General features: G+C 68.9%; 48 protein-coding genes, 1 tRNA gene and 1 riboswitch (1 of these 50 cut by a window edge). Of the genes, 27 read left to right on the forward strand and 22 right to left on the reverse strand.

Features of this window, described 5'->3' with window-relative positions:
* Positions 1 to 479 carry the 3' portion of a VIT1/CCC1 transporter family protein gene (locus ACZ4EF_RS02970; RefSeq protein WP_355337831.1) on the forward strand. It extends 256 nt beyond the left edge of the window, so the window shows 479 of its 735 coding nt (coding positions 257-735); the start codon falls outside the window, past its left edge; its stop codon occupies positions 477 to 479.
* Here the strand turns inward: ACZ4EF_RS02970 and ACZ4EF_RS02975 are convergent.
* Both ACZ4EF_RS02975 and ACZ4EF_RS02980 read right to left on the reverse strand, forming a co-directional pair.
* A complete protein-coding gene (locus ACZ4EF_RS02975) occupies positions 437 to 1,669 on the reverse strand; it encodes a low temperature requirement protein A (protein ID WP_467502430.1) in 1,233 nt (410 codons plus the stop codon). The two genes, ACZ4EF_RS02970 and ACZ4EF_RS02975, sit on opposite strands and share 43 nt — an antisense overlap.
* Positions 1,670 to 1,731: 62 nt before the next feature.
* Complete coding sequence (locus ACZ4EF_RS02980; protein WP_467502432.1) at positions 1,732 to 2,814, reverse strand: PLP-dependent cysteine synthase family protein; 1,083 nt, start codon at positions 2,812 to 2,814, stop codon at positions 1,732 to 1,734.
* A gap of 281 nt (positions 2,815 to 3,095) precedes the next feature.
* Here ACZ4EF_RS02980 and ACZ4EF_RS02985 point away from each other — a divergent pair, with 281 nt between their 5' ends.
* Positions 3,096 to 3,320, forward strand: coding sequence for a hypothetical protein (locus ACZ4EF_RS02985; RefSeq protein ID WP_467502433.1), 225 nt, complete (start codon positions 3,096 to 3,098; stop codon positions 3,318 to 3,320).
* Between the two features lie 13 nt (positions 3,321 to 3,333).
* On the opposite strand, the gene mscL is transcribed toward ACZ4EF_RS02985, so the two are convergent.
* From mscL to ACZ4EF_RS03015, 6 genes are all read right to left on the reverse strand, one after another.
* Complete coding sequence (gene mscL, locus ACZ4EF_RS02990) at positions 3,334 to 3,804, reverse strand: large conductance mechanosensitive channel protein MscL (RefSeq protein ID WP_317452500.1); 471 nt, start codon at positions 3,802 to 3,804, stop codon at positions 3,334 to 3,336.
* Between the two features lie 102 nt (positions 3,805 to 3,906).
* Positions 3,907 to 4,353 (reverse strand): hypothetical protein, encoded by a 447-nt coding sequence (locus ACZ4EF_RS02995; protein WP_467502434.1) that lies wholly within the window; start codon positions 4,351 to 4,353, stop codon positions 3,907 to 3,909.
* A 336-nt stretch (positions 4,354 to 4,689) separates the two neighbouring features.
* Complete coding sequence (locus ACZ4EF_RS03000; RefSeq protein ID WP_401310451.1) at positions 4,690 to 5,547, reverse strand: S-methyl-5'-thioadenosine phosphorylase; 858 nt, start codon at positions 5,545 to 5,547, stop codon at positions 4,690 to 4,692.
* A gap of 93 nt (positions 5,548 to 5,640) precedes the next feature.
* The gene (locus tag ACZ4EF_RS03005; protein ID WP_391043359.1) at positions 5,641 to 5,973 is read right to left on the reverse strand and encodes an FmdB family zinc ribbon protein; all 333 of its coding nucleotides are present in this window, start codon (positions 5,971 to 5,973) and stop codon (positions 5,641 to 5,643) included.
* A 66-nt stretch (positions 5,974 to 6,039) separates the two neighbouring features.
* Positions 6,040 to 7,293, reverse strand: a complete 1,254-nt coding sequence (locus tag ACZ4EF_RS03010; RefSeq protein WP_467502636.1) for an MFS transporter — start codon at positions 7,291 to 7,293, stop codon at positions 6,040 to 6,042.
* 291 nt (positions 7,294 to 7,584) lie between these two features.
* Positions 7,585 to 9,114: a potassium/proton antiporter gene (locus tag ACZ4EF_RS03015; protein ID WP_467502638.1), complete on the reverse strand. Its 1,530-nt coding sequence runs from the start codon at positions 9,112 to 9,114 to the stop codon at positions 7,585 to 7,587.
* A 157-nt stretch (positions 9,115 to 9,271) separates the two neighbouring features.
* Here ACZ4EF_RS03015 and ACZ4EF_RS03020 point away from each other — a divergent pair, with 157 nt between their 5' ends.
* Positions 9,272 to 11,986: a penicillin acylase family protein gene (locus ACZ4EF_RS03020; RefSeq protein WP_467502436.1), complete on the forward strand. Its 2,715-nt coding sequence runs from the start codon at positions 9,272 to 9,274 to the stop codon at positions 11,984 to 11,986.
* A gap of 53 nt (positions 11,987 to 12,039) precedes the next feature.
* Here the strand turns inward: ACZ4EF_RS03020 and ACZ4EF_RS03025 are convergent, their stop codons facing one another.
* The gene (locus ACZ4EF_RS03025) at positions 12,040 to 12,633 is read right to left on the reverse strand and encodes a 5-formyltetrahydrofolate cyclo-ligase (protein WP_467502438.1); all 594 of its coding nucleotides are present in this window, start codon (positions 12,631 to 12,633) and stop codon (positions 12,040 to 12,042) included.
* A gap of 82 nt (positions 12,634 to 12,715) precedes the next feature.
* Here ACZ4EF_RS03025 and galU point away from each other — a divergent pair, with 82 nt between their 5' ends.
* The 7 genes from galU (at position 12,716) to ACZ4EF_RS03060 (ending at position 18,073) form a co-directional block, all read left to right on the forward strand.
* The gene (gene galU, locus ACZ4EF_RS03030; RefSeq protein WP_401310442.1) at positions 12,716 to 13,630 is read left to right on the forward strand and encodes a UTP--glucose-1-phosphate uridylyltransferase GalU; all 915 of its coding nucleotides are present in this window, start codon (positions 12,716 to 12,718) and stop codon (positions 13,628 to 13,630) included.
* Positions 13,627 to 14,979 (forward strand): molybdotransferase-like divisome protein Glp, encoded by a 1,353-nt coding sequence (gene glp, locus ACZ4EF_RS03035; protein ID WP_391162371.1) that lies wholly within the window; start codon positions 13,627 to 13,629, stop codon positions 14,977 to 14,979. Before galU ends, glp begins: the two co-directional genes overlap by 4 nt.
* Before the next feature lie 106 nt (positions 14,980 to 15,085).
* The gene (gene moaC, locus ACZ4EF_RS03040; RefSeq protein ID WP_355337867.1) at positions 15,086 to 15,568 is read left to right on the forward strand and encodes a cyclic pyranopterin monophosphate synthase MoaC; all 483 of its coding nucleotides are present in this window, start codon (positions 15,086 to 15,088) and stop codon (positions 15,566 to 15,568) included.
* Positions 15,565 to 16,113 carry a MogA/MoaB family molybdenum cofactor biosynthesis protein gene (locus ACZ4EF_RS03045; RefSeq protein ID WP_467502441.1) on the forward strand — a complete coding sequence of 183 codons (549 nt, stop codon included), beginning with the start codon at positions 15,565 to 15,567 and terminating at the stop codon, positions 16,111 to 16,113. Before moaC ends, ACZ4EF_RS03045 begins: the two co-directional genes overlap by 4 nt.
* On the forward strand, positions 16,110 to 16,730 hold the full coding sequence (locus ACZ4EF_RS03050) for a GNAT family N-acetyltransferase (protein ID WP_188279753.1): 621 nt from the start codon (positions 16,110 to 16,112) through the stop codon (positions 16,728 to 16,730). The genes ACZ4EF_RS03045 and ACZ4EF_RS03050 overlap by 4 nt, the downstream gene beginning before the upstream one ends.
* A gap of 117 nt (positions 16,731 to 16,847) precedes the next feature.
* Positions 16,848 to 17,912: a divisome protein SepX/GlpR gene (sepX, locus tag ACZ4EF_RS03055; protein WP_467502443.1), complete on the forward strand. Its 1,065-nt coding sequence runs from the start codon at positions 16,848 to 16,850 to the stop codon at positions 17,910 to 17,912.
* 87 nt (positions 17,913 to 17,999) lie between these two features.
* Positions 18,000 to 18,073: transfer RNA gene (locus tag ACZ4EF_RS03060), tRNA-Ala, on the forward strand.
* A 231-nt stretch (positions 18,074 to 18,304) separates the two neighbouring features.
* Here the strand turns inward: ACZ4EF_RS03060 and ACZ4EF_RS03065 are convergent.
* The 3 genes from ACZ4EF_RS03065 to ACZ4EF_RS03075 all read right to left on the reverse strand — a co-directional run bounded on the left by ACZ4EF_RS03065 (position 18,305) and on the right by ACZ4EF_RS03075 (position 20,544).
* The gene (locus ACZ4EF_RS03065) at positions 18,305 to 18,730 is read right to left on the reverse strand and encodes a hypothetical protein (protein ID WP_467502445.1); all 426 of its coding nucleotides are present in this window, start codon (positions 18,728 to 18,730) and stop codon (positions 18,305 to 18,307) included.
* 387 nt (positions 18,731 to 19,117) lie between these two features.
* The gene (locus ACZ4EF_RS03070; protein ID WP_467502447.1) at positions 19,118 to 19,609 is read right to left on the reverse strand and encodes a hypothetical protein; all 492 of its coding nucleotides are present in this window, start codon (positions 19,607 to 19,609) and stop codon (positions 19,118 to 19,120) included.
* Positions 19,606 to 20,544, reverse strand: a complete 939-nt coding sequence (locus ACZ4EF_RS03075) for a hypothetical protein (RefSeq protein WP_467502449.1) — start codon at positions 20,542 to 20,544, stop codon at positions 19,606 to 19,608. The genes ACZ4EF_RS03070 and ACZ4EF_RS03075 overlap by 4 nt, the downstream gene beginning before the upstream one ends.
* A gap of 32 nt (positions 20,545 to 20,576) precedes the next feature.
* On the opposite strand from ACZ4EF_RS03075, the gene ACZ4EF_RS03080 reads away from it, so the two are divergent.
* Positions 20,577 to 20,972, forward strand: a complete 396-nt coding sequence (locus ACZ4EF_RS03080; RefSeq protein ID WP_467502451.1) for a hypothetical protein — start codon at positions 20,577 to 20,579, stop codon at positions 20,970 to 20,972.
* A 154-nt stretch (positions 20,973 to 21,126) separates the two neighbouring features.
* Here ACZ4EF_RS03080 and ACZ4EF_RS03085 read toward each other — a convergent pair whose 3' ends face one another.
* Positions 21,127 to 21,663: a hypothetical protein gene (locus ACZ4EF_RS03085; protein WP_467502453.1), complete on the reverse strand. Its 537-nt coding sequence runs from the start codon at positions 21,661 to 21,663 to the stop codon at positions 21,127 to 21,129.
* Positions 21,664 to 21,853: 190 nt separating this feature from the next.
* Between ACZ4EF_RS03085 and ACZ4EF_RS03090 the strand changes: the two genes are divergently transcribed.
* From ACZ4EF_RS03090 to ACZ4EF_RS03120, 7 genes are all read left to right on the forward strand, one after another.
* Positions 21,854 to 22,234 carry a hypothetical protein gene (locus ACZ4EF_RS03090; protein ID WP_401716268.1) on the forward strand — a complete coding sequence of 127 codons (381 nt, stop codon included), beginning with the start codon at positions 21,854 to 21,856 and terminating at the stop codon, positions 22,232 to 22,234.
* On the forward strand, positions 22,227 to 22,730 hold the full coding sequence (locus tag ACZ4EF_RS03095) for a hypothetical protein (protein ID WP_467502455.1): 504 nt from the start codon (positions 22,227 to 22,229) through the stop codon (positions 22,728 to 22,730). Before ACZ4EF_RS03090 ends, ACZ4EF_RS03095 begins: the two co-directional genes overlap by 8 nt.
* A 192-nt stretch (positions 22,731 to 22,922) precedes the next feature.
* Positions 22,923 to 23,348, forward strand: a complete 426-nt coding sequence (locus ACZ4EF_RS03100; RefSeq protein ID WP_391043396.1) for a DUF4259 domain-containing protein — start codon at positions 22,923 to 22,925, stop codon at positions 23,346 to 23,348.
* A 41-nt stretch (positions 23,349 to 23,389) separates the two neighbouring features.
* Positions 23,390 to 23,794, forward strand: coding sequence for a hypothetical protein (locus ACZ4EF_RS03105; RefSeq protein WP_401857365.1), 405 nt, complete (start codon positions 23,390 to 23,392; stop codon positions 23,792 to 23,794).
* Positions 23,795 to 23,892: 98 nt separating this feature from the next.
* Positions 23,893 to 24,570, forward strand: coding sequence for a DUF4253 domain-containing protein (locus ACZ4EF_RS03110; protein ID WP_401310412.1), 678 nt, complete (start codon positions 23,893 to 23,895; stop codon positions 24,568 to 24,570).
* Positions 24,571 to 24,865: 295 nt separating this feature from the next.
* Positions 24,866 to 24,952: riboswitch (ZMP/ZTP riboswitch) on the forward strand.
* Between the two features lie 49 nt (positions 24,953 to 25,001).
* Positions 25,002 to 25,832 (forward strand): bifunctional 5,10-methylenetetrahydrofolate dehydrogenase/5,10-methenyltetrahydrofolate cyclohydrolase, encoded by an 831-nt coding sequence (locus ACZ4EF_RS03115; protein ID WP_401857512.1) that lies wholly within the window; start codon positions 25,002 to 25,004, stop codon positions 25,830 to 25,832.
* A 108-nt stretch (positions 25,833 to 25,940) separates the two neighbouring features.
* Positions 25,941 to 26,570, forward strand: a complete 630-nt coding sequence (locus ACZ4EF_RS03120) for a dihydrofolate reductase family protein (RefSeq protein WP_467502457.1) — start codon at positions 25,941 to 25,943, stop codon at positions 26,568 to 26,570.
* Here the strand turns inward: ACZ4EF_RS03120 and ACZ4EF_RS03125 are convergent.
* Positions 26,555 to 27,271: an AEC family transporter gene (locus ACZ4EF_RS03125; protein WP_467502640.1), complete on the reverse strand. Its 717-nt coding sequence runs from the start codon at positions 27,269 to 27,271 to the stop codon at positions 26,555 to 26,557. The genes ACZ4EF_RS03120 and ACZ4EF_RS03125 overlap by 16 nt on opposite strands.
* 126 nt (positions 27,272 to 27,397) lie before the next feature.
* On the opposite strand from ACZ4EF_RS03125, the gene ACZ4EF_RS03130 reads away from it, so the two are divergent.
* The 4 genes from ACZ4EF_RS03130 (at position 27,398) to ACZ4EF_RS03145 (ending at position 34,336) form a co-directional block, all read left to right on the forward strand.
* The gene (locus ACZ4EF_RS03130) at positions 27,398 to 28,078 is read left to right on the forward strand and encodes a GTP cyclohydrolase II (RefSeq protein WP_355337878.1); all 681 of its coding nucleotides are present in this window, start codon (positions 27,398 to 27,400) and stop codon (positions 28,076 to 28,078) included.
* Between the two features lie 182 nt (positions 28,079 to 28,260).
* Complete coding sequence (locus tag ACZ4EF_RS03135) at positions 28,261 to 28,857, forward strand: TetR/AcrR family transcriptional regulator (RefSeq protein WP_188282412.1); 597 nt, start codon at positions 28,261 to 28,263, stop codon at positions 28,855 to 28,857.
* Positions 28,858 to 29,053: 196 nt separating this feature from the next.
* On the forward strand, positions 29,054 to 31,288 hold the full coding sequence (locus ACZ4EF_RS03140) for an MMPL family transporter (RefSeq protein WP_467502459.1): 2,235 nt from the start codon (positions 29,054 to 29,056) through the stop codon (positions 31,286 to 31,288).
* A 210-nt stretch (positions 31,289 to 31,498) separates the two neighbouring features.
* Positions 31,499 to 34,336, forward strand: a complete 2,838-nt coding sequence (locus ACZ4EF_RS03145) for a YfhO family protein (RefSeq protein WP_467502461.1) — start codon at positions 31,499 to 31,501, stop codon at positions 34,334 to 34,336.
* 99 nt (positions 34,337 to 34,435) lie between these two features.
* Here ACZ4EF_RS03145 and ACZ4EF_RS03150 read toward each other — a convergent pair whose 3' ends face one another.
* The 5 genes from ACZ4EF_RS03150 to ACZ4EF_RS03170 form a co-directional block, all read right to left on the reverse strand.
* Positions 34,436 to 34,963, reverse strand: coding sequence for a methylated-DNA--[protein]-cysteine S-methyltransferase (locus ACZ4EF_RS03150; protein WP_401716244.1), 528 nt, complete (start codon positions 34,961 to 34,963; stop codon positions 34,436 to 34,438).
* Complete coding sequence (locus ACZ4EF_RS03155; protein WP_391043413.1) at positions 34,960 to 36,591, reverse strand: AlkA N-terminal domain-containing protein; 1,632 nt, start codon at positions 36,589 to 36,591, stop codon at positions 34,960 to 34,962. The genes ACZ4EF_RS03150 and ACZ4EF_RS03155 overlap by 4 nt, the downstream gene beginning before the upstream one ends.
* A 135-nt stretch (positions 36,592 to 36,726) precedes the next feature.
* Entirely contained in the window at positions 36,727 to 37,056 is a 330-nt protein-coding gene (locus tag ACZ4EF_RS03160) for a GNAT family N-acetyltransferase (RefSeq protein WP_401310391.1), read from the reverse strand.
* Positions 37,053 to 37,319: a DUF2630 family protein gene (locus ACZ4EF_RS03165; protein ID WP_355337897.1), complete on the reverse strand. Its 267-nt coding sequence runs from the start codon at positions 37,317 to 37,319 to the stop codon at positions 37,053 to 37,055. Before ACZ4EF_RS03165 ends, ACZ4EF_RS03160 begins: the two co-directional genes overlap by 4 nt.
* 125 nt (positions 37,320 to 37,444) lie before the next feature.
* Positions 37,445 to 38,251, reverse strand: a complete 807-nt coding sequence (locus tag ACZ4EF_RS03170; protein WP_467502642.1) for a MerR family transcriptional regulator — start codon at positions 38,249 to 38,251, stop codon at positions 37,445 to 37,447.
* A gap of 483 nt (positions 38,252 to 38,734) precedes the next feature.
* Here ACZ4EF_RS03170 and ACZ4EF_RS03175 point away from each other — a divergent pair, with 483 nt between their 5' ends.
* From ACZ4EF_RS03175 to ACZ4EF_RS03190, 4 genes are all read left to right on the forward strand, one after another.
* Positions 38,735 to 40,237, forward strand: coding sequence for a flavin-containing monooxygenase (locus ACZ4EF_RS03175; protein WP_401857344.1), 1,503 nt, complete (start codon positions 38,735 to 38,737; stop codon positions 40,235 to 40,237).
* Complete coding sequence (locus tag ACZ4EF_RS03180) at positions 40,234 to 41,358, forward strand: alpha/beta fold hydrolase (RefSeq protein ID WP_467502465.1); 1,125 nt, start codon at positions 40,234 to 40,236, stop codon at positions 41,356 to 41,358. Before ACZ4EF_RS03175 ends, ACZ4EF_RS03180 begins: the two co-directional genes overlap by 4 nt.
* On the forward strand, positions 41,355 to 42,275 hold the full coding sequence (locus ACZ4EF_RS03185) for an SDR family oxidoreductase (RefSeq protein ID WP_391121038.1): 921 nt from the start codon (positions 41,355 to 41,357) through the stop codon (positions 42,273 to 42,275). Before ACZ4EF_RS03180 ends, ACZ4EF_RS03185 begins: the two co-directional genes overlap by 4 nt.
* A gap of 123 nt (positions 42,276 to 42,398) precedes the next feature.
* On the forward strand, positions 42,399 to 42,635 hold the full coding sequence (locus ACZ4EF_RS03190; protein WP_355337909.1) for a hypothetical protein: 237 nt from the start codon (positions 42,399 to 42,401) through the stop codon (positions 42,633 to 42,635).
* 80 nt (positions 42,636 to 42,715) lie between these two features.
* On the opposite strand, the gene ACZ4EF_RS03195 is transcribed toward ACZ4EF_RS03190, so the two are convergent.
* On the reverse strand, positions 42,716 to 47,137 hold the full coding sequence (locus tag ACZ4EF_RS03195) for a ricin-type beta-trefoil lectin domain protein (RefSeq protein WP_467502468.1): 4,422 nt from the start codon (positions 47,135 to 47,137) through the stop codon (positions 42,716 to 42,718).
* Between the two features lie 440 nt (positions 47,138 to 47,577).
* Between ACZ4EF_RS03195 and ACZ4EF_RS03200 the strand changes: the two genes are divergently transcribed.
* Positions 47,578 to 55,632: a polymorphic toxin-type HINT domain-containing protein gene (locus tag ACZ4EF_RS03200; RefSeq protein ID WP_467502470.1), complete on the forward strand. Its 8,055-nt coding sequence runs from the start codon at positions 47,578 to 47,580 to the stop codon at positions 55,630 to 55,632.
* A 156-nt stretch (positions 55,633 to 55,788) separates the two neighbouring features.
* Here ACZ4EF_RS03200 and ACZ4EF_RS03205 read toward each other — a convergent pair whose 3' ends face one another.
* Both ACZ4EF_RS03205 and ACZ4EF_RS03210 read right to left on the reverse strand, forming a co-directional pair.
* On the reverse strand, positions 55,789 to 56,286 hold the full coding sequence (locus ACZ4EF_RS03205; RefSeq protein WP_467502472.1) for a DUF5959 family protein: 498 nt from the start codon (positions 56,284 to 56,286) through the stop codon (positions 55,789 to 55,791).
* Between the two features lie 4 nt (positions 56,287 to 56,290).
* On the reverse strand, positions 56,291 to 56,782 hold the full coding sequence (locus ACZ4EF_RS03210) for a tyrosine-type recombinase/integrase (RefSeq protein ID WP_467502474.1): 492 nt from the start codon (positions 56,780 to 56,782) through the stop codon (positions 56,291 to 56,293).
* Between the last annotated feature and the right edge of the window lie 889 nt (positions 56,783 to 57,671).

Here is a 57,671-nt window from a genome sequence, read left to right on the forward strand (position 1 = left end):
GCGACTCCGAACAGGCCGCCCTCGCCCTGGAACGCGAAGAACTCGCCACCACCCCCCAAGCCGAACTCGACGAACTCACCGGCCTCCTCGAAGACCGCGGCATCAGCCAGGAACTCGCCCGCGAAGTCGCCGAGCAACTCACCGAACGCGACGCCCTCGGCGCCCACGCCCGCGTCGAACTCGGCATCAACCCCGACGAACTCGCCAACCCCTGGCACGCGGCCGGCGCGAGCTTCGTCTCCTTCACCATCGGCGCCCTGCTCCCGCTGCTGGCCATCGTCCTGCCACCCACCTCATGGCGCCTGGCCGTCACCGTCGTCTCCGTCCTGCTGGCCCTCGTCGGCTGCGGCTGGGCGAGCGCGCGCCTCGGCAGCGCACCGACCGGCCCCGCCATCCTCCGCAACGCCGCGGGCGGCGCCATCGCGATGGCCATCACCTACGCCGTCGGCGAGCTCCTCGGCGCGACCGGCGCCGTCTGACCACCACCCCGCGCCTGCAACGTCACCCCCACCCCCACCGTGACCGCACACACCAACCCGGCCCACAACACCGCATGCGACCCCGTGAAGGTGCACGCCAACACCGCCGCCCCCGAGACCGGCAGCGTGAGCTGCTGCGCGAGACCCCGCTTGTAGTGCCGTGAGTGCAACAGCCAGACAGTGATGAGAAACACCGCGGCGGGAACCGTGACCCAGGCCGCCGCCACCCGCGTCGAGATCTCCGCCTCCCCGACCGCCTGCTCGACTGCGATCTCCATCCCCGCCCCGATCGCCGCCGCCGAACCGAACACCGCGAAGTGGCCGTAACCCCAAAGGAACGCCTGCCTGTTCGACACCAGGTGGTCATGGATCGGCACCGCGAAGTAGATCCACCACGCGGCGAAGACAATCAGCAACCCGCCGATGGCGATCGGCAACAACTCACTGAGCGCGTCGTGCTCGTCGGCCGCCGACTGTACGGCGATGGTCGCCGAGGACACCGACTCCCCGAGCACGATGATCGTGAACAACCCGTACCGCTCCGCGATGTGACGCGGATGCCACGTCGTCGGTGCCGCCCGCTCCGACAGCACAGGCACCGACATCTCCGCCACCGCCAACAGCACGAACGCCCACACCGGCGGCGCACCGTGCGGCAACAGCAACGCCATCCAGCCCACTTGGCACAACGTCACCCCGAACGCGTACCGCAAAGCCGTCCCCCGGGCCGCGCCCGTCTCGGCCCCGGCCGCCCGCAGCCACTGCGTCACCAACGCCAGCCGCATCACCGCGTATCCGCACACCGCCAACCGGAAGTCGCCGCTGTCGAAGGCGCGCGGCACACCCGCCGCCAGCATCAGCACACCGACGATCTGCACCAGCGTGGTGATCCGGTACGGCACATCATCCGTGTCGTATGCGGAGGCGAACCATGAAAAGTTGACCCACGCCCACCAGATGGCGAAGAAGACCAACAGGTAACCGGTCACGCCGTGTCCCGGATGCCCCTCCACGGCGGCATGCACCAGCCGGACGCCCGCCTGCGCGACCGCGACCACGAAACACAGGTCGAAGAACAGCTCAAGTGGCGTGGACGCGCGGTCTTTCTCGTCGCGGCTGCGTGCCGTCATCCGGCGCAACGCGCCGCTGGTCCTGGCCACCGGACCTGCCGGAGTCGTCGGTTCAGTCATGGAGGACACCATGGAGTACGACAGGCACTACGCGCAGCGCGCCGCGCGGAATTCCAGGCCGCTCAGCCCCGACTCGTCTGCCCGCTCGGCGAATCCGCCCGCGCCAGCTCCCCCGTGGTCACGAAGCGTTCGACGCGCTCCACGTAAGGGCCGATCCGGATGCCCTGCTCGGCCAGCCAGCCGTCCGAGTAGTACTTCTCCAGATACCGCTCACCCGGATCACACAACAAACCCACCACGCTGCCCTGTTCACCGCGTTCGCGCATCTCGGAGATGATCCGGAAGGCGGCCCACAGCCCGGTGCCGGTTGACGCGCCCGCCCGGCGGCCGAGCAGGCGCTCCAGGACGCGCACGCACGCGATGGAAGCGGCGTCCGGGACCCGCATCATGCGGTCGATCGCGCCGGGCACGAAACTCGGCTCCACCCGCTGGCGGCCGATCCCCTCGATACGGGACCCCGCTCCGGTCGTCACCGCCGGATCGTGATCCCGCCAGCCCGGAAAGAACGCCGAATTCTCCGGATCCGCGACGCAGATCCCCGTCGTCGCCTGGGCGTACCGCACGTACCTGGCCAGCGTCGCCGACGTCCCCCCGGTACCGGCCGTCGCCACGATCCACGTCGGGACCGGGAACCGCTCGACCGCCATCTGCCGGAAGATCGACTCGGCGATGTTGTTGTTGCCCCGCCAGTCCGTCGCCCGCTCCGCGTACGTGAACTGATCCATGTAGTGGCCGCCGGTCTCCCGCGCCAGCCGTGCCGCCGTCCCGTACACCTCGCACGGGTCGTCGACCAGATGACATCGGCCCCCGTGGAACTCGATCAGCTCGATCTTGGACCGCACCGTCCCACGTGCCATCACGGCCACAAAGGGGACACCGATCAGCCGGGCGAAGTATGCCTCCGAGACCGCCGTCGACCCGCTGGACGCCTCGATCACCGGCCGCCCCGGCCGGATCCAGCCGTTGCACAGGGCGTACAGGAACAGCGAGCGCGCCAGGCGGTGCTTCAGCGAGCCCGTGGGATGCGTGGACTCGTCCTTCAGATAGAGGTCGACGCCCCAGTCCGCCGGGAGCGGAACTGACAGCAAATGGGTATCGGCGGACCGGTTGGCGTCGGCATGGACCTTCCCCACAGCCTCGCTCAACCAGCGACGGTACGCGAGGTCGCTTCGGTCGAGATCCTGTTCCCGCGCCTGCGCCTCTACGTGCTCCCGCTCCGGTACGTGTGCCTGTGCGCGTCGCTGTTCCACGCTCTCCGGGTCCGGGCGTACGGCTGCCGGTGCGGGCGAGGGCGTCGGGTCCGGTGTCTGCATGTGGCCAGGTATATCCGGCCGACTGCCTCAAACGGACACTTGGGGTATCTCCCTCCGGCCGCTTGAGCAGGGACGACAGCCCGGCCACCGACGCCCCGCCGTACCCTGGAGGCATGAGTAGCGCCCCCGATCGCACCCCGGCCGAGAACCCCGTCGACGAACCCACCCCGGCCGTCGTACCCCCGGTGGGACCCTCGGGCCTCGTCTTCGACGATCCGCTCGACCGCCCCTCGGCCGACGACACCGACCGGGGCTGGGGCGACCGGCCCTCCGGCTCGGCGGCCGATGACGACGACTTCACGCGCTTCCTCAACGAGAAGCCGCCGCACCACCTCTGAGCGGAGCGGACGATCAGTTCCCGCCCCCGCTGCGCGGCGAGACCAGCGCGTCGCGGATGTCGCGCAGCAGTGTGATCTCCTCGACCTCGGCCGCCTTCTCCACCACCTCGTCGTGCTTGCGCTTGCTCGCCTGCCGCGCCAGGTAGCGGGACATCGGTACGACCATCAGGAAGTACACGACCGCCGCGGTGATCAGGAACGTCAGGACGGCGCTCAGCACCGAGCCCCACAGGATGTGGATCCCGCTGATCGTCTCGCCCTTGTCGTTGACGACGCACGGGCCTTTCAGACAGGACGAGTACCCAACGAGATCCTTCGTACCGAAGGCACCGACCAGGGGATTGATCACGCCGTTCACCACGGAGTTCACGATGTTGGTGAACGCGGCACCGATGACGACCGCGACCGCGAGGTCGATCACGTTCCCGCGCGTGATGAATTCCTTGAAGCCTGCCAGCACGCCCGGCTTGTTCTTGTCGGTCACCGCTATGCCTCTTCCGTGACGCCGATGTGGCGGAATGATGGGTTCCGCCATAGAAGGCAATGCGGGTTCGGCGTGTCCAATCGCCGTCCACGAACGGGTGATTCAGCACAATGTCACCGCCAGCGGTGACGAGACGGCCGCTCCGGAGAGCGCCGCCGCCGTACGGCGTGGCACGGCCACCACGACCAGTGCCCCGCCGCCTCCACCGCCACTGACATCGGGTGGGGCGGACTCTCCTGCGGGCTTCGAGCTGTCCGCGCGGCCCGGCACGGCCACAACGGTCGCGTTCGACGCCACCACCCGCGAACTGGCCAGCACATCGATCCGGTCACCAGGGCGCAGCAGCGCGACGGCCGCAGCGTCGGCGATCCGCACCGGCGCCCTGACCAGCACCTCGGCCACGTCATGGGGCGCCCGTACGGTCGCTGCGTGGGTGGTGTCGCTGGCCGGTGCGGGTCCGCGTGGGGCCGCCGCGTCATGACGCGGGCCGGTCCCGTGCGCCGCGGCCGCCGCCAGCGCGGCCGCCGTCAGCGCCAGACCGAAGGCCAATGAGCGCCGTCGGCGCCCCGGCGACCGCCGCAGGAGCTGCCGTCGGCCGCCCGCTCGGATCGGCGGGAAGTCCGGCACCGCGCAACGCGGCGGCGTGTACGGCTCGGGGCACGCCGGAGCCGAATAGGGAGTGGGGGAGCAGGACATGACGGACCACCGCCTGACGTGAGGTGCTCGATACCGGTATGTCCGGTCGATGCATCCACCATCGCGCACGGCGCCGACAGCGCTCCGATCCCTGTGGACAACTCCCGACTTGTGGATAACTCGGCCACCCGGAGGCGTGAATTACCGCTTCGCGGAAGGCAGGAGCCAAGGGATACGGGAGTCCGCGTGCTAGGGGAAAATGATCCCCGGGTCCTGGCCCCCCAGCGAGTCCACGCACAGGCAGTCCCGCGCGTCGTTGTCCGGCAGCTCGCCGATCAGGTCGAAGAGCACGTCCCGCATCCGGCCGACATTGGCCGCGAAGACCTCCAGCACCTCCTCGTGAGAGACGCCCTCTCCGGTGTCGGCGCCCGCGTCCAGATCGGTGACCAGCGTCAACGACGTGTAGCAAAGCCCCAGTTCGCGGGCGAGCACGGCCTCGGGGTGGCCGGTCATCCCGACCACGGACCAGCCCTGCGCCGCGTGCCAGAGCGATTCCGCGCGCGTCGAGAAGCGGGGACCCTCGACCACCACCAGCGTCCCGCCGTCGACCGCCTCCCAGCCACCCGACCGTGCCGTGCCGACGGCGGCCTTCCGGCCCACCGGGCAGTACGGGTCGGCAAAGGTCACATGGACCACGTTCGGCACCTGGCCGTCGGCTCGCGTCTCGCCGTCGAAGTACGACTGGGCGCGCGACTTCGTACGGTCCACGAGTTGGTCGGGCACCAGCAGCGTTCCGGGGCCGAACTCGGTGCGCAGGCCGCCCACCGCGCAAGGACCGAGCACCTGGCGCGCGCCGACGGACCGCAACGCCCACAGATTGGCGCGGTAATTGATCTTGTGCGGTGGCAGATGGTGCTTGCGACCGTGCCGGGGCAGGAACGCCACCCGGCGCCCCGCTACCTCGCCGACGAACAGCGAGTCGCTCGGCGGGCCGTAGGGAGTCTCGACCGTGATTTCGCTCACATCGTCGAGGAAGGAGTAGAAACCGGATCCGCCGATGACGCCGATCTCGGCCTGCGCGTCCGCCGCACTGCTGCTCTGCACCATGTCGATCACCCTATTGCGACGCCGGGCACACGACGAAACCCCCACCGCGAAAACGGCGGGGGTTCGTAAGGTCCGCGAAAGCCTCGGAAGGGCTCAGGCCGCCGACGTGCTGTTCGAGGACGAGGAGCCCGTGCCGGAACCCGAAGAGGAGCCGGACGATGAACCCGACGACGAGCCGGAGGACGGCTTGCTGTCGGACTTGCTGTCCGAGTTGCTGCTCTTGGCGGCAGGCGCGCTGCTCGTGGACGAGCCGCGGCTGTCGGTCCGGTAGAAACCGGAGCCCTTGAAGACCACGCCCACGGCGGAGAAGACCTTGCGCAGGCGTCCGCCGCAGTTGGGGCACTCGGTCAGCGCGTCATCGCTGAACTTCTGCACCGCCTCGAGGCCCTCGCCGCACTCGGTGCACTGGTACTGGTACGTCGGCACTTGCTCCTCCTGGCACTCTCACTCATTGAGTGCTAACGACGCTCAATAGTGCAGTATTTCCCGGCGTCAGTCCACCGGGACCGCCGCACGGTGACCGATCACACCCGACGCGACCACTCCTCGCGATTGTGGCACCAACCTCTCGCGCAGCCCCACCAGCACCATGAGCGCCAGCGCCGTACCGGCCAACGGCACCGTGAAACCGGCGTGCGAGCCGGCGTGGTCGGCCAGCAGCCCGGCCGTCGTGACGGCGGCCGCCTGCCCGAGCGCTACCGCCCCCGTCAGCCACGTGAACGCCTCGGTGCGGGACTCGCCCGGTACCAGGGCGTCCACCATCGTGTAGCCGGTGATGAGGGTGGGTGCGATGCACAGGCCCACCAGCAGTCCGAGCGGTGCCAGTACCGGCACGGCGTGCACGGCCCACAACGGGGCGCAGGCGAGTGTCAGGGCCGCGTACGCCGCGAGCAGCCTGGTACGGGGGCTCCGACGCCAGGCGACCGCGCCGTAGACGACGCCCGCCAGCATGTTTCCGGCGGCGAAGGTCCCGTACAACAGGCCGCTGATGCCGGGCCGGCCGATTTCCTGGGTGAAGGCGGTCAGCGACACCTGCATGCCGCCGAAGACGGCGCCGATGCCGAGGAAGGCGACGGCGAGCGCGCGCATTCCGGGTACGGACAAGGCTGAGGCGGGTTTTCCGCTGACGCCCCCCATGGTGGGGTGCGGAACGGGTGCGGTACTTCTCTGCGCGGCGAAGAGGATTCCTCCCGCAAGGGTCAGCGCTGCCTCGGTGATCAGCCCGGCCGCCGGGTGCACCGCGGTGCACAGCGCGGTGGCGAGCACAGGGCCGATGACGAAGGTGAATTCGTCGGTCACCGACTCGAAGGCCGCGGCCGTTGTCATCAAGGGGGAGGCGGCGCTGGACGGGGCGGTTGCCGAGCCGTTCAACGCCACCGCCCAGCGGGCGCGCACCATCGGCCCGATCTGCGGCACGGTGGCACCAGCGGGCACGGCCGCCGCGAACAGCGTCCAGGTAGGCGCATGGGTCAGCGCGAGCGTCACCAGCCCGATGACGGAGACGGTGTGTAGGGCGACGCCTGGTACGAGGACGGCACGTTGCCCGAAGCGGTCGGCCAGTCGGCCGCTCCTCGGGGCGCACAGGGCCATCGAGACCCCGGTGACGGCCGCGGCGGCTCCCGCGGTGCCGTAGGAGCCGGTGGTGTGCTCGACGAGCAGCACCATGCCGATGGTGAGCATCGCGAACGGCTGCCGGGCGGCGAAACCGGGGAGCAGGAAGGCCCAGGCGCCGGGGGTGCTCAGCAGTTGACGGTAGCCGGTCTTTGCATCGACTCCGACGGGCGTGGGCGTTGTCCCGGGTGGGGACGTGGACGGGGAGGTGGGCACCTTGGATGCCACAGCCTGGTCTTTCTGCCGCCTGGTAGCGCGGACGCGGATCCAGGTCCGCGAATGACCGCGCCGAGAGCCGTCCGCTCAGCGCGGGAATCCGCGCCGGCTCTGCGTCAGACAGAGGTTGAACTCGACAAATACCTCACCATGATACGCGGAGACCGGAGCCGTTTTCGCGCACCTGGCGCGGTCCGGACGTTGATCGGATTATCGGTCACCTGGTCGGCTGCGTTGCCGACCAGGCGGCTTCTCTCCGAGCCACCCGGCGAGCTTGCCGCCGCGCCCGACGGCCCGCAGCCGGGCCTCGGCCGCGTCCCGTACCGGATCGGTGGTCACCACGAGCAGTTCGTCGCCGCGCCGCAGCACGGTCGACGGCAGCGGTACGAAACTGGCGCCCTCGCGTACCACCAGGGTGACGGCGGCGCCGGTGGGCAGCCGCAGTTCGTCCACCTCGACGCCGTGCATGCGTGAGCCGTTGGGGATGGCGACGGACAGCAGGTGGCCCTGGAGCCGTTCCAGCGGCGCGGATTCGATGCCGAGGTCGGCGGCGTCGCCGTTGCTGTCGCCGGACAGCCGCAGTCGGCGGGCGACCCATGGCAGGGTCGGGCCCTGCACCACGGTGTAGACGATCACCAGGACGAAGACGATGTTGAAGATCCGCTTGCTGTCGGTGATTCCCGCCACCATGGGGATGGTGGCGAGCACGATCGGCACCGCGCCGCGCAGCCCCGCCCAGGACATCAGCGCCTGTTCGCGCCAGGGGATGCGGAAGGGCAGCAGGCTTGCGATCACGGAGGCGGGCCGGGCGACCGCGGTCAGGAACAGTCCGATGATCAGAGCGGGGACGACATCGTCACCCAGTTCGTGCGGTGTGATGAGCAGACCGAGCAGGACGAACAGGCCGATCTGAGCGATCCAGCCGAGCCCTTCGGCGAAACCGCGAGTCGCGGGCCGGTGTGGAAGTTTGGCGTTGCCGAGGATGAGCGAGGCGATGTAGACGGCGAGGAAGCCGGAGCCGTGCGCCATGGCACCTGCCGCGTAGGCGGTGACGGCGATCGCCATGACGGCGATCGGGTAGAGGCCGGAAGCGGGCAGGGCGACGTGTCTGAGGCCGTAGGCGCCGCACCAGCCGACCGCGAGCCCGATCGCGGCACCGATGACCAACTCCAGCGCGATCTCGCCCACCAAGTGGTACCAGTGGTCGACGGGACCCGCCGCCGAGAAGGCGACCACCAGGATCACGACAGGGGCGTCGTTGAAGCCGGACTCGGCCTCCAGGACGCCGGTCACGCGCTTGGGAAGCGCCACATTGCGCAGCACGGAGAAGACGGCGGCCGCGTCCGTCGACGACACCACCGCGCCGATGATCAGCGCCTGCCGCCAGTCGAGGCCCACCAGATAGTGCGCGGCGCCGGCGGTGACGAAGACGCTCAGCATCAAGCCGAATGTCGACAACACTGCAGCGGCGGGCAGTACCGGTTTGATTTCCTGCCATTTCGTACCAAGTCCGCCTTCGGCGAGGATCACCACCAGTGCGGCATAACCCAGGACTTGGGTGAGCTGGACGTCGTTGAAGGTGAAGCCGAAGACGCCGTCCTGGCCCATGATGACGCCAATGCCCAGGTAGATGAGCAGGGTGGGAAGGCCACTGCGTGAGGCGAGGCGCACGGCCACGACCGCGACCAGCAGTACTGAGGCGCCGACCAGCAGGATCTCGTTGAGATGGTGGACAGTCAGGGTGCCGGTCCTTTCAACTTCGTTGCCTTACCTAACATTTTACGCTCTCTTGACATTCCACGGCCCACCGGCCGCCGACCGCCGGGCTGCCCCTATGGTTGCCCTTGCACAACGAGCACCTTGATCACCGGTCCGCCCTGCCCCTCGAAGGACAGCGATGCCCGCACGGAAGAAATCCCGCCGCGTACGCTTCATCGTGATCGCGTTCGTGCTGCTGCTCGTAGCGGGCATCGGATTCGGGTCCTACTGGAGCGTGAGCACCGTCCGCGCCTCCTTCCCGCAGACATCGGGCTCGCTGAAGCTCAAGGGCCTGTCAGGGCCCGTCGACGTCATGCGCGACGCGAACGGCATCCCCCAGGTCTACGCCGACAGCCCCGAGGACCTTTTCCGCGCCCAGGGCTTCGTCCAGGCGCAGGATCGGTTCTACGAGATGGACGTACGCCGCCATCTCACCTCGGGACGGCTGTCCGAGATGTTCGGCAAGGGCCAGGTCGAGACCGACGCCTTCCTGCGCACCTTGAACTGGCGCGGCGTCGCGCAGAAGGAATACGACACCAAGCTCGACGCCACCACCAAGAAGTACCTCCAGGCGTACTCCGACGGTGTCAACGCCTACCTCAAGGACCACAGCGGCGCCGGACTGTCGGTCGAGTACGCGGCGCTGTCGTTCAGCAACGACTACAAACCCGCACCCTGGACGCCGGTCGACTCCGTCGCCTGGCTCAAGGCGATGGCCTGGGACCTGCGCGGCAACATGCAGGACGAGATCGACCGCGCCCTGATGACCAGCCGCCTCAGCCAGGCGCAGATCAAGCAGCTCTACCCGGCGTATCCGTACGACCGCAACCGGCCGATCGTGGACGGCGGTTCCGTCAACAAGATCACCGGCGCGTACGAGCCCGCGTCGTCCGGCGGCCCGCAGGGACTCAGCAGCTCGGTCAACACACAGCTTTCGGGTATCTCGCAGATCATCGACCAGATGCCCGCGCTGCTCGGTCCGTCGGGTGACGGCATCGGCTCCAACTCATGGGTGGTGTCCGGCACCTACACCACCACCGGCAAGCCGCTGCTGGCCAATGACCCTCACCTGGCGCCGCAGCTTCCCTCCCTCTGGTACCAGATGGGCCTGCACTGCCGGGTGGTGAACGCCGCCTGCCCGTACGACGTCGCCGGTTACACCTTCTCAGGAATGCCAGGGGTCGTCATCGGCCACAACCAGAGCATCGCCTGGGGAATGACCAACCTGGGTGCGGACGTCACCGACCTCTACCTGGAGAAGGTCACGGCGGGCACCTACCTTTACGACGGCAAGCAACTGCCCTTCAAGACGCGCCAGGAGACCATCAAGGTCGCGGGTGGTAAAAGCCGCACTATTACGGTGCGCGAAACCAACAACGGCCCCGTGATCTCCGACCGCAGCGACGAGATCCGCACCGTCGGACAGACCGCACCCGTCACCGATCCACCGGGCGGCGTCAACAGTGGTTATGCCGTCGCTCTGCGATGGACGGCGCTCCAGCCCTCGAAGACCATGGACGCCGTCTTCGAACTCGACAAGGCGACGGACTTCGACCAGTTCCGGGCCGCCGCCGCCGACTTCGCGGTCCCGTCGCAGAATCTGATCTACGCCGACACCAAGGGCAATATCGGCTACCAGGCGCCGGGCCAGGTGCCGACGCGCGCCGACGGTGTGGACGGTACGTACCCGGTGCCCGGCTGGGACTCGCACTACGACTGGACGGGCACGATCCCGTTCAAGTCGATGCCGTACGAGTACAACCCCTCCCGCGGATACATCGTGACCGCCAACCAGGCCGTCATCGATCAGAGCAAGTACCCGTACCTGCTGACCGAGGACTGGGGATACGGCACCAGGAGCCAGCGCATCAACGACCTCATCGCGTCCAAGATCAAGGACGGCGGCAAGGTCTCCATGGACGACATGCAGTCGATGCAGGGCGACAGCAGCAGTGAGATCGCCAAGCTTCTCGTTCCGTATCTTTTGAAGATCAACATCACGAACGACAAGGGCGACTACGTACGCAAGGCGCAGCAACTGCTGGAGGGCTGGGACTTCAACCAGGACGCCGATTCCGCCGCCGCCGCGTACTTCAACGCGGTGTGGCGCAATGTCCTGAAGCTGGCCTTCGGCAACAAGCTGCCCAAGGAATTGCGTCCCGAGGGGCAGTGCCTGCGGGTGCCCCCGGCCGGGCAGACCGGGCCGGTCGACAATCTCGACGGCAGCAGCGGCACGGTCCACGAGTGCGGCGAGCGGGATGCCGACGAGGCGCAGCCGGACGGCGGCGACCGGTGGTTCGAGGTCGTTCGCAAGATGCTGCCGCAGCAGAACAGCCCCTGGTGGACGATGTCGACAACGGCGTTCTTCAGCGGAGACCCCGACAAGAAGCACCACAGCGATCGTGACCAGCTCCTTGGGCAGGCCATGAAGGACGCACGCTACGAACTGACCGCCAAGCTCGGCAAGGACATCGACACCTGGAGCTGGGGCCGCCTCCACAAGCTGGAGCTGAAGAACCAGACGCTGGGAACCGAAGGCCCCGCCGTGCTCAAGTGGCTGCTCAACCGCGGCCCCTGGCAGCTCGGCGGCGGTGAGGCGGCCGTGAACGCGACCGGCTGGAACGCGGCGGGCGGTTACGACGTCGTCTGGGTCCCGTCCATGCGGATGATCGTCAATCTCCAGGACCTCGACAAGTCCCGGTGGATCAATCTGACCGGCGCGTCAGGCCACGTCTACAACGCGCATTACACCGACCAGACCAATATGTGGGCGAACGGCGAACTTCTCCCCTGGGTGTTCTCCGCCGAGCAGGTGGACAAGGCCACCAAGGCGAAGATGGCACTCACTCCGTAAATCACACCGGTAATCGCGCACCTGGTGACGGAAAACGTCACGCGCGAATGACATCACCTGGTGAAGCGGTGCACTCCTCCCGGCGTCACCGCCAGGTCTACGAGGTGGTCGTGCGGTTCCTGCGGAACCCGTTCGACCACCTCGTGCGCGTAGAGCAGCACCATGAGAAGCGGATCGACCGCGGCCTCCCTCAGCCGGCCGAGGACCCGGTCGTACGAGCCGCCGCCGCGGCCAAGACGTACACCGCGCGCGTCCACGGCGAGGCCAGGCAGCAGAACGGCCCGCGCCGTGGTGACGGCTTGGGGGCCGAGGTGTTCGCCGGTCGGCTCGAACAGGCCGCGTCCGGTGCGGTGCAGGGCGTCGGGGCCGTCGTATGCGGCCCAGTCCAAGTCGTTGTCGGGGAGCAGGACGGGCAGTAGGACGCGCGTACCGGCGTTCCGCAGGGTGTCGATCAACTCCCGGGTGCCGGGCTCCGCGCCGATCGACACATAGGCGGCCACCGGTCCGGGGGCGGCCAGTTCGGGCAGGCCGCGTACGGTCTGCGAGAGCGCTGTCGCTGCGGCGGCGCGGTCGGCGGCGGTAAGGTCGCGTCGGGTGCGCAGGAGCCGGGTCCGCAGTGCTGCTTTTCGCTCGCGGGCGTCGCTCATACCACACACATCCGTCACCGATCCGTCACAACCAGTCGTACCTTCGTCTTCGGGCAAATACTTGCCCGCTATGGTGCACGGCATGACGCAATCACATCCTCGTACCCGGATCAGCAAGGCTGTGATCCCTGCCGCCGGTCTTGGTACCCGCTTCCTGCCGGCGACCAAGGCGACGCCCAAGGAAATGCTTCCCGTGGTCGACAAGCCGGCCATTCAATACGTGGTCGAGGAAGCCGTGTCCGCACAGCTCTCCGATGTGCTCATGATCACAGGACGCAACAAGCGCGCCCTGGAGGACCATTTCGACCGCAACTACGAGCTGGAGGAAGCACTCACCCGCAAGGGTGACGAGTCCCGGCTCGCGCGGGTACGCGAATCCAGCGGTCTGGCGACCATGCACTATGTGCGCCAGGGTGACCCGAAGGGCCTCGGTCACGCGGTGCTGTGCGCTGAACCGCACGTCGGTGACCAGCCGTTCGCCGTGCTGCTCGGTGATGACCTCATCGACCCCCGCGACCCGCTGCTGGCGCGCATGGTGGAGGTGCAGGAACGGCACGGCGGCAGTGTCGTCGCCTTGATGCGGGTCGATCGCTCGCAGATCCACCTCTATGGTGCAGCCGCCGTGGTGCCGACGAGCGACGACGATGTCGTGCGCGTCACCGACATGGTGGAGAAGCCGAACCCCGACCAGGCACCGTCGTCGTATGCGGTCATCGGCCGCTATGTGCTCGACGCCGCCGTCTTCGACGTGCTGAAGAAGACCGAGCCGGGGCGTGGCGGCGAGATCCAGCTCACCGACGCGTTGCGTGAGTTGTCGCACCGGGACCACACCGGCGGGCCGGTGCACGGTGTGGTGTTCACCGGGCGGCGTTACGACACCGGTGACCGCGGTGACTATCTGCGTGCGATTGTCCGACTGGCATGCGAACGTGATGACCTGGGGCCAGATTTCCGGACCTGGCTGCGTTCGTACGTCACCGAGGAGATGCAAGAGTGAGTCATGACGCCGACCGGGTGTGGTCCGTCTCCGAACATCTCGACAGCATCCTGGGGCAACTGACCCCGCTGGAACCGATCGAGTTGCAGATCCTCGACGCGCAGGGGTGTGTGCTGGTCGAGGACGTCACGGTGCCGGTGGCGCTGCCGCCGTTCGAGAACAGTTCCATGGACGGCTACGCGGTGCGGGTCGCCGACACCAAGGCGGCGACCGAGGAGCACCCGGCGGTGCTCGACGTGGTCGGCGATGTGGCGGCGGGGAGCGGTGAACTGCCCACGGTGGGACCGGGCCAGGCCGCCAGGATCATGACAGGCGCCCCGCTGCCGCCCGGTGCTGAGGGTGTCGTGCCGGTGGAGTGGACCGACGGCGGCACCGGTGGCGGCCCGGCGGCGAGCATGAGCGCGCACAGCACCGATCCGGCCGGCGCGGCGGGTGAGGTGCGGGTGCACCGGCCGGTGGAGCACGGGCAGTTCGTGCGGGCTCGCGGCAGTGATGTCGCCGCGGGGGAGTTGGCGTTGGCCGCCGGTACGATTCTCGGCCCGGCGCAGATCGGGCTGCTCGCGGCGATCGGGCGCGGCGCCGTCAAGGTGCGGCCCCGGCCGCGGGTGGTCGTGGTGTCCACCGGCAGCGAGTTGGTGCAGCCGGGTGAGGACCTCGGACCCGGTCAGATTTACGACTCCAACAGTTTCGCGCTCACCGCCGCCGCGCGGGCGGCGGGCGCCATCGCGTATCGCGTCGGCGCCGTCGCCGACGAGGTGGAGACGCTTCGCGCCACCATCGAGGACCAGCTCATCCGCGCCGACATCATCGTCACAAGCGGCGGGGTGAGCGTCGGCGCGTACGACGTCGTCAAAGAAGCGCTGTCGTCGATCGCGGACGGCAGTGAGATGAACGTCAACGGCGACGACGGTGAGGGTGACATCTCCGCACCAAGTGGACATGTCGACTTCCGCAAGCTCGCGATGCAACCGGGCAAGCCGCAGGGCTTCGGGCGGATCGGCCCCGACCGCACACCGCTGCTCGCGCTGCCCGGCAATCCGGTGAGCGCGTACGTGTCCTTCGAGCTGTTCGTCCGCCCCGCGATCCGCACGCTGATGGGTGCCGGGTCGGTGCACCGGGAGGTCGTGCGCGCGGTGTGCGTCACCGCGATCGAGAGGTCGCCGGAAGGCAGGCGGCAGTTCCTGCGCGGTCACTACGACCGGGCGTCCGGTACGGTCACGGCGGTCGGCGGTTCCGGGTCGCACCTGGTCAGGGCGCTCGCGCACGCCGACGCGCTGATCGTCGTACCGGAAGCCGACACCTCGGTCGAGGCCGGAGCGGATGTCGAAGTGGTGGTGCTGGAGCCGTAGGCGATCGGCCGCCGGGCGGTCCGCGCGCACACCGGCGCGGACCCGCGGGCCGAGCGGAGGTCCCTGCCGGTACGGTGTCTGCCCAAGAGACCGCACCGGGAGAACGATGAGCAGCGCGCAGCAGCACCTCACCCACCTCGACGAGGCAGGCGCGGCCCGAATGGTCGACGTCTCCGCCAAGGACGTCACCGCGCGCACGGCCAGGGCGACAGGACGGGTCCTGGTCGATCCCGGCGTCATCAAACTTCTGCGCGGCGCAGGTGTTCCGAAGGGCGACGCCATCGCCACCGCGCGGATCGCCGGGATCATGGGCGCCAAGCGCACCCCTGACCTGATCCCGCTCTGTCACCCGTTGGCGGTGTCCGGTGTGACAGTCGACCTGGTGGTGGCCGACGACGCCGTGGAGATCACCGCCACCGTGAAGACCACCGACCGCACCGGGGTGGAGATGGAGGCGCTGACCGCGGTCACCGTCGCCGCGCTCACGGTCATCGACATGGTGAAGGCCGTCGACAAGGCGGCGGTCATCACCGATGTGCGGGTCGAGGAGAAGACCGGCGGCAAGTCCGGCGACTGGCACCGCGCATGACCGGGCCCGCCGTACCGCAGGCCGCGCCGGGCCGCACCCTGCGCGCGCTCGCCGTCACCGCGTCCAACCGCGCCTCCGCGGGGGTGTACGAGGACCGCGGCGGCCCGCTGATCGTCGCCGCGCTCCGGGAGTGGGGTTTCACCGTGGACGGCCCGCGGGTCGTACCCGACGGCGCGCCCGTCGGCGAGGCGCTGCGGGAGGCGGCCGAGGCCGCGTACGACGTGGTGGTGACCACCGGAGGCACCGGTATCTCGCCGACGGACCGTACTCCCGAGGTCACCCGGGAACTGCTCGACTACGAGATCCCCGGTATCGCCGAGGCGATCCGCGCGGCGGGCCGGGAGAAGGTGCCGACCGCCGTGCTCTCCCGTGGCGTGGCGGGGGTGTGCGGGCGCACGCTGGTGGTGAACCTTCCCGGTTCGAGCGGCGGGGTCAAGGACGGCCTCGCCGTACTCGCCCCGCTCCTGGTGCACGCCGTCGACCAGATCCATGGCGGCGATCACTTGAATGACCAAACGACTTCAGTCCCTGGGAGACCGAGCTGAACGGGTCCTGGCCGGTTGAGTTGGTGGACGGTGACATCACCCTCCGCCCGATCCGGATGCGTGACCAGCGCGCCTGGCGCGAGGTCAACCGGCGCAACCGTGACTGGCTGCGTCCGTGGGAGGCCACCGTGCCGCCCGCCCCGCCCGGCCATGTCGCGCAGCGCCCCACGTACCGTCAGATGGTGCGGCACCTGCGCTCGGAGGCGAGCGCGGGCAGGATGCTGCCGTTCGTGATCGAGTACCAGGGGCGGCTCGCGGGGCAGCTCACCGTCGCGGGCATCACCTGGGGGTCGATGTGCTCGGCGCACGTCGGTTACTGGGTGGACGAGGCGGTCGCCGGGCGCGGTGTGATGCCGACGTCGGTGGCGCTCGCCGTCGACCACTGCTTCCGGCGCGTCGGACTGCACCGCATCGAGGTGTGCATTCGCCCGGAGAACGGTCCCAGCCGCAGGGTGGCCGAAAAGCTCGGTTTCCGGGAGGAGGGGCTGCGTCCGCGCTATCTGCATATCGACGGTGGATGGCGGGACCATCTGGTCTACGCGCTGACGGCTGAGGAAGTCCCGGAGGGGTTGCTGAACCGCTGGCGGCAGGCCAGGCCCGGGACGCACCAGAAATAAAACAATTGTTCGAAAATGAAGCCAATCGCAAAAAAATCTCGGCATATCAGCCAGATCGTGCGACACACCGGGCCAAATTGCGTATGGCGTGTCTCGATCACCCCTACCGTGTAACGCGTGAGCAGTAGTGGCCTCATCTACGCAGTCATCGTCGGGGCCTGGGCTGCCTACTTGGTGCCCATGTGGCTCCGTAGGCAGGATGAGCTCAACGAAGCGCGTCCGACGGAACGCTTCAGCACCGCCATCCGGCTTCTGTCCGGGCGCGCGGCGATGGAGCGGCGTGTCGCGAAGGCGCGAGGTGAGAGCGTCGAACCCGCGCAGGACGCAGCCGACGACGTATCCGAGGACGACCTCGCCGGAGCGGTGGACGTCCGCGGACTCGCCGTGCCCGCGACCGAGGTGCGGCCGGGCATCCCGCAGGGCGCCCACGGCGTCCACGGAGCACGCGGTACTCAGGGCGCGGCCGGCGCGCATGGTGCGCACACCGCGCATGGTGCCCGCCCCGGCGTGCCCAATCCGCGCGCCAAGGTGCTCGCGCGCCGTCGCCGCACCACGACACTGCTCTTCCTCGGCTTCACCGTCGGCGCCGTCGCGGCGGCCGTCGGCGGCGTCGCGCTGCTCTGGGCGCCCGCCATCCCGGCCGTTCTGCTGACGGTCTACATCGGCCAGATGCGTCGCCAAGAGCGGCGTCGCTTCGAGGTGCGCATCGACCAGCGGTACGCCGCCGAGGCCGCCCGACGCCTGCGCGCCCGCCCCGAACCGGCCGCTGAGGAGCACCAGCACCAGCACCAGGCGGCGCCCGCCGAACGCCCCGCGCCTTCGCCGCGTACGGCCGACCGGCGCGCCCTCGTCGAGCAGACCGACCACGCCGAGTGGGTCGACCAGCAGCGCGCGCAGCAGAACAACGACGACGGCTGGGAGCCCGTACCGGTCCCGCTGCCCACCTATGTGACGGCTCCGGTCGCTCCCCGTACACCGGGCGGCGTCGACCCCGGCGCGCCCGACACGTGGAGCGCCGCCAGGTCCGGCACCGCCGCCGCGGAATCCGCCCCGGCGGCTGCCGCGCAGGAGTCGGCCCCGGCCGCCCCCCAGCCGCGCCGCCCGCGCCCGCGCACCCCCCGCACCCCGCTCTTCGACCAGTACGCCGACCCCTCCGACCGCCCCCGCGCCGCCAACGAGTAGTGCCGCCAGGCTTCCCGGCCATCCGGACCAGCGTGAATCGCGTTCACGACCACCCGTCTCGGGATGCTAGAGTTTTCCTCGTTGCAAGGGCCTGTGGCGCAGTCCGGTAGCGCACCTCGTTCGCATCGAGGGGGTCAGGGGTTCGAATCCCCTCAGGTCCACAACCGACTGTTCACGAGTTGTCTGGTGAACGGTTGACGAGATCCCGTCCGATCTGATTGATCGGGCGGGATCTCGTCGTTTCTGGAGTCTGTTCGATGTGCTGTCCGAACGCGGCAGGCGTCGTGACATCTGTCCGGTGGTCGACAGCCTGTGGGGCCGGGGTGGGTCGGGTGCGGAAGGCGTTCCGGGGCCTTAGCCGGGCGTGCGTGATCGCGTGTGGTGCTGAGCTCTCAGGTGACGGTGCGGATCTGCGGTCGTGCGGGCGGAGGAACCCTGGTCGCGGCGGGAGGCGAGAGTGCTGGACTGCTGGGTGCGCCGGCTTCGCAGAGGGTGGTGAGGGCTCGCTCGGTGCCGGTGGTCTGCTGCCAGGTGAACAGGATGTGCAGGTTGATGCTGCAGATCATCAGCGCGAGCAGGATGGTCTGCGCGACTCGCCCGTGGGCGAGCCGTTCGGCGGGGTCGGAGATGTCGATGCCGTGGCTCTTGGCTCTGCCTTTGAGACCTTCGATGTTCGCCCGCTCGGGCCGGTAGACGTCCTGCCAGGTGGGGTGGAGGTAATGGCGGTCCTGGCGGAATTTGTCGAGTTTGCCGAGGCCACCTGGCCGGACGGTGATCGTTGGCTTCTGGCAGATCCGCGGCAGCTCGTTCATGGGCAAGGGCCGCAGCCGTTCGCCTTGCGGGATCGGGCCGATGCGCTTGCCCGTGGTGTCCAGGACGAGGCCGAGGGCGAGTTGCGGATGCCGGCTGACACGTTCACCGGCCTGCGGGTGACCTGCGGGGTGCCGTCGGCTGGCGGCGACCAGGAGGCTGGCGGAGTGCCCGAAGATTCCTTCCTCGGAGCCTCCGCAGTAGTGCCAGCCCGCGGTGAGCTCGACGGAGGCCAGGCCCCGTCGTTCGCGGGGAGGCTGGTGCCAGGCGGGAATCGGTGTGGTGTCGGCGCCGATGTCGCCCCGCCAGCCCTTGAGCAGGCCCCGGCGGTGAGCGAGGCGGACGGTGATCAGGATCAGACGATCGCTGATCTCCTGCAGCAGCTCCAGGCGCCGTTAGTGCTCGGCGTCCGTGTCCTCCCAGGCGTCGGCCACGATCCCGGCCTCTTCGGCGGGAAGCCGGCGGCGCCGGTCGCAGCGCTGCGGGTCCAGGGCGGTGGTCAGGCGGTCGAAGGACCGGTAGACGCGGCGGGAGAACGCGATCCTGGCGTGGCCGTCAGCCCTGCTGTTGTCCGGGATGCCGAGCCAGGAGCGGGTAGGGGCCCGCAGCTCATCGAGCAGAACCCGGCAGACGTCCGCGAGGCTCGCGCTGCGGTGGTGATGCAGCGCCAGCAGCAATCCCACCAGCACGGTCCGCACTGGCAGCCCCTTCGGTCCCGGGCGGCCCGCCAACTCGGCGTCAATCAGCTCCAGCACCCCGGACTGGTGCAGGACGGCATCGAGCTGGCCGACCTTGGAATCGGGGATCTCGAAGGGGGCGTCGGTCACCGGCCGGGGTCGGCAGCGCTTGATCTTCTCCGGGTTCCGCCAGGCCCGGGGCTTGGTCACCGCTGCTCCGGGCCCCGCAACAGCCGGGCTGCGGTCGCCTCGTCCACGGGCGGCACCAGATGCTGCCAGCGGGCCAGGGAGGCGGCGGAAGCCAGTCCGGCCGCTTGGGCGATCAGGTGGTGATCAATATGCGCGCGCATCAACTCGACGATCCACGTCGCTCGCAGCCGGTCCACGGACACCGCGGGCGTATTCCCCGGCGGCCGGTGCATCAGGGACCAGGAGCCGATCAGGTTCTTGGAGTATTCGACGGTCCGCGCGGGCCGGAACACGTACCCGCTGCCCGCCCGTTCCGCCAGTTCGCCCAGCAGGGCATCCCAGCCGGCTCGGGCGACGAGCGGGACCACACGCTTGACGCCCTTGTGCAGCAGCGGCCCGCCTTGGCGAGGACGTCGCAGATCGACGCCGCGACTGGCCGCCACCTCCCTGGGCGTGAGCCCCAGCCCCGCGCCCAGGCCCAGAAGTGCCAGGGCATCGGTCCGCTGCTGGCCCGGCAGGTGATCGGCCCACTGCCGCAGACCCGCCAACTCGGCTGCCGTGTAGGGCTGGTGCGGAGACGCTTCCGCGTGCATCCGCGACGGGGCTGCCTCTCCGCGCTCGCTGAAGGCCAGAGCATCCCGCACCCGCAGGAGCCACGTCCGGTAGGTCCGCACCGACGACGTTTCGATGTCTCCTGCCCGCGACAGGACGAACGCGTCGATCACCTCATTGCGCAACCACGTATCCGGATCGCGTTCCAGCCCCGCCGGCTCGGCCCACAACGCCAGGCGCCCGAGGACGTGCAGCAGCCTCTCCACCTCGTAGGGAACCGAGCTCACCGTGGCAGCGGCCACCGAGCTGAGGAGTGGCGCGACCTCGTCCCAGAGCGGTGGAGCCTGCCGGGGGCGGTAGCGGGCGATCTTCGCAGACGTATCGGGATCAACGACCACGGCCATACATACCGGCTGGACAAGCAGCCATTCCAAGCGTGATCGACTTCGACGGACAGGATGGTGCGCGCATGGTCGGCGGACGCGCCCGCGCACGCTCCCCCCGGCAGATGACTCGCGATCCGGAAGCCTGGCCCGAACCGGCCGGCACTGACCCCGCGGCCGAGGCGGTCCGACAGATCGCCCTCGCCCTCACCCGGGCGCTGGCCGATCAGGGACTAAGCCTGCGGGCGGCGGCGGCCGGTTCCGGAGTCAACCGGCAGGCCATCGCGGATCTGCTCGCCGGGCCGGTCCTGGCCCGACGTGGCCACTGTCGCCCGACTGGGCGCGTTCACCGGAGGGCGGCTGTGGCCGCGAAATTCCACGACCGATCGAACTGGGACGCATTGAGCCTCGATTCGCGCCCGGAACCGCACAACGGCGACCGGGCATGACGACTTCGCGGCTCCACGCTTTGAGGGGGAAAGGTATCTACTACGCTCGAAAACGCGGGAGCCACCGTTCACTTGGGCGCTCACGCACATTCGGCACCGCCGAGCTGAACCCTCGGCGGTGCCACCCTCCCCGGCCGCACCGGCGGCCGTCGCGTCACCTCATGCCCACTCCTTCCTGGCGGTGTCCGCCATCCGTGGGCGCGATCGAGAAATACGCCGTCGGGCCTTCAACCACCCGGCCCTCTTTCGCCATCCGCTTCAGCCGGGAACGGGTCGTCTCCACCCGCCGCGTGCTCGTGACGTCCTCGCCGATCGCCACGCAGATGTCCTGCACCTTCATCGCCCGCCCAGCCCCAGCCAGAAGCACCAGCATCTGCTCGCGTGCCACCTCCCAGTCCAACTGGGTCCCGGACGCGGCAGAAGCACCCGAGCTATCGCCATCAGCCGAAGCTGAGACCTCGGCCGAACCGCGGGGCGAACTGCTGGCGGGCGGCGCCTGCCCGGCCTCTTCCGACGCTGCCTGAGGACCCTCGGTGGAAGCACCGCCGCCCAGAAGCGATTCCGCCGTCTCCCGGGTGATGGTCAACCGCGCCAGCCGTTCCTCGGCGACGGTGATCTTCTCCCGCAACGCGGACAACTCGCCGCGCACGATGGCTTCTTCCTCATCCAGACGCTGAAACAGCGATGTCATCTCGTCCCGCCAATCGCCCGCAGCCGACAGCCGGCTTCCACGGCCCCCGAAGCTCCAGGCAACCGTAGAAGGGAGCGCACCAAGATCGCAGAAGGTGACCGCTCATGCCTCCAAACGACCACACACGCCTGCCTTCCGCCCGCACCGCGTCGCCCCACGACAACTCCCGTCCGCGCCGTAAGCTCATCTCGTGCCGGCAGAGGACAGCCCCCAGAACAGCGTCAAGCACTGGCAGGAGTGCACCAGCGTCTACGACTTCCTGGAGCAGGTCCGTCTGCGACCTGGCATGCGGCTTCCCGGCGGCTCACTCCAGCACCTGCACTCCATCCTCATCGGCTACCGAGTCGCACTGGGCGTGCACGACATCAACGAACCCTTCGATTTCTGGCCCGACGGGGACTTCACCTACTGGCTTCGTGAGCAGCAGGGCATCTCCGGTTCCCTCAGCTGGGCAGCAGGCATCGAGCGTGCGACACCAGCGGACTCCACACCGGTCGAGGAGTTCTTCCGGCTGTTGGCCCAATTTCGCCAAGTCGGACGCCGAAGGTGGGAGGACGAGGCCGGTGCCTGATCTCCAGTTCAGCTGGGAACTCAGCGGGTCCGGCTGGGCAACCTGCCGCATCGCAGACGGGTCGTCGGAGCGCAAGGACATCGTCAGCTACCTCACCGATGCCCTTGCCGACCTGCTTCACCGCGTTGCCGGCCTCTACAGCCTGAACTCCGTCCACCGGTTCTCCTTCGACCTCGAACCGGCCGAAGTCAGGTGGGTCCTCCGACGTCTGGGGCCGGACGTGGACATAACGATCTACCGCTTCCCAGACATGTCCGCGAGCTTCGACGCGAACGACGATGCCGGCACGCTCGTATGGACCTCGACGCAAAGCCGTAGCGCCCTGAGTCACGCTGTCATCGAGGCCGCGCAGTCAGTGTTGCGGCTTCACGGCGAAGAGGGCTACCGAGCAAAGTGGGTGCAACACCCCTTCCCAGCCGCAGCACTGCAAGACCTGCGTCGGCTGCACATCCGAGAGGACGCATGCGGCAACCTGCACGACATTTCCGCCCCATAGGCGGCCCACGCTTCTCCCGGGAAGCGATCACCACTCGGGAAGCGATCTCCAAAGGCGTTGGACGTGCTGGTCAGACCCACGTCTGGCAGCCGTTCCCGACCCCGGCGTACTTCACGCTGGTCCGGTCCGTGCGGCCGCTGTCAGTGGCCTCTGTCAGGATTCCTCGATCAGCACCGTGATGGGAAGAGACTTATGGGCACTTGGGACGTCGGCCCCTTCGGCAACGACACCGCAGCGGACTTCTGTGGCGACCTTGACGAGGCTGCCGCAGGCGAACGCGAGGGCCTCGTCCGCGGCGCTCTCACCCGTGTGATCGACACCGTGGACTACCACGAAGCGCCAGAATCAGAGGTAGTCGTGGCCGCGGCCGCCCTCGTCGCGGCGCAGTGTCCCGGGGGTGAGCCTGCTGATCCCGTTTATGGGCCGGAAGAGCTCCTTCCTGATCTCCCCGGCCTGCGCGATCTGGCACGTCAGGCCCTCGGCCGTGTCATGACCGAGCCGTCCGATCTGATGGAGCTGTGGGCCGAGCCGAGTGGCGCCTCCTGGCGCGCGAACGTCCGCCAGTTGCAGAACGTGCTCCTGCCACAGCCTCCTGGAGAGCAGTTCAGCCTGATCTGACCGACCGCGACCGCTACTTGAGTCCTGCCTGAAAGGCCACCATGAGCTGGGATGTGCTCCTCCTCCGCTTGCCCGACGAGGTCACCTCGATGCACGAGCTTCCCGACGACTACTCGTCGGAACCGCTCGGCCGGCAATGCGACGTGCTCGCGGCTGTCACCCGGGCCGCTCCCGAAGCTGATCTCTCGGACCCCACGTGGGGCGACCTGTCCGGCCCCACTTGGTCCATCGAACTCAGCATCGGCTCAGAAGACCCGGTGGACTCGATCATGCTTCACATTCGGGGCTCCGGCGACGACGTGTTGGCACCCGTCTTCCGCCTTGCAGAGGCTTTGCGGTGCAAGGTGCTCGATCTCGCCGAAGGGGACCTGATCAATCCGGGACAGACGTCGGGCTGGCACACCTTCCAACAGTTCCGTGACGGTGTGCTCGGATCCGCTCAGTGATGCCGCCCGGCCGGATGATCACGTCCAGTGAAGGCGATGGGGATTCCCAACCCCTATGGCTCAGCGACGAGCCGGCCGCAGCCGGGCTGTGGGCTCGGATGCACGCCGAACACAGAGGCTCCGGCCAGTGGCCCCTGCTGCTGGACGCGCTCGACCCCGAGGATGCCGAATTCCGCCCCTGGGGATCGGGCGAGGTTTTTCCACAGCAGATGTCCGCTGCCACGAGCCACGACCCAACCGCCCTTCTCGCGAAGTGGTGGGCGACGTATACCGCCGTCGATGAAGACGACGACATGCTGTCGGCCGATCGGCGCCTCGCCGTCACCGCCCCCTTCGAGCAAAGCTGGCCTGGACGCGCACCCAGCCGAGAAGCCGTGTTGAGCGCTGACCAACTGGCCGCCGAGTACGCCGAGGTGTTCCTTTCCGACCACCCCAAGTCGCGTCTCGGGCTGGTCACCGCCGCATCCGGCGCAGAAGCCCTCACAACGGCAGGATGGTCCGGTCCCGCCAACTACGACAACGACACGGCGAAGTTCTCCGCGATCGTCGGCGACTGGGAGAACCGGTTCGGCGCCCGTGTCGTCGCTGTCGGCTTCTCCACCCTGCATCTCAGCGTCGCAGCCCCACCCACAACTGAGGAGGACGCCCTCCTGGTCGCTGCGGAGCACTTCGCCTTCTGCCCTGACAACATCTGGCAGGGCAGACGCCCGTACACACTGGGCGCGTACGCTGAGCGGCTCACCGGTGTCCACAACTGGGACTTCTGGTGGGACTGAGGCCCCTCGCTGACACCTCGCGCGGGAAACGATCAACCTTTCCGCGGGAAGCGATCTTCACGGGCGCCACGTGTGCCTGATCAGAGGTATTCGTCAACACCCCACAACAAGGCCGTTCCTGGGCGATTTCGGGAACGTTTGACGGAATCCCGCCGGTCTTCATGATCGGACGGGATTTCTGTCGTTTACGGGGTCCGTTCGAGACGGTTCAGGGCGGCGGAGTTTTTCAGGGCGGCTTGCGGTCCCGGCCCGGCACCGGCGACACGGGACGGGGGCGGCGGGGGCGGATAGAGTGCGGGTGGGCCGTGACTGGCGCTGAGGTGGAGTACCACCGGGGAGCGGCCTGACGCATACGTCGGTGCCGTGCGCCTGGGCGAGTGGACTGAACACGCCTGGAGGCAACGGTGGCATCGACACATACCGCGCGGCTCATGGACGGGGCCGGTCTTGCCCGGCGCATCATGGGGGAGACCGCCGCCAAGGCGTCGATCCTTGCGCGGCGCACAGGATTCGCGCCGTGCCTGGCGACGGTGCTGGTGGGTGAGGATCCCGCGTCGGTGACGTATGTGCGGATGAAGCAGTCGCGCAGCGCGAAGGCCGGAATCCTGTCGCGCCATGTGGCGCTTCCCGCGCGGACCAGTACGGCGGAACTCGTGGAGACGCTCGGCGCGCTGTCGGCCGACCCCGAGGTGCACGGCATCTTGTTGCAGCATCCGGTGGGCCCGCACATCGACGAGCGGGCGGCGTTCGAGGCCATCGCGCCGGAGAAGGACGTCGACGGCGTCACGGTCAGCTCGTTCGGCGCGATGAGCTTCGGTCTGCCGGGGTTCGTGTCGTGCACGCCGGGCGGCATCATGCGGCTGCTGGAGGAGTACGAGGTCGGGCTCGCGGGGAAGCGCGCGGTCGTGGTGGGCCGCAGCGCGATCCTGGGCAAGCCGGTCGGGATGCTGCTGCTCGCGAAGGACGCGACGGTGACGTACTGCCACTCGCGTACCGAGGACCTGGCCGCGGTGGTCGCGGAAGCGGACGTCGTGGTGGCGGCGGTGGGGCGGCCCCGGCTGATCCGGGGTCAGGACATCAAGCCGGGCGCGGTGGTGATCGACGCCGGGTACAACGCGGGCAATGTCGGCGACGTGGACTTCGAGACGGCCCGCGGTCGTGCGCGGCTGATCACGCCGGTGCCGGGCGGGGTCGGGCCGATGACGATCGCCGTGCTGCTGGCGCAGACGGTGGACGCCGCCGCACGCCAGCTCGGGGTGTGAGGGCCCGGGACCGGGACGGGCCGCCGCTGCCGCGGCGTTGAGCGCGGCCGACCTGCGCCGATGTCCGCTTGAGGGGCAATTGTCAGTGGTGGGTGGCAGGCTGTGACCGTGACCAGGACTCAGTACTACACAGCGACCACGCTCGACGGATTCCTCGCCGACGAGGCGAATTCGCTCGACTGGCTCTTCGAGGTGGACACCGAACCCGGAGAGCCGTTCGAGCGCTTCATAGCGGGCGTCGGGGTGCTGGCGATGGGTGCGACGACGTACCGCTGGGTGCTGGAGCACGAGAAGGTGGTGGACCGGCCGGAGGAGTGGCGGCGCTGGTACGGGGGCCGGCCGTGCTGGGTCTTCACGCACCGGGACGATCTGCCCGCCGTGCCGGGGGCGGACATCCGCTTCGTCCAGGGCGACGTACGGCCGGTGCACGCGGAGATGGTGGCCGCGGCGCGGGAGGGGAGCGGTGGCAGCCGCGGCTACGGGGAGAACGTGTGGCTGCTCGGCGGCGGCGAGTTGGTCGGGAACTTCGCCGACGCCGGGCTGCTGGACGACATCATCCTCGGCGTCGCGCCGGTGACGCTGGGAGCGGGGGCGCCGCTGCTGCCCCGACGGCTGGACGGGGGGCGGCTGCGGTTGACGGACGTGGAGCGGGTCGGTCAATTCGCCTACCTCACGTACGAGGTGGGGCAGCCGGTGACGCCGTCCGCCGGTGGGGGCGGGGGTCAGCCGAGCGCGTAGGCGATCAGGGTGAGGGTGACCATCGAGAGCAGGGTGGTGAGCAGGACGGTGTCGCGGGGGAGGTCGGTGGGGAGCCGGTATTCGGAGGCGAAGATGAAGGCGTTCTGCGCGGTGGGAAGTCCGGCGCACAGGACGACGGCGAAGAGGGCGTTGCCGGAGAGGGCGAAGGCGTAGCGGGCCAGCAGATAGGCCAGGAGGGGGCGGACGACGGTCTTGAGGCCGGCCAGCAGACGGCGTTCGGTGCGCGCGGCCGGGGTGGGGCGGGAACGGGCGTGCAGCGACATGCCGAGGGCGAAGAGCGCGGAGGGAACGCCCGCGCCGCCGAGCAGTTGGACGGGGGAGACCACTTCGGCGGGCAGGGTCAGTCCGGTGGCGGCCACCGCCAGGCCCGTGGTGGAGGCGGCGATCACCGGGTTGCGGAAGGGGAGTCGGAGCATGCGCCGCCACAGCGCGCCGACGCCGCGGTGGGTGTCGAGGTCGATCAGGACGAGGATCAGCGGGGTGACGAAGAGCATCTGGAAGAGCGCCGCGCACACGATGAAGGACGTGTCGTGCAGGACGTGTACGGCGACCGGGATGCCGAGGTTGGCGGAGTTGACGTAGGACGCGCACATCGCGCCGATCGCCTGGTCGGCCTGGCGGTGCCGGAACAGCTTGCGGCTGACGGTCAGTGCGCGTGGCGGACCCGGGGGCGGCCGTATCGGGCGGGTCGAGGAGGGAGCGGGGACGGCGACTTATGCGTGTGGCCTGGGTCACATCTCGGGGTGGGGGAAATAATCCGACCGCCGAAAGAGCTTGATGTTTCAAGATCTTATGAGGGGGTCAGTATGGCGTCGAAGGTGTCGACCAGTGCGTCGGGCACGGCGGTCAACGCGGCGCGGGGCGGGGAGAATCCGCTGCCGGCCGCCGGGATACGGACGAAGGTGCGGGTGCCGCTGCGGTTCTCGGACGGGTGGGGGACGACGGCGGACGTGTTCACGTTCACCGGTCTGGTGGACGGCAAGGAGCACCTGGCGCTGGGACTCGGGGACTACGAGGGCGCCGAGTCGCCGTTGGTCAGACCGCATTCGGAGTGCCTGACGGGGGACGTGTTCGGGTCGCAGCGGTGCGATTGCGGGCCGCAGTTGCGCGAGGCGGTCGAGCGGATCGCGGAGACCGGCGGGTATCTGCTGTATCTGCGGCAGGAGGGCCGGGGGATCGGTCTGTACGCGAAGCTCGACGCGTACGCGCTCCAGGACGACGGCCTCGACACGTACGAGGCGAATCGCGCGCTCGGGCGCGGCGAGGACGAGCGGGACTACACCGCGGCGGCCCAGATGCTGGCGGCGCTCGGGGTCGACGGCATACGGCTGCTGAGCAACAACCCGGACAAGGCGCGGCAGCTCACCGCGCTCGGGACGGCCGTGGTCGAGCGGATTCCGACCGCCGTCCACGTATCGGCGGCGAATGTCAGCTACCTGCGGGCGAAGGTCGAGCACACCGGTCACACGCTGGCGCTTCCCGCCTGAACCGGGGCGCGACGTCGACCGCGGCGCAGCAGATCGGCGGTGCGGATCCGTACGCGCGAGGGCGCGGGCACGGTTGAGCGTCGTGAACGTGATTCGACCCACGATCGAAACGGTGGCGTTTCGATCGCGGGCCGTCTATGGTTATGTGTACGACATCGTTTCGACTCGGAGGGCAGGGCGACATGACGGCTGAGGTTTCCGCCACGCGTCGTACGCGCCTGACCCCCGAGCGCGAGCACGAGCTCTACGCGGCGGTGGTCGAGCTGCTGCGTGAGGTCGGCTACGAGGCGCTGACGATGGACGCGGTCGCGTCCCGTACGCGTTCCAGCAAGGCGACCCTCTACCGCCAGTGGAAGGGCAAGCCGGAACTCGTGGCCACCGCGCTGCGGCACTCCAAGTCGGTGTCCACGGCGGACATCGACACGGGCTCGCTCAGCGGTGACCTGCACGAACTCATCCGCTGTCACGACCAGGACGAGACCAAGCGGGACCAGGAACTCATGCGCGGGCTCGCTCACGCGGCCTTCAGGAACGAGGACCTGTTCCGCGCCCTGCGGGAGCTGCTCATCGAGCCGGAGCTGGTCAGCTTCCGGGCTCTTGTGCAGCGCGCCGTGGACCGCGGTGAGCTGGCCGCCGACAATCCGGCACGCGACTTCGTCCCGCACCTGCTGTTCGGGGCCGCATTGGCGCGGCCCATCATCGAAGGTCTCGACCCCGACCCCGACTTCTCACACAGATACATCGACGCGGTGGTCGTCCCCGCCCTGCGTCTGTCGTGACGAAGCGCAGTGACCACTGATGTGATCTGACCTTTCCCCGCGCCACTCAGCACGACTCGGCGCCCCGGCACGACTCAGCACGACTTCCTCAGCACGACATTCCCCGCACCACCGCTCCACCTGACACGCCGCTCTCGTCGTCGGGCTGGTTCCTCACGCCCACATTTCCATCCTCCTGACGGGAGCCCACGCCCCCATGGCCACATTCCTCTACAAGCTGGGCCGGCTCGCTTTCCGGCGACGGCGGTTCGTCGTACTGATATGGGTGGCGCTGCTGGCGCTCGCCGGTGTCGGCGCGGCGACCGCGCCGTCCGCGCCGAGCGACAACTTCACGGTGCCCGGCACCGAGGCGCAGCAGGCGTTCGACCTGCTGCATGAGCGTTTCCCCGGCACGAACGCCGACGGCGCGAGCGCGCGCATGGTCTTCCAGGCACCCGACGGTCAGAAGATCACCGCGGGACCGAACAAGGCGGCGGTCGAGAAGGTCGTCGACGAGCTGAAGAGCACACCGCAGAAGGCGACGGTCGCCGATCCGTTCGCCGCCGGCGGTGACGCGATCAGCAAGGACGGCACCACCGCTTACGCGTCGGTCAGTTACACGGCCAAGTCCTCCGACATCACCGACGCCACGCACACGGCGCTGGAGGACGCGGCGCAGCACGGCAGGGACGCCGGGCTGACGGTGGAGACCGGCGGTACGGCGCTCCAGGCGTCGGTGGAGACCGGGAACAGCGAGATCTTCGGTGTCGGCATCGCGGCGGTCGTGCTCCTGATCACGTTCAGTTCGCTGGTCGCGGCGGGGCTCCCGCTGCTGACCGCGATCATGGGTGTGGGTATCGGGATCGCGTCGATCACCGCGCTGGCCAGCACGCTCGGTCTGTCCAGCACGTCGTCCACGCTCGCGTCGATGATCGGACTGGCGGTCGGTATCGACTACGCGCTGTTCATCGTGTCGCGACACCGGCATGAGCTGATGGAGGGCCGAGAGGGTGAGGACGCGGCCGGCCGGGCGGTCGGCACGGCGGGCTCCGCGGTGGTCTTCGCCGGTCTGACCGTGCTGATCGCGCTGGCGGGCCTGGCCGTGGTCAACATCCCGATGCTGACCAAGATGGGGCTGGCCGCGGCGGCCACCGTCGCCATCGCCGTGCTGATCGCGCTCACCCTGATTCCCGCGCTGCTCGGCTTCGCGGGACCGAAGGCGCTCAGCCGCAAGGTCCGCAAGGGGCGCGCGGTCGACACCGGCAAGCCGAACATGGGCACCCGCTGGGCGCGCATGGTGGTACGCCGCCGGGTGCCGGTCCTGGTCGCGGGCGTCGTGGCGCTGGGCCTGGCCGCGATCCCGATGACGAGCATGCAACTGGGCCTGCCCGACGACGGTTCGCAGCCGGTCAGCACCACCCAGCGCAAGGCGTACGACCTGTTGTCCGACGGTTACGGGCCGGGCTTCAACGGGCCGCTGATGGTGGTGGTCGACGCCGCGGCGAGCGACGACCCGAAGGCGGCGGTCGACCGGATCAAGACGACCATCACCGGCTTCCCCGATGTGAAGACGGTCAACGCGCCCGCCTTCAACACCAAGGGCGACACGGCCACCCTTTCGGTGGTGCCGGACTCCAAGCCGAGCAGCGCGCAGACCGAGGACCTGGTGCACGCGATCCGCGGGCATCAGGGTGAGTTCACCGGTACGACCGGCGCGCACGTCCTGGTCACCGGCACCACCGCGATGAACATCGACGTGTCGCAGAAGCTGAACGACGCGCTGGTGCCCTACCTGGCGCTGGTCGTCGGCCTGGCGTTCCTGCTGCTGATGCTCGTGTTCCGGTCGGTGCTGGTGCCGCTCAAGGCGGCGCTCGGCTTCCTGCTGTCGGTGCTCGCGGCACTGGGCGCGGTCGTGGCGGTCTTCCAGTGGGGCTGGCTGTCCGGCCTGATGGGCGTGGAGCAGACCGGGCCGATCATGAGCATGATGCCGATCTTCATGATCGGTGTGGTGTTCGGTCTCGCGATGGACTACGAGGTCTTCCTCGTCACCCGGATGCGGGAGGCGTACGTCCACGGGGAGTCGCCGAGCCAGGCCGTCGTCACCGGCTTCAACCACGGTGCGCGGGTGGTGTCCGCCGCGGCGGTCATCATGATCAGCGTCTTCGCGGGCTTCATCGGCTCCTCCGAGTCGATGATCAAGATGATGGGCTTCGGCCTCGCGATCGCGGTCGCCTTCGACGCGTTCATCGTTCGTATGACCATCGTCCCCGCCGTGCTGGCGCTGCTCGGGCGTTCCGCCTGGTGGCTGCCGCGCTGGCTCGACCGCGCGCTGCCCAATGTGGACGTCGAGGGTGAGCAGCTCCGCAAGAGCCTCGGTGACACGGTGACTACCGGCGGCGGCGCCTCGGGGACCGGTGCTTCGGAGGAGGAGCACGAACCCGTACGCGTCTGATCATGTGACGCCGTCGGTTGTGGCTTCGTCCAGTCGGACGCGGCACCAGGTGACGCCGTCCGTTGTGTGATCCTCCACCCGTCCGGTTGCCTTCGGGCACCGGGCGGGTGTTTGACGTTCACCTCGGAGTCGGTGGAATGTCGCGTTCCTGTCTGTCGGGGATGCCTAATATCTGGCGACATTCACAGAACATGCGTACCGGGGGAACCGATGGCACCTCAAGAAGTCCCTCCGGGAGCGGTCGGGCGCGTGAGGTCATGGTTCCTCGCCGCGCGCACACAGGCGGCGCTGCTCGCCGCGGGCGTCGCGGCGGTCGCCTTCTGTATCGGGGACGCGGTCGCGGGCAGCTACCCGTTCGGCTCGCGCACGCGCAGCGTCAATGACCTGGGCAATCAGTTCGTCCCGTACCACGCGCACCTGTGGGACCTGCTGCACGGCAGGGCCGACGGCGGGCTCCTACTCAACTGGCAGTCCGGCTACGGCAGCAGCTTCCTGCCGGACCTCGGCACGTATGTCTCCAGCCCCTTCGCGCTGCTGGTCGCCTTCTTCCCGCGCGATCGGATCGACCTCGCCGTCTACGCCGTGACCGTGCTGAAGATCGGCGCCGCCGCCGCGGCGATGGCCGTACTGCTGCTGGCGCTGCGCCCCGGCCGGTGGTGGGCGGCGGGCGCGCTCGGCGCGTCGTACGCGCTGTGCGGCTGGACGGTGATGCTCGCGTCGTACAACCCGATGTGGCTGGACGGCCTGATCGCGTTTCCGCTGCTGTGCCTGGTGGGGGAGTGGGCGCGGACCGCGCGGCGGCCGTATCTGAGCGTCCTCGTGGTCGCCCTGTGCTGGATCGCGAATTTCTACACCGCGTATATGGCGACGATCGGCGCCGGGCTCGTCCTCATCGCCCGGCTGCTGACCGAGCCCGACCGCGGCGACACGACCGCGCCGGACCGGACCGCGCCGGACGCGGGCGCACAGGACGGGACCGCACAGGACTGGACCGCACAGGACGGGACCGCACCGGGCGTCGGCGGCCCCGGCGGTACGCGTGCGCCGCGCGAGTGGCTGCGCGCGCTCGGCAGGGCGGCGCGCAGCATGGTGCTCGGCATCGGTCTGTCCGCGCCGCTGGTGCTGACCATCTTCAAGGGGACGAAGCTCGCCTATCCCGGCCTGGTGCAGGAGTTCGAGCCCAAGCCGTGGTCGGACCTGCTCGGCCGGATGCTCCCCGGCACGTACGGCTTCACGACGCCGTCCACGTACATCGACACCGCGGCGCTGCTGCTGGCCTTCGCGCTGCCCTTCCACCCGGCGGTGCCGCGCCGCACGCGCACGGTGTGGACGGTGCTGGTGCTGGTGGTCACCGCGTCGTTCCAGTGGAAGCCGACGCATCTGCTGTGGCACGCCTTCACCACGCCCAACGGCAGCGCGTACCGCGAGACGTTCGTGCTCAGCGGGATGATGGTGATCGCCGGGTGGTTCGCCTTCGCGCACGGTCTGCCCGGCCGGCGTCAACTCGCGTGGGCCACGGGCGTGATGGCGGCGCTGGTGGCCGTCACGCGCTTCGGTGCGGAGAAGGGCGTCACCGGGCAGGGCACGTATCCGCTGCTCGCGCTCGGCCTGGTGGCCACGATCGGCGCCCTGTTGCTGCTGCGCTGGGCGGCGGACCGGTCGCAAGGCGGTGCCGCGCCCACCGGGGCTACCGCGGCCACCAGTGCTTCCGCGCCCGCCAAGGCTTCCGCGACCGCCACGCTGCCCGTGGTGCTGGCCGCGACGCTGCTGATCGGCGCCCAGATCGGGCAGTCGGCGTTCACCAACGCCTGGGACGTCAGGAAGCGGCTGGCGACCATGGACGACTACGGGCAGTGGGGCCAGCGCGAGACGTACCAGTACGACGCCGTCGCGAAGGCCGACGGCTGGCCTGACTACCGCACCGATCCCGGACGCGAACAGACCGTCGGGAACGACCCGTTGATGGTCGAAGGCCAGGGCGCGCAGTACTACAGCAGCCTCACCGCCGATGTGTGGACGAAGACCCTGATGGCGCTCGGCGGCGGCTGGACCTCGCGCGGCCGGTCGTTGCAGAGCCTCGACAACCCCGTCACCGACGTCATCTTCTCGGTCGGCGCGCGCGTCCACTCGCGCCGCGACCCGCACCAGGTGCATGTGAACCCGCCGCCGAACGTGCCGCCGACCGTCACCCGGCAGGACGTACCGCCGCTGGTGACGATGCGCGACGCCGCACCGGCAGGGCGCTACGGCCTCTCGCCGTACCGGAACCAGGAGTTGCTGCTCGGCTCCGCTGTCTACACCCCGACCAGCGCCGAACTGCGCGACAGCAAGGGCCGGTTGATGCCGCGCACCCCGAAGGGGTACCGGGTCACCGGGTACGTGCGGCAGCCGCGGACCAGTACGTACTCGCTGCGGACGTCCTGCCCCGCGGGCAGCGAAGTGTACTTCTGGTCAACGGACTTCAAGGGTCAGGTCACGCTCCCCGGCGCCGCGCCGGTCGACTTCCTCGGCCGGATGCCCACCCACCGCGCCGCCGTCGAGCGCCTGGGCGATGTGCCGCGCGGCGGCGGGAAGTTCGCCCTGAAGGTACGGGCCCTGGAACCCGGCACCCTCTCCTCGGACGGCGTCGGCTGCCTCGACCGGGGCAGGCTCGCCGCCGCCGAGCGGAAGCTGGCGGCGGGCGCCGCCACCCGCGTCCAGGTGACCGACGACGGCATCAGCGCCCAACTCCCCTCCGGCGCGCACGGATTCGCGGTCGTCGCGGCCCCGGCCATCACGGGCTGGAGCTGCGCCACCGACAACGGCTCCAGGCACCCCGCGCGCTCCTACCTCGGGCTGATCTCCGTGCCCGTCACCGCGGGCGCCACCTCGGTCTCCTGCTCCTTCACCCCGCCCGGCCTGCACCTTGGCGAGGCGATCGGCGGCGCCTCACTGCTCGGCGTCGCGGCCCTCGCGGCGTTCGGCTGGTGGCGCGGGCGGCGCCGCCCCGAGGAGGACGGCGACAGCGAACCGGTACGGCCGGTGCCCGCGGCACTGGTCGAGAGCTGAGGCGGCTCCCGCGCCTCAGAGCGGCACCGGAGGCTCCCGCACCTCAGAGCGGTACCGGAGACTTCCGCGCCTCAGAGCAGCACCGGAGACTTCCGCACCTCAGAGCAGCACCGGCTGCTGGACGCCGTTCTCCATCGCCAGCAGCCACCGCTTGCGCGGCAGCCCGCCGCCGTAGCCCGTCAGGTCGCCGCCCGCGCCGACGACGCGATGGCACGGCACGATGACGCCGATCGGATTCCTGCCGTTGGCCAGGCCCACCGCGCGGGAGGCGGTGGGATGGCCGAGGATCGCGGCGAGTTCGCCGTACGAGACGGTCTCGCCGTACGGGATGTCGCGCAGCGCCGACCAGACGCGCTGCTGGAAGGGCGTGCCCGACATCGCCAACGGCAGGTCGAAGCGGGTGAGTTCGCCCGCGAAGTAGGCGTCGAGCTGGGCGCGGGCGGCGGCGAAGACGGGGCTGTCGCCGCGCGGGCCGAAGGTCTCCTGCGCGGGGCGGTGCCGCTGCTCGGTCATGTAGAGGCCGGTGAGGGCGCAGCCGCGGGCGACGAGGGTCAGTTCGCCGCAGGGGCTGTCCACGACGGTGTGGACCGGGTGCTCCGCCGAGGGGGCGGGGCGGTTGGCGGTCATGAGGGTGAAGTCCCTTTCTCATCGGTGGTGTTGGGGGGCAGAACGTTGATCGGGTGGTCACCCGTCGCCCACAAGTACTGCGTGGCGTAGGCCCGCCACGGCGACCAGGCGGCGGAGTGCCGTACCAGCGCCGCCGGAGTCGTCGGCAGGCCGAGGTCGCGGGCGGCGTACCGCACGCCGAGGTCGGTGGCCAAAAAGGCGTCGGGGTCGCCGAGCGCCCGCATCGCGATCGTCTCGACCGTCCACGGCCCGAATCCGGGCAGCGCCGAGAGCTGGGCGCGGGTCCGTACCCAGTCGCTGCCGACGTCGAGGTCCAACTCGCCGCTCTCCAGGGCCCGTACGAGCGCGGCGAGGGTGTTCCTGCGGGTCTGCGGCATCGCGAGGGCGGCGGGGTCGAGTCCGGCGAGCGCGGCGGGAGCGGGGAAGAGGTGGGTGAGGCCGCCGCCGGGGTCGGTGACCGGCTCGCCGTGCGCGAGCACCAGACGGGCGGCGTGCGTACGGGCCGCCGCCGTCGAGATCTGCTGCCCGAGGACGGCGCGGACCGCGAACTCCGGCCCGTCCGTGACTCGCGGCACCCGCCGCCCCGGCGCCTTCGCCACCAGCGGCGCGAGCACCGGGTCCGCGGACAGCAGCGCGTCCACCGCTTGCGGGTCCGCGTCCAAGTCGAGCAACCGGCGGCAGCGGCTGATCGCCTGCGCCAGGTCACGCCAGTCGGTGAGCCACAACTGGCAGGCGATGTGGTCGGGTTGGGGCCGCAGCGCCACGATCCCGGTGCCGTGCGGCAGCCGCAGCGTGCGCCGGTACGCGCCCGCCCGCCACTCCTCGACGCCCGGTACCGCGGTCGCGGCCAGGTGCCCGAAGAGATTGTCCGGGGTGAGCGGGCGGCGGAACGGCAGCCGCAGTGACAAGGTGCCGGTCCCCGCGGCCGGACGCCCCTTGGCGACCCGCGCCCGCAGCTCGCTCGGCGACAGCGCGAAGACCTCGCGCACGGTGTCGTTGAAGGCGCGGATGCTGGCGAAGCCCGCCGCGAAGGCCACTTCGCCCATCGGCATCGCGCTCGTCTCGATCAGCAGCCGCGCGGTCTGCGCGCGCTGGGCACGCGCCAGGGCCAGCGGCCCGGCGCCCAGCTCCGCCAGCAGCTGCCGCTCGACCTGCCGGGCGCTGTAGCCGAGCCGCGCCGCGAGGCCCGGCACCCCGTCGCGGTCCACCACCCCGTCGGCGATCAGCCGCATCGCGCGCGCCACCAGGTCGGCCCGCTCGTTCCACTGCGGCGAGCCGGGGCTGGCGTCCGGGCGGCACCGCTTGCAGGCCCGGAAACCGGCCTGCTGCGCGGCGGCGGCGCTCGGGTGGAAGGTCATGTTCTCGGCCTTCGGCGGCACCACGGGGCAGCTCGGGCGGCAGTAGATGCCGGTGGTCAGCACCGCGGTGTAGAACCATCCGTCGAAGCGGGCGTCCTTCGACCGGACGGCGCGTACGCAGGTGTCGAAGTCCGGGACGGCCGCGGCCGACCCGGAGTCCCGGACCGTTCCCCCGGCGGCGTTCCCGCTCGCGGCCCTGCCCGCAGCCGCGACCGCAGCCCCAGCCGCAGCCCCAGCCGTAGCCCTGTCCGTATCCGTATCCGTGTCCACACCACCAGCATCGCCCGTCGTCAGGCTTCCGGTCTGGCGGAAATCCGACATGGACGTCGGGGCGCGTGCGGTGCGGGGGCGGCGGTACGGGCGCGGCGGTGCGGGCGGGTTGGGGACGCCCGTACGTACGGGGGCTCAGTCGGAGACGTTGCTCGCCGGTACGTAGAGCAGATCCGCGTACTCCGGGTGCTTGCCGAGCCAGCCCTCGAAGAACGGGCAGATCGCCAGGACCCGCAGGCCCTGCGCGCGGGCGGCGTCCAGGGCGGTGCGGGCGAGCGCGGAGCCGACGCCGCGGCCCTCGTAGGCGTCCTTCACCTCGGTGTGGATGAACGCGATCATGTCCGGAGTGCGCAGATACGCGGCCACCCCGGCGATGTCGTCGCCGATACGTGCCTCGTACCGCTTGCTCTCGGGCGCGTCGGTGACCGTGACGTCACCGTGGACGGAGGCGGCGCCGTCGGTCATGAGCGGTAGTTCTCGACGGTGGAGGCCGGGCGGACCTTCGCGTCGCCGGGGTCCTCGCCCGCGTCGGTCAGGGCGCGGCGCTGCCGCAGCAGGTCCCAGCACTGGTCGAGCTCGCGCTCCAGGGCGGCGAGCCGCTCCTGTTCCGTCGCGCCGTCGATGCTGCCTGCGGCGAGCAGGTCGCGCAGCGCCTTCTCGTCCGCGACCATCGCGCTGATCCGGCCCAGAATGGCCTGGTCTGCCGAGGAGTCATTGGGCTGTTGCACGGGGCACCTCCCGGGTCGGTACGGCCTTGTGGTCCACTCTCGCAGGTCGTGCGGCGGCGCGCTCGCGATGTGCGGGGTGATGTGACGGGTCAGACGCGGCCGGTACGTCGGGCGCGGCGCGTACGTCAGGCGCCTGCGGTGGGTTCGGCCGGGTCCGTACCGATTTTCGTACCGCCGTCCGTACCACCGTCCGTACCGCAGTCCGCGCCGCCCTCCGCCCGCTCCGCCTGCTGCCGCAGCCAGGCGTCGATCTCGGCCCGTACCCGCCGCTCCATCGCGAGCCCCATCTCGGCGTCGACGATGTTCTTGGCGAGGGGCCGCAGGCGTTGCAGGGACTCGGCTATGCGGTGGGCCTCGGCGGGCGGGAGGTCGTCCATGGGCCCGATGACGTGGGTGCGGATGACCTGGGTGAAGAGGTCGGCGAGCGCGTCGGTGTGGGCGCGTACGCCGCGTCCGGCGGCGAGGACGGCGGCCAGCGGCACGCCCTCGTGGACGAGGGCGGCGGAGGCGTCGAGCAGGCGGCGGCTGATGTGGATGACGTTCTCGCCGTCGACGCCGATGTAGCCGATGTCGAGGGCCGTCGTCAGATTCTCCGGGGTGACGTCCTCGCCGAAGTAGTCGGCCAGCTCCTCGGGGGTGAGGCGGACCGGGGTCTCCTCCGACCAGGGCGCGGTGAGCGCGCCCTCCAGGCCGAGCAGTTCGGCGACGCCGCCGAGCGTGCGGCCGTTCTCCCACGCGCCGATCAGTTCGGCGATGCCGCCGAGGGTGTGGCCGCGCTCCAGCAGCCCCGCGATGGTCCGCAGCCGGGCGAGGTGGGCCTCGGAGTACCAGGCGATCCGGCCGTCCCGGCGCGGTGGCGGGAGCAGCCGCCGCTCACGGTAGAACCGCAGCGTCCTGACGGGGATACCGGCCGCCTTGGCCAGCTCCTCCACGCGGTACTCGCGCTCGGCCGCTGAGCCGCTGCCGGAGCCGTCGCCCGCGCCGTGGTCCCCCGCGCCGCCGCTTCCGTTGTCGTCCACGCGGCCAGCCTATGTGCTGTTCGGGGCTGTCCGACCCCGCCCCTGGGCAGGTATTCCGTCGTGACATCCGCCGCCGCGCGCCTGGCCGTACGCCCCCGTGTCCGGACCCGTACGCTCCGTCGCGCGCCCCGCCGCCCGGACGCGTACGCCCCCGCCGTACGCCCCGTGTCCTGGCCCGTACGCCCCACCGCGCGCCCGTCGTCCGCCACCGCGCGCCCCGTCGTCCGGGACCCCGCGCCCCGTCGTCCGGGACCCCACGCCCCACCCCGTGCCCCACGTACGGACGACTTCCGCCCCTACCCCTACCGGAGGTAACCCGGCATGGTCTACAGTCCGAACCGTGCCAGTGATTGCTGGCATGATCGACGGGGGCACAATTCGGCGGAAGGCGGTGCCATGGACGAGCTCGAACACGTGCGGGTGGCGGTGATCGGGTCCGGGTTCGGCGGGCTGGGGGCCGCGGTACGGCTGCGGCGCGAGGGCATCACGGACTTCGTGATTCTGGAGCGCGCGGACTCGGTCGGCGGGACCTGGCGCGACAACAGCTATCCGGGCTGCGCCTGCGACGTGCCGTCGCACCTGTACTCGTTCTCCTTCGCGCCCAACCCCGACTGGCCGCGCGCCTTCTCCGGGCAGGAGCACATCCGGGCGTATCTGGAGCGGGTCACCGACACCTTCGGGCTCCGCCCGCACCTGCGGTTCGGCGCCGAGGTGCGGCAGGCCCGCTGGGACGGCGAGGCGAACCGCTGGCACCTGACGACCGCGGCGGGCGAGCTGACCGCCGATGTCGTCGTCTCCGCGACCGGGCCGCTGTCCGACCCGAAGATCCCCGACATCCCCGGGATCGAGGACTTCCCCGGGCGCGTCTTCCACTCCTCGCGCTGGGACCACGACTTCGACCTCAAGGGCAAGCGCGTCGCCATGGTCGGCACGGGCGCGTCCGCGATCCAGATCGTGCCGTCCATCCAGCCGGAGGTCGCGCGGCTGACCGTCGTGCAGCGCACCCCGCCGTGGGTGATGCCGCGCGTCGACCGCGGGGTCAGCGCCGCCGAGCGCTGGCTGCACGGCAAGGTCCCGGCCACCGCCAAGGCGCGCCGCGGCCTGCTCTGGCTGATCAGGGAGTTCCAGGTCGGCGCCTTCGTACGGCACCCGAAGCTGCTCAAGGCCGCCGAGCGGATCGCGGCCAACCACCTGAAGCGGTCGGTGAAGGACCCGGAGCTGCGCGCCCGCCTCACCCCCGACTACACCATCGGCTGCAAGCGCATCCTGCTGTCCAACAGCTACTATCCGGCGCTCGCGCAGCCCAACACCGAGGTCGTCACCTCCGCGCTCAGCGAGGTCCGCGGCTCGACGATCGTCACCGCCGACGGCACCGAGCGCGAGGTGGACGCGATCGTCTTCGGCACCGGCTTCCACGTCACCGACATGCCGATCGGCGACCGGGTGATCGGCGCGGACGGCCGCACGCTCGCCGAGCACTGGAAGGACGGCATGGCCGCGCTGCGCGGCTGCGCGGTCGACGGCTTCCCCAACCTCCTGTTCATCATCGGCCCCAACACCGGCCTCGGTAACAGCTCGATGATCCTGATGATCGAGTCGTCGCTGAACTACGTCGCCGACTTCATGCGTACCCTCGACGCCACCGGCGCCGCCGCCCTCCAGGCCAGGCCCGAGGCCGTCACCGCCTGGAACGAGGAGATGCAGCGCCGCGCCGCCCGTACGGTCTGGAACACCGGCGGCTGCGAGAGCTGGTATCTCGACGCGAACGGGCGCAACACCACCGCCTGGCCGGGCACCACCGCCGAATTCCGGCGTGCCACCCGGCAGTTGAAGCTTTCCGAATACGAGGTGCTGGCCCCGGTCGCGGGTCGGCGCGAGGCTGTGGAGGCCGTGTCATGACGGTGCCCTACGAGGCGGTACGCGCCCGCCGCGAGCTGACCGTCGTCTCCGCCGACGGCACCCGGATCCACGTCGAGGAGTACGGCCGCGCGGACGGCCCGCCGCTCGTCCTCGCCCACGGCTGGACCTGCTCCACCCTCTTCTGGGCCCCGGTCGTCCGGGCGCTCGCCGCCGACTTCCGGGTCATCGCGTACGACCAGCGCGGGCACGGGCGCAGCGCGTCGCCGCGGTCGCGGGCGGGGTACGGGACGGCGCAGCTCGCCGACGATCTGGAGGCGGTGGTGAGGGCTGTGCTGCCGGGGGGCGCTTCGGGGGCCGGTGCTTCGGGGGCCGGTGCTTCCGGAGAGGGTGCTTCCGGCGACGGAGACGGCGGCGGCGCTGGTGACGGCACCGGTGACGGCTACGACGGTGAGAAGGCCGTGCTGGTCGGCCACTCCATGGGCAGTATGACGATCATGGCGGCCTCCGGGCGTACCGCCGTCCAGGAGCGTACGGCCGCCGTCCTCATGACCAGCACCGGCAGCGCCCGGCTGCTCGGCTCGACCCGGGTGCTGCCGCCCCGCTTCAGCTCCCGGCGCGTCCGGCGGGCCTTCCACCGGCAGCTCCTCGTGTCCCGGCTGCCGCTCGGACCGGTCACCCCGGTCTCGCGCGCGGCGCTCAAGTACGGCGTGCTGGCGTCCGGTTCGACCCGCGAGCAGGTGGCCTTCTCCGCCCGTATCGTGCACGCCTGCGGTGCGCGGCAGCGCTCCGAGTGGGGGCGGGTGCTCGCCGCGCTCGACCTCGACGCGGAACTGGCCGCGCTCACCGCGCCCACGGCCGTGCTGGTCGGCACCGCCGACAAGCTCACTCCTCCGGTGCACGCGCGCGGCATGGCCGCCGCCCTGCCGAACTGCACCGACCTGATCGAGCTGCCCGGGCTCGGCCACATGACCCCGATCGAGGACGCGGACGCGGTGGTCGCGGCGGTACGGAAGCTGGCCGCGGCTTATCTGCGGGTGGGCGCCGCGTCCGGCGACGCACGCGCGGTGGACGACCCGCGCACCGACCCGCGTACCGGCACAGGTACCGGCACACTTACTGACCCGCTCACCGACACACGGACAGAGGAGAAGAGCGCATGAGCAGCCGTACGGACAGCTCGCTCGACGGGCAGGTCGTCGTGGTCACGGGGGCCGCGCGCGGGGTGGGGGCGCTGCTGGCGCGCAAGCTCGCCGCGCGCGGGGCGACGCTGGCGCTGGTCGGCCTGGAGCCGGACGAGCTGAAGAAGGTCGCCGAGTCGATCGGGGCGCGGGCGGGCTGGTGGACCGCCGACGTCACCGACCGGGCCGCGATGGCGGCGGTGGCCGAGGAGGTCGCCGAGCGCTTCGGCCGGGTCGACGTCGTCGTCGCCAACGCCGGGGTGGCCACCGGCGGCCCCTTCCTCGACTCCGACCCCGAGGCGTTCGACCGCGTCATCCAGGTCAATCTGCTGGGCAGCATCACCACCGCCCGCGCCTTCCTGCCCGCGCTGCTGCGGTCGCGCGGCTATCTCCTCCAGATCGCCTCGCTGGCCGCGCTGACCCCGGCGCCGCTGATGGCCGCGTACTGCGCGAGCAAGTCGGGTGTCGAGGCCTTCGCGCACTGCCTGCGCGGGGAGGTGGGCCACAAGGGTGTCAAGGTCGGCGTCGGCTACCTGAGCTGGACCGACACCGACATGGTGCGCGGCGCCGACGAGGACGACGTCCTGCGCGACCTGCGCTCCAAGCTGCCCTGGCCCACCAACCGCACCTATCCGCTCGAACCCGCCGTCGACCGTATCGCCGCCGGGATCGTGCGCCGCTCCCCACACGTCTACGGGCAGGCGTGGCTGCGCGGCATGCAGTCCATCCGCGGCTACCTCCCGTCCGTCATCGGCGGCGCCCTCGGGCAGCGGCAGATGCGGCAGGTCGAACCCGCCCTCGCCCGCGCGGCCGGTACCCACCGCGGCCTCGTCGGCCGGGGCGGCGCCGCCGACGAGACGGCCCGCTCGGCCGGCGCGACCACGGGACCGAACGCCTGAGCCTCACGCTCCGTGATCCCAAAGCCCTTGCCGCGCTGGGCTTTTCGTCCCGAGATGCGCACTTCGCGCACCCGTGTAAGTCTGGTCGAGGCCCCATCCCCACAGACTCCAGGAGGAGTGATCATGGGCGCTTTCGACCAGTTCAAGGACAAGGCCAGCGAGTTCGCCGACAAGGCCAAGGGCGCGGCCGGCGACCAGCGCGACAAGGCGGCCGAGTCCGCGGACGACGCGCGCGACAACATGCAGCGCGGCACCCAGCAGGACCAGGGGCAGCGGGACCGTCGCTCCGACGTCGAGGACCCGTCGCAGGACCGCCTCGGCTCCGAGTCGAGCGACGCGGACCAGGACGACTGGGCCTGACGTCACGCGAACACCGTGACAAAGAAGGGGCACCCCCTCGGGGGTGCCCCTTCTCCCTTGTGCCCGCGACCGGGCTCGCGTCACGAGATGGCGTCGATCACGCTGGTCCAGCCTCCTCCACTGGCATCGACCGGCGCGGTGAAACTGCGCGGTGCCGTGGGATAACCGGCACCGGCGTAGAAGTGGAGATGATCGTCCGACGTCCAGGTCACCCAGAGATCGGGGTGGCCGTCACCATCCGTGTCGCCGACGGCCGCCATCCCCGGCGTGCTTCCGCTGAATCCGGAGCCGATGGTCGTGCGGTTGCCGCCCCGTCCGAGCGGTGCCCCCGGACCCTGCGGATCAGCGGCATCGTTCAGGTACTGAGTCAGCACCCCGGTGCTGCGATTGCGGGTCCAGAGGTCCCCCAGTCCGTCCCCGTCGACATCGCCGGGAGCGAGCAGTTGCAGGCTGCCCCAGCCCGTCATGCCGATCATTGTGGGCGCGGCGAGCTGGCCGTTGGCCGTGCCGGGGAAGAGGTAGAGGGCGCCGTTCTCGACCGCGAGTACGTCGGGATAGGCGTCGAGGTTCACATCCCCGGCCGAGATCACCGCCGTGGTCTGCGACCAGTCGGCGCTCGGCGATCCCGTGGGACGGTTGAGCGGACGGCGTGCGCCGAAGTTGCCCGATCCGTCACCGGGATACACCCACAGATGGGTGCTGTCGCCGGGTAGATGAGCGATCAGATCCTCATAGCCGTCACCGGTCCAGTCCCCGCGGTGACTGATGTCCGACCCCGCCCAACCACCGCCGACGGTAGGCCCGTTGCTCGGCCTGTTGGTGCTGGTACCCGGGTAGAAAAGCAGGTGGCCCGTGTTGTCGATCGCGAGGAGGTCAGGAATGCCGTCCCCGTTCAGGTCACCTCCCGTGTCGGTCGTGGCGGGCTTGGTCAGGTAACCGAGCCCGACGGAGCCGGCGAACTGCGCCGATGTCGCGGTAGGCGCGGCTCCGGGGTATTCGACGATGCGACCGCGGTTGGTGATGACGTAGAGGTCCGGGTTGCCGTCGGGGTTGCCGGAGGGCCCGGTGCCGCTCACGCCGTTCACATCACCGGGGGAGAGGATCGTCGGGTAGACGCCCTTGACGAAATTGAGCGGAAGCAGCGCTTCGGGCGCCTGGAGCGTACCGGCGGTGGCGGCAGCCCAGTTCTGGTGCGCGGCGCCGCTTGTGCAGTCCCACAGCACGAGTTGGGTTCCGGCTGTCCTGTCGGCGTTCGGATCGGTGAGGCACTTGCCGGAACCGACGTTCTTCAGCGTGCCGCCAGGACCGGGAGTCCACTGCTGGGCCGCAGTCTGATTGCACGGAAAGAGCTGTATGGGCGTCCCGTTGGCGGTGCCCGAGGACGTGGCGTCGAGGCAATTGCCCAGGGCTCGCACGCTCTTGTCGGTTCCGAGGGTCCATCGCTGCGCGTTGGTGCTGTTGCACGCGAACGTCTGGATGGCGGTGCCCCGGGAGGTGTTGGAGCTGGAGATGTCGGCGCAGAGCGCGCTGCCATCCGTGGCGGTCACACCGGAGACCAGGGCCTGGTCCGCGGGAGGCGTGAGCACGGTGGTGGGCAGTCCGTCGCCGCCGAAACTCAGCGGGTAGCTGTGCAGGACACCGGTGTCGTCGTCGCGCGCCCACAAGGTGGGGGCGTCGCCGACGGTGCCGGGGGCGACCAGGGTCATGTGCGACCAGTCGCCGGTTCCGAGCCGCACCGCGTTCCCCAAGTGGTAGTCGCCCGAACGGTTTCCGGGGTAGTACCAGAGGCCGCTGTCCTTCACCACGGTGATGAGACTCGGTGGGTCATTGGGGCCGCCGACACCGCCGGGCGCGAGAATCTGGCTCACCGAGTTCCACGACTGCTCGTAACCGGTGCAATTCGAGAGGGCATTGCACGGAGGCGGGGTGGGGATGGTGGTGAGGCCATTGGAGTTGGTGAAGTGGCCGGGCTGGCCTCCGCCGAGCGTTCCCGCATCGTTGCGGTAGAGGTACATCACGTGGGTGGCGGTGGACGTACGGAGCGCGAACAGGTCGTCCACGCCCGACTGGTTCGTGCTGCCTCGGTGGGTGATCTGGAAGTTGTTCCAGCTCGTCTGGTCGGGACTCTGCGCTGCGGTGGAAGCGCGTTCGGGGGTGGCGGCCGTATCGGTGTTACCCGGCGTCAGGTACAGGTTTCCGTCCGCGGCGGGAGTGATCAGGTCCGGAATGCCGTCACCGTTGAGGTCGCCGGGCCGCACCGGAGTGTCGGGATTCCACGGAGCGTAGAAGGCATAGCTTGCGGGCCGGGCGTTTTCGGCGCCGTCGACAGCCTGGACGTACAGCGTGTGGGTGCCCCACTGCTGTGCGGTCACGCTGATCGGAATGTTGGCGGTCGCTTTGCCGCTGCTGTCGGGAGTGACACTGATCGAGGAAGCCCCGGTGGGCGGGATCGGCTTGTCCATCGAGTATTCGAACCGGCGGATGCCGCTCTTGAGACAGGTGCCGAGAGTGCAGCCCGTCGGCGTCGGATCGGTGCTGCTCACTTGGATCGTCAGACCCGTGTCGCCCGCGTGCTTGGTGGGGGCGACACCGCTTCCGAGCGGCGGGAAGGCGGCCGAGTCGGTGAACTTCGCGGGTGTCGGCGCTGTGAGGTCCACGTTGAACTGACAGTTGGAGACCCAGGCGCTTTCGCGCGTGCCGTCGGACGTCTGAGCGGCCCAGACGTAGCGATGGCCGTCCTTCACCGCGAGGCCGATGTTGGTGTGGACGGTTCCGTTGGAGGCGACATAGCCAGTGTTCGCCGGGTAGCTGACGCTCGCATCGCCATGGGAATCGGCTGTTTGCGAGTCAACGACCTTGAACTGGGCACGGACGTTGTAGTTCGACATCGGCGTGCTGACCGTCGCGTTGAAATTGATGTTGCTGTAGGCACCGTTGTTGCTCGTCTTGCCGATCCAGCCCGGCTCGTGGCTCACACAGGCGGACCCGGCGGGATTGATGCTGTTGGGGGTGGTCGATAGAGCGGTCGGCGGATTCGGCGGTACGTCGAACTTCGTGATGATCTGCGGGTTGATCGAGAACCGCATGAAGCCCAAATTGCTGGACGTCTTGCTCTCGTTGCCGGTGAGACTGAACGTCCAGGTACCGGCGTTGCCCTGAGCAACGGTCTTCAGCTGGCTGGTCACATCGAAATTGACGCCCTGGTTCCCGCAGCCCGAAGCGGCGCTCTTGACGTCCTTGGTGTCGACGGTCGAGATGACACCGGGCTGGTTGTTCCACGTGGTGTTGCCATTGATGGCACCGGTCGCCTTGAGCGTGACGGGCCACGTGTTGGAACAGCCGTGATCCGCACCGTAGGTCTCGGTGAGGTAGAGCGTCGAGCTGTCGATCACCATGTTGCTGTCGAGATTGTTCGTGTTGAGCGTGTAGTACGAGCGCTCGAGCCCGAAGCAGGTCGACGCGAACTGCTGATAGCCGACGCCTTGGCCGTTGTCCTGCGGGTCGTCGTAGAGCTTGGCTCCAGGACAGCCCTCGGTCACCTCGGCATAGTGGCTGGTATTGCTCGGGGTGGGATTGGTGTACGGGTCGATGAAGACCGGGTACGTCGTCGACTGTCCGGTCAGCAGACCGGCGTCGGGCGTGAGCGTCACCGCGCCGGGTGCGGTGGTCACCGCGACCGGCTGGACTTGCGCTCCGGGACCGGGGCCGTCGGCGGAGGAGACGGGATCGGGATCGCCCACCGCGTTCGTGGTGGCTCGCGTGTGAGCGGGTGCTTCCGCCGAGGACGGTGCGCTCCCGGTGCTGGAGTCCCACATCAAAGGCGTGGGGCCGGCATAGACGAGAGTGCCGTCGGCCGTCACCGCGTTGAGATTGCCCGCGTCGTCCGAGGTCAGGCTCAGCCCCTGGGTCACGGTGCTGAGCTTCAAGGTCGCCAGTCTCGGGTTGGCGGCAGCGGTGGCGTCATGGACGATCAGGACTTCGCCGAAGCCGCCTTGGTCGGTGACCGTCGCCTGGAGGTCCACACCCAGAAGTACGTCCCGGTAGAGGGCCCTGTCGTCGGTGACCTCGGGAACGGGCAGCGGGACGGGGAAGCCGTACGACAACAGATGGCCGGCGTGGTCGGTGAGTGTTGCCAGTGGGCCGGTGCCGCCGCCGGAGAGGGTGACCCCACCGGGGGTGGCCGTCGTCGAGAACGTACCGTCCGCGTTTCGTGCGAGCGTCGCGTCGACGGGCGTCCAGCCACCGCTCTTCTCCACCCGCACCGGCTTGACGTATGTGTGCAGCGAGAAGGTGCCGTCCGGTTCCGCGACGGTCTGGTCGGTCTGCGTGGTCAGTTCGTCCACGACCACTGGCTCGCCCGTGCTGATCGCCCGCTGCTGGGCGGCCTGCTGTGCGCCGCCGGGTGTGAGCGGAGCCTCGACACCGCCGTCCGGCGGGTCGTACGGCGGGACGTCGTCGGCCAGCGCTTGACCGGCCAGTGCGAGTACGAGCGCGCCGGCCACTCCGGCCGCCGCTGTGTTGCCGAAAACACGACGCCGATATCGGCGCATGCGTGTGGATCCCCCCACAACTACCCCTTTCCAGGGTACTGAACGGCCGGCCCGACGCTCCTGCGACGTGAATCAGCACGATCTTCGTGTCGGTCCGGCCCCGGTTCTCTTCCCCCGCACTCCGCTCGTCCGCTGCCCGCACCGGCCGCCCCTGACGTGGGGTGATCGATGGGGTACGAGGGAATGCCGAGGCAGGCTATTGCCATTCGCACACATGTGGCAATAGCGTTCCGCCTGCGTAGATGATCTGTGTGTGAGCGACCCGTCACTCGGGTCGCGGGGGTGGGCTGGGGGGTTCTGTCAACGTGCGTACAAAGCTGCGCTTGTTCACTGGTGTCCGAACGCGGACCAGGCTGCGGGGTATTACCGCGGTCACGGCCACGCTGGCGGCGATGGCACTGATCGTGCCGCTCGCGCAGGCCGATTCGGGCGAATACCATTACGACGGCAAGCTCTGGGAGCGTGACCCGCTCCAGGCGCAGCCGGTGGTCACAGGCCACGCCGTGACCGGTACGCAGGCGGCGAAGCAGGCCAAGACTCCGTACGGCGCTCGTGGGTTGAGCCCGTACCGGGCCGCCGATCCTACGTGGCCCAAGGCCGCCACCAACAGCGTTTTCCTCGCCCGGTCTTCGGACTCGTCCGCTGGCGCGAAGCCGTCCGGTACGGCGAGCTCGTCCAAGTCCGGTCCCGTCCGCGCCGGTTCATCGCCGGTACTGGTGGCTCCCGTGCCGGCCTCCTCCGGAACGGGGAAGAACAGCACGGCCGATTCGGATGTTCCGGATGCCGTGCGGGTCAAAGTCGCCGGCCGGACGCAGGCCAAGGCGGCCGATGTCGACGGTGTCCTGGTCGGCGTGTCACGCACGGACGGCCGGGACACTGCCGCCCACGTCAAGGTCACCATCGAATACGGCTCCATCGCCAAGGCGTATGGAGGGGGTTGGGCCAGTCGACTGCATCTGGTGGCCATGCCCGCTTGTGCGCTGACCACTCCTGAGCTGGCAGCCTGCCAGACGCGCAAGCCGCTGGTCAGCGACAACGACACCACCGCGCAGACGCTTTCGGCATCAGTGGACCTCCCCAGCTCCCCTGCCTCCGGCGCGCGTACGACCGACTCCGCTGCCGCGCCGATGGGTGTGGCGGTCGCCGCCGTATCCGATACGGGCGGTTCGCAGGGCGACTACACCGCGACCTCCCTTTCGGCCTCCGGCGCGTGGTCGTCCAGCGCCAGCGGGGCCTTCACGTACAACTACCCCATCGCCGTTCCCGCTTCCCTTGGCGGAGGCGCACCGGCGGTCGGACTGGCCTACAACAGCCAGGCCATCGACGGTGAGACCTCGGCGCGCAACTCGCAGTCGTCCTGGATCGGCGACGGGTGGTCCTACGACCCGGGCTTTATCGAACGGTCCTACAAGTCCTGCGACAACCAGGGCATCAAGGACTCCGCGGACAGTTGCTGGGGCGGCTACAACGCCACGCTCTCCTTCGGCTCGCACAACGGCGAACTGGTACGCGACAGCGACGGCGCCTTCCACCTCAAGGCCGACGACGGCACCAAGATCGAGCGGCTGACCGGCGCCACCAACGGCCTCTGGCAGGGCGAGTACTACAAGGTCACCACGACCGACGGCACGTCTTCCTACTTCGGCATCGACCACACTCCGGGCACCACCAGCGACACCTCGACCAACAGCGCCTGGGGCATACCGGTCTACCACCCCAAGTCCGGCGACCCGTGCTACGACTCGGCCAAGGGTAACAAGTCCCAGTGCGACAAGCCGGTCGGCTACCGGTTCAACCTCGACTTCGTCGTCGACCCGCACGGCAACGTGCAGCGGTACGACTACGCGACCGAGTCGAACTACTACAACATGGGGTACGGCCAGGTCGCGGCGTCCGGCGGCGGGGGCACCATGACCTCGTACGTGCGCGCCGGTCATCTGACGAAGATCTCCTACGGCTACCAGCTCGACGACGCACGGGCCGACCACGACTCCGCCGCACGCATCCTCTTCACCACGGCGCAGCGCTGTATCACGTCCGACACCGTCTGCCAGGCGTCGAACCTCTCCGACTCGACGGCCACCAACTGGCCCGACGTGCCCTACGACATCCATTGCGAGTCCGGTGACCACACCTCCGGTGACGGGACGGGTGTCTGTCACACCGGAGCGCCGACCTTCTGGTCGACCTACCGGCTGAAGACCATCACCACCCAGGTGAAGGTCGGCAGTTCCTATAAGGACGTCGACGCGTACGACCTCGCCCAGCAGTTCCCCAACGGCGGCGGCGTCATCGATCCGGTGACCGGCAAGACCGAACACCCGGACGAAACGGGTCAGTTGCAAGCCGTCATGTGGCTCGCGTCCATTCGGCACACGGGCCTCGACACATCCGCGGGCGGATCGGGTCCACTCACCTTGGACCCGGTGACGTTCAAGGGCATCGAGATCGACAATCGCGTCGACGGACTCACTCCCGGTGCTCCGGCGCTGTTCCGTCCCCGGATCTCCAGCATCCAGACCGAGACGGGCGAATCCATCGCGGTGACCTACGCGAGCCCGCAGTGCTCCCGCGTCAACCACACGATGCCAACGTCCGCGGACAGCAACACCATGGCCTGCTTCCCGGTCTACTGGAATCCGGCGGGCACCGTCGATCCCGTCTCGGACTGGTTCACCAAGTCCCTGGTCATCCAGATCGACGACAACGACGCGACCAAGGCCGGGTCACCGGCGAAGACCACTCAATACACGTACACCAAAGCGGCTTGGCACCGTGACGACTCCGACCTGACCGACGACAGGTACCGCACCTGGAACGACTTCCGCGGCTTCCAGACCGTCACCACGACCTCGGGCGCGACACCGAACCCCATCACCAAGACGGTCTCCACCTACCTCCAGGGCATGGACGGCGATTACAAGGCCGACGGAACCACAAGGCAGGTGACCCTCAACGGGGTCACCGACAGCAACTGGCTGACCGGGACTCCGTTGGAGACCGACACCTACAACGGCACCGGCGCCGCACAGCCGCTCGCGAAGACGATCACCGACGCTCCCGAAACAGTGAGTACGGCGAGTCGGTCGCGTACGGCATGGACGTCCAAGGACCCGGCACCGGCGAACCTGTCGACGCTGCCCGACCTCACCGCCCGCCGCGTCAAGACGACGACCGGCCGTTCCCTCGCGCTGCTGGCGAACGGCGACTGGCGCACGACGAAGGCTGTCACGGACTACGACGAGTACGGCCGGGTCACCAGGGTCGACGACAAGGGCGACATCTCGGTCCCCGCGCAGGAGAACTGCACCACCACCAGCTACGCCCCGGCGCCTTCCGGCAACCCGATGATGCTCAGCTACCCGAGCGAGATCGTCGCCGTGGCGGGACCGTGCGGGACGGCTGAGAGCGCTACGAAGACCCTGACGCACAAGCGCGTCTTCTACGACGGCGACGGCAGCATCACCAACCCGGGCACCTTCGGCAAGCTCGGCCAGGGCTGGCCTTCGGACGGCAGTTCTCCGCAGGTGCACTCGCTCGGCAACATGACCGCGGTTCAGACGATCACTTCGTATGACGGTTCCGGGAACCCGTCCTTCGTCCTCACCGGTGCCCTCACCTACGACCGTTACGGCCGCATCACCAAATCCCTGGACGGAGCCGGGGAGCCGACTCGCACTACGTACGACCCGGCCACCGGTGTTCTGCCTACCACCATCAGCACGGTGAACCCGTCCAATTGGGAGTCGAAGACCACCATCGACCCGTTGCGCGGCGCGGTCACCAAGTCCGAGGACGCCAACGGCCGCTTCACCGACTCCGACTTCGACGCGCTCGGTCGTCGCATCGCGGCCTGGCTGCCCGGACGGAAGAAGTCCGACTTCCCCGACAGCCCGGACCGAAAGTTCACGTACGCGGTCAATGGCGCCGGCGCTCAGCCGAACCCGTCCACCATCACGACGCAGACGCTCCGCGAGGACGGTTCCTACAGCACGTCGGTCTCGATCTACGACGGGATGCTCCAGCTTCGGCAGCAGCAGGCGACCACCGCGGACAACTCGGCCGGTCGAGTGATCACCTCCACGTCGTACGACAGCCATGGCTGGCCCGTCTCCACCATCGGCAGCTACTACGACCCGGACCATGCCCCGGGTACGACCATGTGGTCGGAGCTCGAGACCACCGTGCCGTCGCAGTCCAAGACGGTCTACGACGGAGTCGGCCGAGCGGTGGAAAGCCAACTGTGGTCCAAGGGAACGCAGTTGTGGAAGTCGACCACCAGCTATCCCGGAGCCGACGAGACCGACACCGTGCCGCCGACCGGCGGCCAGGCGACGGCAACCTTCACCAACGCTCTCGGCCAGACCACTTCGACGCAGGTCAAGGACACCACGCGCGACCGCAAGCTGACGGCCGGCACGGTCATCCTCTCCGGCACCGCGGTGGCGTCCAACAGCGTCCGGCTGGCGATGCAGGCCGACGGCAATCTGGTGCTGGCGGCGATCTCCACCGGAGCCACCCTCTGGTCCTCCGGTACATCCGGCAACGCGGGCGCGGTGGCAACAGTCCATACCGACGGAAACCTGGTCGTCACCAGCGCGACCGGTGCCGTCCTGTGGACGTCCAACGCGGCGGTCGCCGGCTCCACCGGCGCTTACCTGATGGTCGGCGACGACGCCAGCGTGAAGATGTACAACTCGGCTGGCACCACGACGCTCTGGAACTCGGGCACGACCGGCAAGGCCACCGCCGCGAACGCGACGACCAGCTACACGTACACACCCTCCGGCAAGACCTCCACGATCGCCGACGCCGTGGGCAACATCTGGAGCTACCAGTACAACGTGCAAGGCCAGTTGCTCTCGCAGAAGGATCCGGACGCCGGTACCAGCTCGTACGCCTACGACACGTACGGACATCTCGTCCAGACCACCGACCCCCGCGGCCAGGTGCTCTCGTACACCTACGACAAGCTCGGCAGGAAGACCGCTGAATACGCCGAGCCCACGAAGGCCGTTCACGACCCGACCACCGAACTGGCCTCCTGGGACTTCGACATCCTGAACGACGGCACCAAGGTGAGCGGTCTCCCGGTCTCCTCCACCCGGTATGCGGGGGGCGCGGGCGGCAGCAAGTACGTCTCTCGCGTTGACGGCTACAACACGGCCTATCAGCCGACCAGTACCACCACGATCATTCCCGCGGTGGAGGGCAAGCTCGCCGGCACTTACACCTCGAGCGCCGAGTACACCCCGAACGTCGGGCGGCTGACCGCCAACTCCTACGGTACGGAGGGCGGCCTCCCGGCCGAGAGAATCGGCTACGGCTACAACCTGCAAGGCCTTCTCACCCAGACGGGGTCCGCTACTACTTCTCTCCTGGACGTGGCCTGGTACAGCCCGTTCGGACAAGTCCTGCAGTCCACCTACGGTGACTACGGCAAGCAGGTGCGTACCGCCCAGGCGTATGACGCCGCCACGCAGCGCCTGGCGACGAACACGGTCAGCATCCAGGCCAACTCCTTCCTGCCGATCGACTCCACGACCTACGGATACGACCAGGCCGGAAACCTCAACACCGTCTCCGACGTCCAGTCCACGGGCACGACCGTCACCGGAACGGACACCCAGTGCTTCAGCTACGACGGCATGAGCCGCGTCGCTGAGGCGTGGACCGACACCAAGGGCATCACCACTCCGGCTGTCGCGGGCACTGGACAGCTCGCCGCGTGCAAGACGGCGGCGCCGAGCCCGTCCACCATCGGCGGTCCGGTTCCGTACTGGCAGTCCTACACGTACAACCTGCTCGGCGACCGGACGCGGCAGACCTCGCACGACGTGGGCGGCAACGCGCTGAAGAACACGACGCAGACCATCGGCTACCCGAGCACCGCGGCTCCTGCGGTGCTGCCCAACCAGGCCACCGGCGTCACCACCAGCAACCCCACCACGGGTACGGCGACCTCCGCTCTCAACTACACGGATACCTCGCGAAATCCCGCCGGTGTGAACGCGGGCAGTGTCACCAGCCGCAGTACATCCACCACCGGACCGATCATCTCCAGCGTCAAGACCGCCAGCGGCGGGGCACTGTGCCTCACCGATGCCTCGGCGCTGACCGCGGACGGCACGTCCCAGAACCTCTCGAACTGCGGTGGCGTCGGGCAGGACTACACCATCGGGACCGACGGCACGATCAGAGTCGTCGGCAAGTGCATGGACACCGCGAATCCTCCGGCCGCCGGCTCGGTCGTGGTGATCAGGACCTGCTCCTCGACCGCGCCCACGCAGCAATGGAAGCTGACGGCCTCCGGAAATCTGATCAACGTCAGCTCGGGTCTGTGCCTGACCGACACCGATGGCAACCAGGCCCCCGGCACCAAGCAGACTCTGCACTCCTGCGGGCTCGCCGGACAGACCTATACGACGGCTGCCACCGGCACCGGCCTCGCATCGGGCCAGGGCCAGAGCTTCACTTACGACGCGGAGGGCCGGACCGCCAGCGTCACCACGGGTGACGGCACCAGTCCCAAGGCCACGGGCTATCTGTACGACGCCGACGGCGGCTTGCTCATCCAGCGTAGTCCGACCGGCACCATCCTCTATCTCTTCGGCGGCACCGAACAACTCACCCTCAGTGCCTCCGGCACCACCGTCACGGGACTGCGCTACTACTCCAACCCCGACGGCACGGCGATCACTCGCTCCTCCACCGGCACCCTGACCTACCAGCCGACCAACCCACAGCACACTGCCCAACTCCAGATCGACGCCAATTCCCTCGCCATCACCCGCCGCTCCTACGATCCCTACGGCAAACCCCGCGGCACAGTCCCCACCTCCTGGGCCGACAACCACGGCTACCTCGGCCAACCCGCCGACCCCACCACCGGCCTCGACCTCCTCGGCGCCCGCAACTACGACCCCGTCCTCGGCCGCTTCCTCACCGTCGACCCCGTCTTCGAAGCGGGCGACCCCAACCAAATGGGCGGCTACGCCTACGCGGGAGACGACCCGGTCAACGGGAGTGACCCGAGCGGGCTGATGCTCGCAGACGTGGGCGGTGGCGGCGTATGTACGCATTGCGAGGACGGCTACACGTCAGGCACTAGCTCCGACGCAGCGGTGGGAGCGTTGGACTCGATCGTCACCTCCGTGACCGGGCCGCTCGACATGCATCTGCCGAAGCAACTGCGCGTCGGCAATAATCCCTTCGCTCACGTATTTGGGATTAACCCCCACACGAACATCAACTACCAGGTGGGTGAGTACGGAACCGACATCGCGTCACTGTTTATCGATGGTTTTGGTGCCGCCAAGGGGGCGATGGCGGGGTATAAGGCGTTCACCAAGGTTCGAGAAGCGTGGCGCGCGGCGGACAGGGCCGAAGAGGCAGCGAAGGCGATCGAAGACGCTGAGAACGGGGCGGCCCGGCTTCTGGTCGATGACACGCCAGCGGAAATTCCACCGCCGGGTAACCCCAGCGCTGCCGCGCCCGCTGAGGCTGCTACGCCCAGTAGCCCCAAGAGTGCCACGGCGAAGAAGCCGGTGGCGGCCAAGGCGGCCCCGGAAGAGGTACCGAGCGGAAGCAGTTCGAGCGGTGGCAGGTGCAGCTTCAGCCCTGACACCCCCGTCCTCTTGGGCGACGGAAAGACCAAGCCCATCGGCGATGTCACCGTCGGAGACAAGGTCGAGTCGGCGGACCCCAAGACAGGCAAGCACGCGGGTTCTCATAATGTGACCGCGACCTGGGTCAACTACGACACCGACCTCGTCGATGTCACGATCCAGGGCACGGACGGCAAACCCGCCACCCTGCACACCACCTCCAAACACCCCTTCTGGGACGACACGACCCACAAGTGGACTCCGGCCGGCAAGCTCATCTCCGGCCATGCCCTCAACACCGACAAAAACCTCCACGCCACGGTCCTCAACGTCCACGCCACCCCCGGCGCCGCCAACCGCTACAACCTGACGGTCGCGGAACTGCACACGTTCTATGTGCTGGCAGGGACCATACCGGTCCTGATCCATAACACCTGCGGAGAAATCGACTACGGAAGTATCGACGCGGATGGGCGCCGCTCTGGAATAGTCGCGGAAGTTACTCCGAATATGCTCGGCACCGGGGGGAAGGCGTCGAGGAGTATGGACCCCCCGGGCTTCGTGAGTGGGGCCAACGGAGACGCGCGTGGACATCTCCTCCCGAAGGCGCTCGGCGGGTCCGGAAATACGCCGGAAAACTTCGTCAGGACGACTGCGGCTATCGACAATGGTTCTATGAGAGAATTTGAGGAAGAAATTGCCGAGTATATCTCGAGGGGCAATGTCATTATGTATTCGGCAACGCCGCATTATCGCCCGGGTAGCAATGTTCCATTTGCGGTGTCGATTGAAGCATTTGACGATACCGGCTGGTACATGGGCAGGACATTCAAACAGTAGCCGCAGTTGATGGCTGCGACTGGTGCGATCCCAGTCGCTGCGGACGACGCATCCGGATGTCGAACACGTAAATGACGTACGGGCGGAGCTTTTATTGAAGCTCTGCCCGTACTTTTCTCGGCCTGGTGGAAGCCACTCGACTTCGAAGAGATTCGTTCAGTGGCGCCATTCGTAAGCGCCTGGTGACGTCTTCAGTACCTCGCTCGGCCAAGCACGCACTACCTCACGGAGGTGCTCACGCTGTTCCTTGACCCACCCGTCATCAAGGAGGATCGGGATTGTTGCCAACGTACCAGATCCGGATGCATCCTCGATAAGAACCGCCGGGGTTTCACAATCATCGTTGGGCAATTCGATCCTGATTATTGGGCCATTACCGTTGTCCAGCCATTGGGTGCCCTGACCTGCGCCGAGAGCATCCAGTGCTAGGGACCACTCCTCCAGATCTGAGAGATAGAAGCAGATATTGAGGCGCCCGCTGATGAAACTGCTCTCCACGATAATCTCCGCATCGAGCAAGTCGTGTACGGGCAGAATGCCGGGTCCTCGCCGACCAAGGACATGAACGCGGACGCTGTTTTCTCCATCCGACAGCTTGATCAAATCCACGATGCCATCCCGTTGTGTCATAACCGTCCATAATTCTGTGTTCACTATGTCATGATCTGCCTCTAGTCTGGCCGAGGGGGTCGATACGGTCAACTTCCTCGGAGGGGTACCCTGTAAAGCTCTCTGGTGTGGCAGCCGCGCTAAATATCGGCTGCGTAGAGTATATTCCTGCAGGGCTGCTGCAGCCCTGCAGGAGGGCTTGTAAGGTGGTCTGACGGCAGTTGTTGACGGCAACATCAGCGGACGGGCACCGCGCGAAGCGGTGGGTTGTCGCCGTCTTCGGGGCGTCGGTGGCCTCCGAGGGGTTGCGCAGCGCGCGACCGAGGAGGTCGATGGCGTCGCGCTGGAGGCGGACGTGGGTGTGCCCCCGCAGTTCCTTGATGACGACGAGTTCGACGCCCTGCTCTAGGAGGAGGGTCGCTGTCGAGTGTCGGAGGTCGTGGAACCGGATTGGCCTCAGGTGGGCGTCGCGGAGTATGGCGTTGAAGCGGCGTGTGAGGGTGGCGGGTTCGATCGGACGGCCGCCGGGTCGCGTGTACACGCGGCCGCTGCCCTGCCCTGCCCTGCCCTGCCCTGCCAGGCCAAGCCCGCCTTCTCCATCTCCTGCGCCCGATGTTCGCGGTGCGCACGAAGGGAGGTGACGCAGGAGGCTGGCAGTGCGATGCGCCGTTCGGAGCTGATGCTCTTGGCCGACAGGGTGGTCAGATCGCCGCTACGGGTGCGTTGGAGCGTGCGGCGGATGGTGGCGGTGCCAGCGTCGAGGTCGAGATCTTCCCAGTGCAGGCCGAGGAGTTCCCTTGCGAAGTCCGGTGCGCAGGGGCGGCTGGAGATCTCCGACGAGTCCACCGAACTCCGACCAGATTAAGGGCCGCGCATGCGAAGGTGGCCTCGCTGAACGCGGCTGACAGGTTGGTGATAAGTAACGCTGAGGCTGCGCGGGGCAGTACTAGTGCTGCCGGTCTGTGGCGGAACGCAGGTAATACAATCGAAGAAGGTATGGACATGTACCATGTGATTGACCTCCAGTTCGGCGGTGCGGATAATATAAGTAATTTGTCGCCACTCGACTAATCGGTCAATCGCAGCTTGGGCCCTGAAATTGATCGACACATCAAGAGGCTTGGGCTCCAGGCGGGGGATGTAGTTGGCGAAGTTCGCATTAGTGCCCGCCAATGACCGCTCGCGGAAATTGTGAATGGATGTGCTGATGATTCGACTGTTCAGCACATTTCGAGGACTGTTCGTACTGATGCCGGCCTGTGCGCTCTCTGGCAGACCGAGTACTTCGTAGAGACTGGTGATCCTGATGACTGGGATGCCGGGCCTCGGACGATGAGTTGCTAGTCCAGGCCATCTCCGCTGGGGCTGTGGTCCCCGTTGTGGTGGGTGCAGATGGAGTATGTGAGGTACTGACCCGCTGGAACTTCTCA

The organism is Streptomyces sp. NPDC025721 (assembly GCF_055558595.1).

Coding starts and splice junctions, on each gene's coding strand:
- ACZ4EF_RS02975 (WP_467502430.1), bottom strand. CDS start 1,669: ATGACTGAACCGACGACTCCGGCAGGTCCGGTGGCCAGGACCAGCGGC.
- ACZ4EF_RS02985 (WP_467502433.1), top strand. CDS start 3,096: ATGAGTAGCGCCCCCGATCGCACCCCGGCCGAGAACCCCGTCGACGAA.
- ACZ4EF_RS03000 (WP_401310451.1), bottom strand. CDS start 5,547: ATGGTGCAGAGCAGCAGTGCGGCGGACGCGCAGGCCGAGATCGGCGTC.
- ACZ4EF_RS03020 (WP_467502436.1), top strand. CDS start 9,272: ATGCCCGCACGGAAGAAATCCCGCCGCGTACGCTTCATCGTGATCGCG.
- ACZ4EF_RS03025 (WP_467502438.1), bottom strand. CDS start 12,633: ATGAGCGACGCCCGCGAGCGAAAAGCAGCACTGCGGACCCGGCTCCTG.
- galU (WP_401310442.1), top strand. CDS start 12,716: ATGACGCAATCACATCCTCGTACCCGGATCAGCAAGGCTGTGATCCCT.
- moaC (WP_355337867.1), top strand. CDS start 15,086: ATGAGCAGCGCGCAGCAGCACCTCACCCACCTCGACGAGGCAGGCGCG.
- ACZ4EF_RS03045 (WP_467502441.1), top strand. CDS start 15,565: ATGACCGGGCCCGCCGTACCGCAGGCCGCGCCGGGCCGCACCCTGCGC.
- ACZ4EF_RS03075 (WP_467502449.1), bottom strand. CDS start 20,544: ATGGCCGTGGTCGTTGATCCCGATACGTCTGCGAAGATCGCCCGCTAC.
- ACZ4EF_RS03085 (WP_467502453.1), bottom strand. CDS start 21,663: ATGACATCGCTGTTTCAGCGTCTGGATGAGGAAGAAGCCATCGTGCGC.
- ACZ4EF_RS03100 (WP_391043396.1), top strand. CDS start 22,923: ATGGGCACTTGGGACGTCGGCCCCTTCGGCAACGACACCGCAGCGGAC.
- ACZ4EF_RS03105 (WP_401857365.1), top strand. CDS start 23,390: ATGAGCTGGGATGTGCTCCTCCTCCGCTTGCCCGACGAGGTCACCTCG.
- ACZ4EF_RS03110 (WP_401310412.1), top strand. CDS start 23,893: ATGCACGCCGAACACAGAGGCTCCGGCCAGTGGCCCCTGCTGCTGGAC.
- ACZ4EF_RS03115 (WP_401857512.1), top strand. CDS start 25,002: ATGGACGGGGCCGGTCTTGCCCGGCGCATCATGGGGGAGACCGCCGCC.
- ACZ4EF_RS03130 (WP_355337878.1), top strand. CDS start 27,398: ATGGCGTCGAAGGTGTCGACCAGTGCGTCGGGCACGGCGGTCAACGCG.
- ACZ4EF_RS03135 (WP_188282412.1), top strand. CDS start 28,261: ATGACGGCTGAGGTTTCCGCCACGCGTCGTACGCGCCTGACCCCCGAG.
- ACZ4EF_RS03140 (WP_467502459.1), top strand. CDS start 29,054: ATGGCCACATTCCTCTACAAGCTGGGCCGGCTCGCTTTCCGGCGACGG.
- ACZ4EF_RS03145 (WP_467502461.1), top strand. CDS start 31,499: ATGGCACCTCAAGAAGTCCCTCCGGGAGCGGTCGGGCGCGTGAGGTCA.
- ACZ4EF_RS03150 (WP_401716244.1), bottom strand. CDS start 34,963: ATGACCGCCAACCGCCCCGCCCCCTCGGCGGAGCACCCGGTCCACACC.
- ACZ4EF_RS03160 (WP_401310391.1), bottom strand. CDS start 37,056: ATGACCGACGGCGCCGCCTCCGTCCACGGTGACGTCACGGTCACCGAC.
- ACZ4EF_RS03175 (WP_401857344.1), top strand. CDS start 38,735: ATGGACGAGCTCGAACACGTGCGGGTGGCGGTGATCGGGTCCGGGTTC.
- ACZ4EF_RS03180 (WP_467502465.1), top strand. CDS start 40,234: ATGACGGTGCCCTACGAGGCGGTACGCGCCCGCCGCGAGCTGACCGTC.
- ACZ4EF_RS03185 (WP_391121038.1), top strand. CDS start 41,355: ATGAGCAGCCGTACGGACAGCTCGCTCGACGGGCAGGTCGTCGTGGTC.
- ACZ4EF_RS03190 (WP_355337909.1), top strand. CDS start 42,399: ATGGGCGCTTTCGACCAGTTCAAGGACAAGGCCAGCGAGTTCGCCGAC.
- ACZ4EF_RS03200 (WP_467502470.1), top strand. CDS start 47,578: ATGGCACTGATCGTGCCGCTCGCGCAGGCCGATTCGGGCGAATACCAT.